54 protein-coding genes, 1 tRNA gene and 2 pseudogenes (1 of these 57 running past the window's edge) are annotated in these 57,247 nt (G+C 52.7%); 36 read left to right on the forward strand and 21 right to left on the reverse strand.

Annotated elements, in window-relative coordinates:
- On the forward strand, positions 1-426 hold the 3' portion of the coding sequence (gene acs / locus ACIDEJ_RS08605; protein ID WP_411987665.1) for an acetate--CoA ligase. The gene continues 1,530 nt to the left of window position 1, outside the view; the window shows 426 of its 1,956 coding nt (coding positions 1,531-1,956); its start codon lies off the left edge, out of view; it ends in the stop codon at positions 424-426.
- 78 nt (positions 427-504) lie between these two features.
- On the opposite strand, the gene ACIDEJ_RS08610 is transcribed toward acs, so the two are convergent.
- The 5 genes from ACIDEJ_RS08610 to speE form a co-directional block, all read right to left on the reverse strand.
- Entirely contained in the window at positions 505-855 is a 351-nt protein-coding gene (locus ACIDEJ_RS08610; RefSeq protein ID WP_411987666.1) for a DUF3802 family protein, read from the reverse strand.
- Positions 856-1,027: 172 nt separating this feature from the next.
- On the reverse strand, positions 1,028-1,666 hold the full coding sequence (gene pdxH / locus ACIDEJ_RS08615; RefSeq protein ID WP_411987667.1) for a pyridoxamine 5'-phosphate oxidase: 639 nt from the start codon (positions 1,664-1,666) through the stop codon (positions 1,028-1,030).
- An 11-nt stretch (positions 1,667-1,677) separates the two neighbouring features.
- Positions 1,678-2,607, reverse strand: a complete 930-nt coding sequence (locus tag ACIDEJ_RS08620; RefSeq protein ID WP_411987668.1) for an adenosylmethionine decarboxylase — start codon at positions 2,605-2,607, stop codon at positions 1,678-1,680.
- A gap of 50 nt (positions 2,608-2,657) precedes the next feature.
- Positions 2,658-4,568: a biosynthetic arginine decarboxylase gene (speA, locus tag ACIDEJ_RS08625; protein WP_411987669.1), complete on the reverse strand. Its 1,911-nt coding sequence runs from the start codon at positions 4,566-4,568 to the stop codon at positions 2,658-2,660.
- Positions 4,569-4,593: 25 nt separating this feature from the next.
- Entirely contained in the window at positions 4,594-5,469 is an 876-nt protein-coding gene (gene speE / locus ACIDEJ_RS08630) for a polyamine aminopropyltransferase (RefSeq protein WP_411987670.1), read from the reverse strand.
- A gap of 668 nt (positions 5,470-6,137) precedes the next feature.
- On the opposite strand from speE, the gene ACIDEJ_RS08635 reads away from it, so the two are divergent.
- The 5 genes from ACIDEJ_RS08635 to ACIDEJ_RS08655 all read left to right on the forward strand — a co-directional run bounded on the left by ACIDEJ_RS08635 (position 6,138) and on the right by ACIDEJ_RS08655 (position 9,761).
- A complete protein-coding gene (locus ACIDEJ_RS08635) occupies positions 6,138-6,968 on the forward strand; it encodes a CvfB family protein (RefSeq protein WP_411987671.1) in 831 nt (276 codons plus the stop codon).
- A 44-nt stretch (positions 6,969-7,012) separates the two neighbouring features.
- Positions 7,013-7,636, forward strand: a complete 624-nt coding sequence (locus tag ACIDEJ_RS08640; RefSeq protein ID WP_411987672.1) for a YceH family protein — start codon at positions 7,013-7,015, stop codon at positions 7,634-7,636.
- A 50-nt stretch (positions 7,637-7,686) separates the two neighbouring features.
- Positions 7,687-8,520 (forward strand): ABC transporter permease subunit, encoded by an 834-nt coding sequence (locus tag ACIDEJ_RS08645; protein ID WP_411987673.1) that lies wholly within the window; start codon positions 7,687-7,689, stop codon positions 8,518-8,520.
- On the forward strand, positions 8,517-9,416 hold the full coding sequence (locus ACIDEJ_RS08650; RefSeq protein WP_411987674.1) for an ABC transporter ATP-binding protein: 900 nt from the start codon (positions 8,517-8,519) through the stop codon (positions 9,414-9,416). The genes ACIDEJ_RS08645 and ACIDEJ_RS08650 overlap by 4 nt, the downstream gene beginning before the upstream one ends.
- A 108-nt stretch (positions 9,417-9,524) precedes the next feature.
- Complete coding sequence (locus ACIDEJ_RS08655; RefSeq protein ID WP_411987675.1) at positions 9,525-9,761, forward strand: helix-hairpin-helix domain-containing protein; 237 nt, start codon at positions 9,525-9,527, stop codon at positions 9,759-9,761.
- A gap of 158 nt (positions 9,762-9,919) precedes the next feature.
- Here ACIDEJ_RS08655 and ACIDEJ_RS08660 read toward each other — a convergent pair whose 3' ends face one another.
- Positions 9,920-10,786: an ion transporter gene (locus ACIDEJ_RS08660; RefSeq protein ID WP_411987676.1), complete on the reverse strand. Its 867-nt coding sequence runs from the start codon at positions 10,784-10,786 to the stop codon at positions 9,920-9,922.
- 133 nt (positions 10,787-10,919) lie between these two features.
- On the opposite strand from ACIDEJ_RS08660, the gene ACIDEJ_RS08665 reads away from it, so the two are divergent.
- The 3 genes from ACIDEJ_RS08665 (at position 10,920) to ACIDEJ_RS08675 (ending at position 13,545) form a co-directional block, all read left to right on the forward strand.
- Positions 10,920-11,414, forward strand: a complete 495-nt coding sequence (locus ACIDEJ_RS08665) for a L,D-transpeptidase family protein (RefSeq protein ID WP_411987677.1) — start codon at positions 10,920-10,922, stop codon at positions 11,412-11,414.
- Between the two features lie 3 nt (positions 11,415-11,417).
- A complete protein-coding gene (locus tag ACIDEJ_RS08670; RefSeq protein ID WP_411987678.1) occupies positions 11,418-11,984 on the forward strand; it encodes a VOC family protein in 567 nt (188 codons plus the stop codon).
- A gap of 280 nt (positions 11,985-12,264) precedes the next feature.
- On the forward strand, positions 12,265-13,545 hold the full coding sequence (locus ACIDEJ_RS08675) for an NAD(P)/FAD-dependent oxidoreductase (protein ID WP_411987679.1): 1,281 nt from the start codon (positions 12,265-12,267) through the stop codon (positions 13,543-13,545).
- Between the two features lie 89 nt (positions 13,546-13,634).
- Here the strand turns inward: ACIDEJ_RS08675 and ACIDEJ_RS08680 are convergent, their stop codons facing one another.
- Together ACIDEJ_RS08680 and ACIDEJ_RS08685 are read right to left on the reverse strand one after the other, a co-directional pair.
- Entirely contained in the window at positions 13,635-14,507 is an 873-nt protein-coding gene (locus ACIDEJ_RS08680) for a M23 family metallopeptidase (RefSeq protein ID WP_411987680.1), read from the reverse strand.
- A gap of 60 nt (positions 14,508-14,567) precedes the next feature.
- A complete protein-coding gene (locus ACIDEJ_RS08685) occupies positions 14,568-15,458 on the reverse strand; it encodes a 6-pyruvoyl trahydropterin synthase family protein (RefSeq protein ID WP_411987681.1) in 891 nt (296 codons plus the stop codon).
- Positions 15,459-15,647: 189 nt separating this feature from the next.
- Here ACIDEJ_RS08685 and ACIDEJ_RS08690 point away from each other — a divergent pair, with 189 nt between their 5' ends.
- The gene (locus ACIDEJ_RS08690; RefSeq protein WP_411987682.1) at positions 15,648-17,000 is read left to right on the forward strand and encodes a dihydroorotase; all 1,353 of its coding nucleotides are present in this window, start codon (positions 15,648-15,650) and stop codon (positions 16,998-17,000) included.
- Between the two features lie 105 nt (positions 17,001-17,105).
- Here ACIDEJ_RS08690 and yejK read toward each other — a convergent pair whose 3' ends face one another.
- The gene (yejK, locus tag ACIDEJ_RS08695) at positions 17,106-18,134 is read right to left on the reverse strand and encodes a nucleoid-associated protein YejK (protein ID WP_411987683.1); all 1,029 of its coding nucleotides are present in this window, start codon (positions 18,132-18,134) and stop codon (positions 17,106-17,108) included.
- Between the two features lie 76 nt (positions 18,135-18,210).
- Here yejK and ACIDEJ_RS08700 point away from each other — a divergent pair, with 76 nt between their 5' ends.
- From ACIDEJ_RS08700 to ACIDEJ_RS08720, 5 genes are all read left to right on the forward strand, one after another.
- Complete coding sequence (locus ACIDEJ_RS08700; RefSeq protein ID WP_411987684.1) at positions 18,211-18,423, forward strand: YejL family protein; 213 nt, start codon at positions 18,211-18,213, stop codon at positions 18,421-18,423.
- A 75-nt stretch (positions 18,424-18,498) separates the two neighbouring features.
- Positions 18,499-20,280, forward strand: coding sequence for a DUF3413 domain-containing protein (locus ACIDEJ_RS08705; RefSeq protein ID WP_411987685.1), 1,782 nt, complete (start codon positions 18,499-18,501; stop codon positions 20,278-20,280).
- A 148-nt stretch (positions 20,281-20,428) separates the two neighbouring features.
- Positions 20,429-20,505 (forward strand) — tRNA-Pro (locus tag ACIDEJ_RS08710).
- A 463-nt stretch (positions 20,506-20,968) separates the two neighbouring features.
- The gene (locus ACIDEJ_RS08715) at positions 20,969-21,892 is read left to right on the forward strand and encodes an IS5 family transposase (protein WP_411987686.1); all 924 of its coding nucleotides are present in this window, start codon (positions 20,969-20,971) and stop codon (positions 21,890-21,892) included.
- Positions 21,893-22,055: 163 nt separating this feature from the next.
- Entirely contained in the window at positions 22,056-22,361 is a 306-nt protein-coding gene (locus tag ACIDEJ_RS08720; protein WP_411987687.1) for a helix-turn-helix domain-containing transcriptional regulator, read from the forward strand.
- A gap of 162 nt (positions 22,362-22,523) precedes the next feature.
- Here the strand turns inward: ACIDEJ_RS08720 and ACIDEJ_RS08725 are convergent, their stop codons facing one another.
- The 4 genes from ACIDEJ_RS08725 to ACIDEJ_RS08740 form a co-directional block, all read right to left on the reverse strand.
- Entirely contained in the window at positions 22,524-23,210 is a 687-nt protein-coding gene (locus tag ACIDEJ_RS08725) for a cold-shock protein (protein ID WP_411987688.1), read from the reverse strand.
- 211 nt (positions 23,211-23,421) lie between these two features.
- Positions 23,422-23,850 carry a hypothetical protein gene (locus ACIDEJ_RS08730; protein WP_411987689.1) on the reverse strand — a complete coding sequence of 143 codons (429 nt, stop codon included), beginning with the start codon at positions 23,848-23,850 and terminating at the stop codon, positions 23,422-23,424.
- A 73-nt stretch (positions 23,851-23,923) separates the two neighbouring features.
- On the reverse strand, positions 23,924-24,202 hold the full coding sequence (locus ACIDEJ_RS08735) for a hypothetical protein (protein ID WP_411987690.1): 279 nt from the start codon (positions 24,200-24,202) through the stop codon (positions 23,924-23,926).
- A 132-nt stretch (positions 24,203-24,334) separates the two neighbouring features.
- Positions 24,335-24,793, reverse strand: coding sequence for a hypothetical protein (locus tag ACIDEJ_RS08740; protein WP_248954344.1), 459 nt, complete (start codon positions 24,791-24,793; stop codon positions 24,335-24,337).
- A 210-nt stretch (positions 24,794-25,003) separates the two neighbouring features.
- Here ACIDEJ_RS08740 and ACIDEJ_RS08745 point away from each other — a divergent pair, with 210 nt between their 5' ends.
- Together ACIDEJ_RS08745 and ACIDEJ_RS08750 are read left to right on the forward strand one after the other, a co-directional pair.
- The gene (locus tag ACIDEJ_RS08745) at positions 25,004-25,201 is read left to right on the forward strand and encodes a hypothetical protein (protein ID WP_213681922.1); all 198 of its coding nucleotides are present in this window, start codon (positions 25,004-25,006) and stop codon (positions 25,199-25,201) included.
- Complete coding sequence (locus ACIDEJ_RS08750; protein WP_411987691.1) at positions 25,198-25,488, forward strand: Ogr/Delta-like zinc finger protein; 291 nt, start codon at positions 25,198-25,200, stop codon at positions 25,486-25,488. The genes ACIDEJ_RS08745 and ACIDEJ_RS08750 overlap by 4 nt, the downstream gene beginning before the upstream one ends.
- Positions 25,489-25,499: 11 nt before the next feature.
- Here ACIDEJ_RS08750 and nadS read toward each other — a convergent pair whose 3' ends face one another.
- Positions 25,500-25,787, reverse strand: a complete 288-nt coding sequence (gene nadS, locus ACIDEJ_RS08755) for a NadS family protein (protein ID WP_213681924.1) — start codon at positions 25,785-25,787, stop codon at positions 25,500-25,502.
- A gap of 1 nt (position 25,788) precedes the next feature.
- Positions 25,789-26,100, reverse strand: coding sequence for a hypothetical protein (locus tag ACIDEJ_RS08760; protein WP_411987692.1), 312 nt, complete (start codon positions 26,098-26,100; stop codon positions 25,789-25,791).
- A gap of 566 nt (positions 26,101-26,666) precedes the next feature.
- On the opposite strand from ACIDEJ_RS08760, the pseudogene ACIDEJ_RS08765 reads away from it, so the two are divergent.
- The 5 genes and pseudogenes from ACIDEJ_RS08765 to ACIDEJ_RS08785 all read left to right on the forward strand — a co-directional run bounded on the left by ACIDEJ_RS08765 (position 26,667) and on the right by ACIDEJ_RS08785 (position 30,921).
- Positions 26,667-27,737: pseudogene (locus tag ACIDEJ_RS08765) on the forward strand (IS3 family transposase).
- 328 nt (positions 27,738-28,065) lie between these two features.
- Positions 28,066-28,530 carry a lysozyme inhibitor LprI family protein gene (locus ACIDEJ_RS08770; RefSeq protein WP_411987693.1) on the forward strand — a complete coding sequence of 155 codons (465 nt, stop codon included), beginning with the start codon at positions 28,066-28,068 and terminating at the stop codon, positions 28,528-28,530.
- A 199-nt stretch (positions 28,531-28,729) separates the two neighbouring features.
- Positions 28,730-29,578, forward strand: a complete 849-nt coding sequence (locus tag ACIDEJ_RS08775) for a lipocalin family protein (protein ID WP_411987694.1) — start codon at positions 28,730-28,732, stop codon at positions 29,576-29,578.
- 153 nt (positions 29,579-29,731) lie between these two features.
- The gene (gene catB, locus ACIDEJ_RS08780; RefSeq protein ID WP_411987695.1) at positions 29,732-30,379 is read left to right on the forward strand and encodes a type B chloramphenicol O-acetyltransferase; all 648 of its coding nucleotides are present in this window, start codon (positions 29,732-29,734) and stop codon (positions 30,377-30,379) included.
- 344 nt (positions 30,380-30,723) lie between these two features.
- Entirely contained in the window at positions 30,724-30,921 is a 198-nt protein-coding gene (locus ACIDEJ_RS08785; protein WP_411987696.1) for a hypothetical protein, read from the forward strand.
- On the opposite strand, the gene ACIDEJ_RS08790 is transcribed toward ACIDEJ_RS08785, so the two are convergent.
- A complete protein-coding gene (locus ACIDEJ_RS08790) occupies positions 30,922-32,700 on the reverse strand; it encodes a SulP family inorganic anion transporter (protein ID WP_411987697.1) in 1,779 nt (592 codons plus the stop codon).
- Positions 32,701-32,880: 180 nt separating this feature from the next.
- A pseudogene (locus ACIDEJ_RS08795) lies at positions 32,881-33,570 on the reverse strand (choice-of-anchor I domain-containing protein); the annotation flags it as partial.
- A gap of 220 nt (positions 33,571-33,790) precedes the next feature.
- On the opposite strand from ACIDEJ_RS08795, the gene ACIDEJ_RS08800 reads away from it, so the two are divergent.
- The 7 genes from ACIDEJ_RS08800 to pstB all read left to right on the forward strand — a co-directional run bounded on the left by ACIDEJ_RS08800 (position 33,791) and on the right by pstB (position 41,511).
- Positions 33,791-34,999, forward strand: a complete 1,209-nt coding sequence (locus ACIDEJ_RS08800) for a multidrug effflux MFS transporter (protein ID WP_411987698.1) — start codon at positions 33,791-33,793, stop codon at positions 34,997-34,999.
- A 348-nt stretch (positions 35,000-35,347) separates the two neighbouring features.
- Complete coding sequence (locus ACIDEJ_RS08805) at positions 35,348-37,072, forward strand: acetolactate synthase 3 large subunit (protein WP_411987699.1); 1,725 nt, start codon at positions 35,348-35,350, stop codon at positions 37,070-37,072.
- Positions 37,072-37,569 carry an acetolactate synthase small subunit gene (ilvN, locus tag ACIDEJ_RS08810; RefSeq protein WP_411987700.1) on the forward strand — a complete coding sequence of 166 codons (498 nt, stop codon included), beginning with the start codon at positions 37,072-37,074 and terminating at the stop codon, positions 37,567-37,569. Before ACIDEJ_RS08805 ends, ilvN begins: the two co-directional genes overlap by 1 nt.
- A 252-nt stretch (positions 37,570-37,821) precedes the next feature.
- Positions 37,822-38,868 carry a phosphate ABC transporter substrate-binding protein PstS gene (gene pstS / locus ACIDEJ_RS08815; RefSeq protein ID WP_411987701.1) on the forward strand — a complete coding sequence of 349 codons (1,047 nt, stop codon included), beginning with the start codon at positions 37,822-37,824 and terminating at the stop codon, positions 38,866-38,868.
- Positions 38,869-38,981: 113 nt separating this feature from the next.
- A complete protein-coding gene (gene pstC, locus ACIDEJ_RS08820) occupies positions 38,982-39,872 on the forward strand; it encodes a phosphate ABC transporter permease subunit PstC (protein WP_411987702.1) in 891 nt (296 codons plus the stop codon).
- Positions 39,869-40,699: a phosphate ABC transporter permease PstA gene (gene pstA, locus ACIDEJ_RS08825; RefSeq protein WP_411987703.1), complete on the forward strand. Its 831-nt coding sequence runs from the start codon at positions 39,869-39,871 to the stop codon at positions 40,697-40,699. Before pstC ends, pstA begins: the two co-directional genes overlap by 4 nt.
- Positions 40,699-41,511, forward strand: a complete 813-nt coding sequence (gene pstB / locus ACIDEJ_RS08830; protein ID WP_411987704.1) for a phosphate ABC transporter ATP-binding protein PstB — start codon at positions 40,699-40,701, stop codon at positions 41,509-41,511. Before pstA ends, pstB begins: the two co-directional genes overlap by 1 nt.
- Before the next feature lie 98 nt (positions 41,512-41,609).
- Here pstB and ACIDEJ_RS08835 read toward each other — a convergent pair whose 3' ends face one another.
- The gene (locus ACIDEJ_RS08835) at positions 41,610-42,260 is read right to left on the reverse strand and encodes an MBL fold metallo-hydrolase (RefSeq protein WP_411987705.1); all 651 of its coding nucleotides are present in this window, start codon (positions 42,258-42,260) and stop codon (positions 41,610-41,612) included.
- Positions 42,261-42,494: 234 nt separating this feature from the next.
- Here ACIDEJ_RS08835 and ACIDEJ_RS08840 point away from each other — a divergent pair, with 234 nt between their 5' ends.
- Positions 42,495-43,781 carry an alpha/beta fold hydrolase gene (locus tag ACIDEJ_RS08840; protein WP_411987706.1) on the forward strand — a complete coding sequence of 429 codons (1,287 nt, stop codon included), beginning with the start codon at positions 42,495-42,497 and terminating at the stop codon, positions 43,779-43,781.
- A gap of 262 nt (positions 43,782-44,043) precedes the next feature.
- Here ACIDEJ_RS08840 and ACIDEJ_RS08845 read toward each other — a convergent pair whose 3' ends face one another.
- The 3 genes from ACIDEJ_RS08845 to fadI form a co-directional block, all read right to left on the reverse strand.
- Positions 44,044-46,002, reverse strand: coding sequence for a DNA topoisomerase III (locus ACIDEJ_RS08845; RefSeq protein WP_411987707.1), 1,959 nt, complete (start codon positions 46,000-46,002; stop codon positions 44,044-44,046).
- Positions 46,003-46,170: 168 nt separating this feature from the next.
- Positions 46,171-48,300, reverse strand: coding sequence for a fatty acid oxidation complex subunit alpha FadJ (fadJ, locus tag ACIDEJ_RS08850; RefSeq protein WP_411987708.1), 2,130 nt, complete (start codon positions 48,298-48,300; stop codon positions 46,171-46,173).
- Positions 48,301-48,304: 4 nt separating this feature from the next.
- Entirely contained in the window at positions 48,305-49,615 is a 1,311-nt protein-coding gene (fadI, locus tag ACIDEJ_RS08855; protein ID WP_411987709.1) for an acetyl-CoA C-acyltransferase FadI, read from the reverse strand.
- 328 nt (positions 49,616-49,943) lie between these two features.
- Here fadI and ACIDEJ_RS08860 point away from each other — a divergent pair, with 328 nt between their 5' ends.
- The 6 genes from ACIDEJ_RS08860 to ACIDEJ_RS08885 are packed head-to-tail and all read left to right on the forward strand — an operon-like array spanning position 49,944 to position 57,000.
- Positions 49,944-50,900: an AAA family ATPase gene (locus tag ACIDEJ_RS08860; protein WP_411987710.1), complete on the forward strand. Its 957-nt coding sequence runs from the start codon at positions 49,944-49,946 to the stop codon at positions 50,898-50,900.
- A gap of 2 nt (positions 50,901-50,902) precedes the next feature.
- A complete protein-coding gene (locus tag ACIDEJ_RS08865) occupies positions 50,903-51,841 on the forward strand; it encodes a DUF58 domain-containing protein (protein ID WP_411987759.1) in 939 nt (312 codons plus the stop codon).
- A complete protein-coding gene (locus ACIDEJ_RS08870; RefSeq protein WP_411987711.1) occupies positions 51,838-52,368 on the forward strand; it encodes a DUF4381 domain-containing protein in 531 nt (176 codons plus the stop codon). Before ACIDEJ_RS08865 ends, ACIDEJ_RS08870 begins: the two co-directional genes overlap by 4 nt.
- Positions 52,362-53,342, forward strand: a complete 981-nt coding sequence (locus tag ACIDEJ_RS08875) for a vWA domain-containing protein (RefSeq protein ID WP_411987712.1) — start codon at positions 52,362-52,364, stop codon at positions 53,340-53,342. The genes ACIDEJ_RS08870 and ACIDEJ_RS08875 overlap by 7 nt, the downstream gene beginning before the upstream one ends.
- Complete coding sequence (locus ACIDEJ_RS08880) at positions 53,339-55,384, forward strand: vWA domain-containing protein (protein WP_411987713.1); 2,046 nt, start codon at positions 53,339-53,341, stop codon at positions 55,382-55,384. Before ACIDEJ_RS08875 ends, ACIDEJ_RS08880 begins: the two co-directional genes overlap by 4 nt.
- On the forward strand, positions 55,378-57,000 hold the full coding sequence (locus tag ACIDEJ_RS08885; RefSeq protein ID WP_411987714.1) for a BatD family protein: 1,623 nt from the start codon (positions 55,378-55,380) through the stop codon (positions 56,998-57,000). The genes ACIDEJ_RS08880 and ACIDEJ_RS08885 overlap by 7 nt, the downstream gene beginning before the upstream one ends.
- Positions 57,001-57,247: the final 247 nt, after the last annotated feature.

The following is a 57,247-nucleotide window of genomic DNA, read 5'->3' on the forward strand; positions in this document are numbered from 1 at the left end:
TACTGGATCACCGGTCGCGTGGATGATGTCATCAACGTCTCCGGTCACCGCTTGGGCACGGCAGAAGTGGAAAGCGCGCTGGTCGCCCATGATCTGGTGGCAGAGGCCGCAGTGGTGGGGTATCCCCATGACATCAAGGGACAAGGCATTTATGCCTATGTGACCCTGATTAAGGATGCAGAGCCTTCAGAGGCGCTCCGGCAAGAATTAAGGCAGTGGGTACGCAAAGAGATTGGTGCGCTGGCAACCCCGGATTTAATTCAGTGGGCCAGTGGCCTGCCCAAAACCCGCTCAGGCAAAATCATGCGCCGTTTCCTGCGCAAGATTGCGGCCAATGAGATTTCCAACCTGGGGGATTCCTCCACGCTGGCAGATCCTGGGGTGATTAACACCCTGATTGAAACCCGGCTCAACCGTGCGGAATAAACCAAACGACAGGTAGCAAAAAGCCTCTGATTTCAGAGGCTTTTTTGTGGGATTTTTGAACGGACAACAGATAATACCTTACCGATGCAATAACTGCTCAATCTCCTGATCAAAGAGGTTTTTCACCAAACCGGCAAACTCGGTAATGAAATAACTCTGTTCCCTGTCAGCGGGTTGTCGGCCACAGCCAGCCAGAATTTCTTCCAGATCATACAAAATGGCATCCACTTCGCGGATGATGGTATTGCGCTGCACAAATGACAGCTCCGGATTTTGCCCGCACACCACAATGATCTGCGCTGCCAGCAAATCCTCAAACATCTCCATTACGGTATAGCCATCGCGGCCGTTACCGCTATGTTCAAATAAGCCGAGATGTTCTGTTAGATACTGAATGAGATGGGCATAACCCTCTTTATCGGTGACCATTTTTGCATCCGCCGTTGTCACAACCCGTTATAAGCGAAGATAACCCGCCATCAAAACAACACGGTTATCTATAACCGTTTCCAATTACCGGAATTTTACGTTACCGGTAAAATTATATCCTATAATCCGCGCCTGTATGTGATGTGGCTTAGGCTGTACCGTAAAGTTATGTCTATGGTGCCAATCGGTCAATCTGCCAGCCACTGTCAGCACGGCTATACAGAAAACGGTCGTGCAAGCGGTGCTCACCGCCCTGCCAGAACTCCATGCTTTCGGGCGTGACCCGGTAACCGCCCCAGAATTTGGGCAAGGGAACTTCGCCCCGGGAGAATTTGGCTTTCATTTCCGCGAATTTTGACTCCAGAGCCTGCCGTGCGGAAATTTTGCTGGATTGCTGAGATACCCAGGCAGCAATCTGGCTGTCTTTGGGACGGGTCAGGAAATACTTGAGTACATCGGTGGTGGATAAAGGCTCGGCCTTGCCGGTAACGGCAACCTGTCGCTCCAGTGAATGCCAGGGGAACAATAAACTCACCCTAGCATTTCCCGCTATCTGGGTTGCCTTACGGCTTTCCAGATTGGTGAAAAACACAAAGCCTTTGTCATCAAAACGCTTGAGCAACACAATCCGCTGAAATGGCTGGCCCCGCTCATCCACCGTGGCGACCACCATTGCAGTGGGATCTGACAACCCGGCGCGCTTGGCCTGCTCCATCCAGCACTCAAACTGTTGCATGGGGTCGGCACTCAAATCGGCCCGGCGTAACCCGCCCAACGTATATTCACGACGAATATCACTCAAGTCCGACATCATGCCTCTCCTTAGATAATTTCCGGTAACAGCTTTTCATGGCACAACTGCTGATAATGGCTGAAATGCAGCTGGTATCCATGTTCCAGCGCCATTTTAGCACTTCCAAGGCAGATATGGGCCGGGAAACCGCAACTGTCATGAGGTGCATTAAAACGGATAACGTCCCAACTGCCGGGATTGAGCACGCCCAGCAGGCGGGCAAAAACATCCAGCGGCTGGCGGGTCAAATCCAGATTGGTTTCAAAGCTCACATAGGAGCTGTTTTCCTGGGGAGTAATATGAATGGTGATGTATTCGCGGCCCCGAATGCCATTGACCGAATAGCCAAAAGGCTCGAACAGGAAATCATCGAAACTGAACCCGGGCAGCATCTCTTCCAGCGCCAGCAAGGTGCGCACCCCGGGCAAGTCCTGTTTGTCTGACCGCAAATAATCCGCGGCATCACCCCGGATGTGATACATCAAAAGCTCGTTGGTAATGTCGTCCGCATCCGCCTTGTAGGGCTTGTCCGTATAAAAAATATAGTGATGATGGGAGTCCAGATGACCGATACGAAACGCATTGCCGGAAATCTTGCTGCGTAACAACTGCAAATCATCTTCAAAACTGGTGGTTTGCAGATGGGACAAATATTCGTTTTTGCGCTGATAACTGGCAAAAGCGATGGCGTCCTCGCCCAGTGTATCAATAAAGTGCGTAGCGGCATGCACCAGCGTGGTGGTGCCGCACGTGAGCATCAAAAAGCGGTCATCCCAGACAAACAGGCTGGATTCGCTCAACAAATACGCATCGCAATACTCGTTACTGACCGACGAGAGGATTTCGGCGTGGGCTTTGCCAACAATGTCCTCCCAGAAGGGACGGCCCAGTGAGCGCAGCGAAGGCGTAGCCGGCGTCACAATGACTTCTATTTTTTTTTCTGAACCTTCAAAAAACATCTTTTTCTACCTGATGAGGGGCCAAGGGGCCCCACTGTCGTTCATCCCGCTTACGAGAAATCTTCTAAGTAGGTGTACCCCTTAATCCCCAACTGTAACTCTTCCAGAATTGAAGCACGTTCATCTTCAGCAATATGAGTATTCACCAGCTCTTCATAGGTACGCATAAAGGACACCGCATCCAGGTTGACGTAACGCAAAACGTCCGCCACCGTATCGCCTGCCAGCACGGTTTCAATGTTGGATAAACCATGCTCATCCACCCGGACAACCGCCGAATTGGTATCACCAAACAGATTGTGCAAATCGCCCAAAATTTCCTGATAAGCCCCGACCAGAAAGAAACCTATCAGATAAGGGCTTTCAGCGCTCCATGCCGGTACCGGCAGTGTGGTTTCAATCCCCTGGCCATCCACATATTGGTCCACCGTGCCATCGGAGTCGCAGGTGATATCCAGCATCACGGCGCGGCGCTCGGGCTGTTTATCCAGGCCGCTTAATGGCAACACCGGAAACACCTGATCAATCCCCCAGGCATCGGGCAGGGACTGGAACAGGGAAAAGTTGACAAAAAACTTGTCTGCCAGTTTTTCATTGAGCTCGTCAATAATGGGGCGATGATAACGATTTTTGGCGCTCATCAAGCCTTGCAGCTCATGGCACACCCGCAAGTTGGTTTGCTCCGCCCAGGCCCGCTGCTGCAGGCTTAACTGCCCCAGCGCAAACAATGAATGGGCTTCGGCCAAATCTGATTGGGTGTCATGGAAAATCTCAATCAGGGCACGGGAGTCGCCCCGTTCACGGATATCACACAACGACTGCCACATGTTATGCAGCAACTGCGGGGCATCAGCGGTCGGCGCGGTGATCACTTCCGGCAAATAGGCTTCGGTGCCAATCACGTCGGCAATCAGCACGGCGTGATGGGCGGTCAGGTAACGACCGGATTCGGAAATGATCCGTGGCACCGGCTGACCATACTCCTGACACACGTCATTCAGGGCGCTGACGATATTGTTGGCATACTCCGTCAGCCCATAGTTCATGGAGTTGTTGCTCTGGCTGCGGGTACCGTCGTAATCCACCGCCAGGCCGCCGCCCACATCAAAACAGTTAATACCGCAACCCAACTGGCGCAGTTCGCAGTAAAAACGGGCCGCTTCACCCACCCCGTGGCGAATGTCGCGAATGTTGGCAATTTGGGAGCCCAGATGGAAATGCAGTAACTGCAGCGATTCCAGCATGTGGTTTTGCTGCAGTTCGTCAACCACTTTCAATACCTGGGCGGCAGACAAACCGAATTTGGATTTTTCGCCACCACTGGCCTGCCATTTGCCTTTGCCCTGAAACGCCAAACGGGCACGCAGCCCCAGCCGCGGGGTGACGCCCAGCTCACGGGATTCCCGCAGGACAATTTTCAGCTCTGACAGCTTTTCCAGCACGATATACACTTTATGGCCGAGTTTTTCGCCAATCAGTGCCAGACGGATATATTCTTTGTCTTTGTAACCGTTACAGATAATCACCGAGCTGGCTTTTTGCGCCATGGCCAGTACCGCCATCAATTCTGGCTTACTGCCGGCTTCCAGTCCCAGCTGCGGAACGGTTTTACTGGCCTGGCTGGCGAGGATTTCCTCCACCACGGCCTGTTGCTGGTTAACCTTGATGGGATATACCAGCAGATAATCATCCGCGTATTCGTAACGCTCAATGGCCTGGTTGAATGCCTGGCACAGGTTGTCTACCCGCTGACACAAAATTTGCGGAAAGCGCACCAGCACCGGCAGATTCACCCCGGCTTTCACCATGTCTTTTGCCAGCTCATTCAGACCGATGCCATGGCCGCTGGCAGGATCAGGCGACACGGTAACTTCCCCCTGATCATTCACCCCGTAAAAACCCTGGCTCCAGTACGCGACATTGTAGCCGTTGCGAGCATCATTAATTGACCAATCACTCATGCTGTTATCAACCTGTCAAAAAGAGTTATCGAGCCACCGTCATTGCTGACGCCACGGCTTGTTCAACGTATGCCGGCAAGGCAAAACTTGCCTGATGTAATGCGGGAGTGTAATAACGGGTGGCAATGGCTGCCCGCTGAAAACGTTCCTGCAACAACGCCAACGGTAACTGCCGGGCATGCACATCATCCGTGGCCCAGGCAAATACCATGCTTCCGCCCACGTAGGTAGGCACCGCCGTTTGATAAAACCAACAATCTTTCACATAGGTGCTCATGCGTCGCACGGTATCTTGCACTTCATCAAGCTGCATGAAGGGCACACCGTTTTGCGCCACAAAAATCCCTTTTTCAGACAGGCAACGCTTACAGCCGGCATAAAACTCAGAGCTGAACAGCACTTCACCCGGTCCCACCGGATCGGTGCAATCGGAGATGATCACATCGAACTTGTCCTGACAATCACGTACAAATGCCAAACCGTCGGCAATCACCAAATTCACCCGCGGGTCATCAAAAGCCCCAGCAGAATGCTGCGGCAGATACTGCTTGCACATGTCGACGACGGCGCCATCAATCTCCACCATGGTGATGGTGTCAATATCCTGGTGCTTGACCACTTCCCGCAACATGCCGCCATCACCGCCGCCAATAATCAGCACTTTGCGAGCGGCACCATGAGCCAGAATGGGCACATGGGTTAACATTTCATGGTAGACGAATTCATCCCGCTCCGTGGTCTGAATCACCCCATTAAGCGCCATTACCCGTCCCATCTGGCGATTTTCAAAAATGCTCAGATGCCATTGGGGCGTTTTCTGTTCATACAGCATTGAATCAATTTCAAAATATTGGCCGTAAGCTGTATGAAGCGTTTCTAAATATTGTTGTTTCCCTTGCATCTCACCTAATCCAGAACAACGGATAAAAAAACGGGACAAATAAACCCGGCCCAATCACTTTTCAGGCAAAGGACCGGACCAGACATCGCTGCATTGGCAACGGTTTATTCAATGGGGATTATTGGCCTCTTCACGGCCAGAATTGATACGGATAAGCGTGAGGTGTTTCAGCCCTAAATCGTCATAATTGAAGCTGACTGGAAATAGGTTCGAGGGCACCTTGCGAAAAGATGCGGCAAGTAAATGGTTGTACATTAGCTAAAGACCCTCTTAACCCCGTGGCGGTGTGACCCATGCGGCACGGTTAATGACCCATAAACCATAAAACCCAACTACCCGTGTAGTGCCAGGGCATACCTGCGGTACACCTGCAAAACGGCGCAATTAAACCTTGCTATGGCTGATAATGCAAGCAGGAATATCAGTTTATTGTACAGTTTTTAACACAGTAACAAGCCACCTGCCATCACGCAATTAAAATGATACAAAATACATGAATTAATTCATTGTGTTAGCCATTATTACAGGATTTTACCTTGTCACGTTTAGCCGCCGTTTTCTGCCCCTGCGAACAGCAGATAACTTGCGGCATACAATAGCGCTGCGCATCATCGGGCGCTTACGGTATAATCCGCCCCAATATTGCCCAAACGATAACTGAGACAATCATGGCCGAACTCGGAAAATACAGCACATTAGAAGTCATTAAACTGGTGGATTTTGGCGTCTACCTCAATGCCGGCGCCCTCGGACAGGTGCTGCTGCCAAAAAAATATGTGCCCCAAGGCTGTCAACTTGGCGATCAGGTAACGGTTTTTGTCTATCTGGACTCGGATGACACCCCCATTGCCACCACCCAGAAGCCTCTGGCACAGGTAGGCGAATGCGCCTATCTCAAAACCGTGGCAACCGGGCCTTACGGGGCCTTTCTTGACTGGGGGCTGGACAAGGACTTGCTGCTGCCCTTCGCCGAGCAGCGCAAACCCGCTGAAGAAGGCCGCAGTTATCTGGTTTATGTGCACCTTAACCATGCCGATGAACGGATTGTGGCATCTGCCAAAATTGACAAGTTTATTGACAAAACGCCGCCTCGTTACCAAGAGGGGCAAGAGGTGAACCTGATTATCGCCGGCACCTCTGACTTGGGCTACAAAGCCGTTGTTGAACACCGCCATTGGGGGGTGATTTATCAAAATGATGTCTTTCGCAAATTACGTTTCGGGCAAAAGCTGAAAGGCTATATCAAGCGGGTCAGACCCGACAACAAACTGGATATCACCTTGCAAAAAGGCGACAGGCAGGAGCTGGACCGTCAGGCACAGCAGGTCATGCACAAATTGCAACAGGCGGGCGGCTATCTGCCATTGGGAGACAAAACCGCTCCGGAAGTGATTTACGCCGAGCTGGCCATGAGCAAAAAAGCCTTTAAAAAATCGATTGGAGGCTTGTTTAAAGCCGGGAAAATCAGTATTGATGATGACGGCATCCGCCTGAACTGAACATCATCAGCCGTTGCCCTTTTGCCCATCATCAAGGAGCGCCCATGACACTGGACAGTATTGAAGCACGCATTATCGGTTGTTTGCTGGAAAAAGAGAGCACCACGCCGGAGCAATATCCCCTGTCACTGAATGCACTGACACTGGCATGCAACCAAAAAACCTCCCGGGAGCCGGTGATGAACCTCAGCGACAGTGAGGTGCTTGACGGGCTGGGGCGACTGCAGCAAAAACGCCTGGTCACGGAAGAAACCGGGTTTGGCAGCCGGGTCAGCAAATACCGCCACCGTTTTTGCAACACCGAGTTTGCCGATTTGCAATTTTCGCCGCCGCAGTTGGCCATTGTCTGCCTGTTGCTGCTGCGCGGGCCACAAACCGCTGGAGAGCTGCGCACCAGGGCCCAGCGCTTATATGAATTTGCCAATATCGGCGAAGTGGAAACGCAACTACAGGCATTGCAGGCACAAACGCTACTGCACCAGTTACCCCGGGAAGCCGGCAAACGGGAAGTCCGCTTTGGTGAGCTGTTCAGCGAAGCCGGCACCACGCCAGCCCCCGTGCCCGCTACAGTGGCTGATGAACCGCTAGCGCTGCGGGTGCAACAGCTTGAACAACAGGTAGCGGAACTAACCCGCCTGGTAACCCAATTACAGCAAGCCATTGAGTAACATGGCTATCCGCCATCCTGATTATCACCACAACAGGGAGCTTTACGGGCATGACAGCGCACATTACACATCCCGGGCTTTGGGCGAATATCCGCCAATTGGCCTTTTTTGAGTTACAGCGTTTACTGTTACAACGACGGGGATTACTGGCGCTACTGACCTTTGCCCTGCTGTGGGTGCTGATCCTTGCCTACCCCATCAGACGCGCCGCCACCTTGATGACGGATCCGAGCATACGCGATCTTGCTGCGGCGCTGGACAACGCCCTGCTGACGCAGCTTTTCAGCTGGCATGTGCCGGAACTTGCGGTGTACTGGGGCGCCTCACTGTTTTTGTTCCCGCTTTTTTGCATCATGCTGGCCGCCGGGCAGTTTGCCGCCGATCGCCAACGGGGAACCCTGCGCTTTTTAACCCTGCATTGCAGCCGAGAGGCGTTGTTCTTCGGCCGTTTTCTGGGAATGATGCTCATCCAGCTACTACTGCTGTTACTCACCATTGGCGCCACCTTGTTACTGGCCTTAATGAGAGAGCCGGCCCTTACCGGCGTCTCCATCACCGATGCCTGGTGGATTGTGCTGAACCTGCTCATCATCCTGCTGCCCTACACCGCCCTGATGTCGGTGTTGTCGCTGCTGGCCAGCTCCAACCGCCAGGCAACCATTTACGCGGTGCTGTTTTTCACCGTATCGGCCATTGTGCTGCCCATACTGGATTACACCCTCCCCGAGTTGGGCTTTTTGCACTATCTGGTGCCGGGGATGCAAACCGACGGATTACTGACCATCAGCCCGAAATTGGCACTTGCCAGTGCTCCTCTGCCCATTATCCAGTCCATTGCCTACCTGACATTGGGGCTGTTACTGCTAAAACGGGGTGATCTATGAAATTGTTGCAATGCCGGAAGCTCAGCAAGCGCTACAGCGACAAACTGGCACTGGATAATGTCAGCCTGCAGCTCGATAGCGGCAACCCCATTGCATTGGTGGGCCCCAATGGCGCCGGTAAAACCACGCTGATGAGCCTGTTGCTGGGGTTTATCAAGCCCAGCAGCGGTGACATCCGTATTTTCAATGCGCCGCCCGGCAGCCCCAAACTGCTGGGCAAGGTAAGCGCCTTGCCACAGGATGCAGCCCTGGACCCGGATTTCAGCCTGCTCAAGCAACTGTCCCTTTATGCCCGCTTGCGGGGATATCACGGCAAGGCCGCCGAGCGCGAAGCCCAGCGGGTGCTGGCACTGGTGGGGTTGAGTGATGTGGCCCATGCCCTGCCCAAGGCCCTCAGCCATGGCATGGGCAAACGGGCAGCCATCGCCCAGGCATTGTTGGGTCGTCCCAAACTGGTATTGCTGGATGAACCCACGGCTGGGCTGGATCCGGCCAATGCCCGCAAAGTCCGCGAACTTATCAGCCAGCTTTCCGGTGACATCACTTTTGTCATCAGCTCCCACAATCTGGAAGAGCTGGAGAAACTCTGCAGCAAAGTGTTGTATCTGGATCAGGGCAAACTGGGGCAAGCAGTGGATTTGGCCACAGCGGATGCCCAGTCCTACCTGACGCTACAAATGCAACCCTGCGACATGGCTGCGCTGCGCACCCAACTGCTACGGTTAACCGGTGTGGAGGCCATTCAGCCCAGCGGCCAGCAGACGTTGATTATCAAATACCAACCCGAGCAAAACCCGGCGCTGGATATACAGTTATTGCAATTTCTGCAGCAGCAACAGCTCACCTACCGCATGCTACTCAATGGCCGCACCCTGGAAGATCAACTGTTTTCCTGAGCAAAGCCTTTGGTTATATCGGCGTGATGGAAACATCACGCCATGGGGGTCATCTTATTGAAAGGATGCCGCCTTAAACCCAGTGATGAACGCTGACAAGGACATTCCATGGCATTTTCTGACGAGGAAAAAAACGCGCTTTTATCAGTCAAGGGAGTTGGCCCTACGGTGATAAAACGGTTTGAGGAGATTGGCATCCATAGCCTTGCTGAGCTGGCGACTTTTGATGTGGATGAGATAGCCCAAAGGGTTGCCGCCATGCTGCAAACCACCTGCTGGAAAAACAGCCCCCAAGCCCGGGCGGCAATTCAGGCCGCCATTTTACGGGCCAAAGCCGGGTTGTAACCCATCGGCCCCTGATGCAAGCACACCATCACGCAATAGCTGACCACAAGATGACTGACGACTGATCGCAACGGTCACCTGGCAACGCCTGCCATTCCGCCATATGGCGCCAGTACGCCAAACCGTCAGCAGCGGTTGTATACCGCGGATTATCAATCCTATTTTTCCTCTTCAGGCGCCTTGTCATCGAACAAGGGCTCTGCCAGCTTGCTGCCGCAATAACTGCAATAGTGGGCGTGATGATCGTGGCCGCTGGTCAAACAATGGGTACAGCGGCGCAAATCCCGCACCCGGCCGATTTCCTGACCGATTTCAGCGGTCAAAATACCGGTGGGGATGGCAATAATGGAGTAGCCCAGCAGCATGGTGAATGCGGCTATCGCCTGCCCCAGCTCGGTTTGCGGGGTGATGTCACCATACCCCACAGTAGTAATGGTAACAATGGTCCAGTACACCGCCTTGGGAATGGAGCTAAAACCGTGTTCAGGGCCTTCCACCACGTACATCACGGCGCTGAGCACCATGATGATGAGGCTCACCGAGAAAAAAAAGATGAACACCTTGCGGCTTGACATCATCATGGCCCGCAACAACATGTTGCCTTCACTGAGATAACGCAGCAGTTTCAGCACCCGAAATACCCGGAACAAGCGCAATACCCGGATCACCAGCGTCAGGTTGGCCCCCGGAATGAGCAGTGCCAGAAAACTTGGCAGCACGCTGAGCAAGTCCACCAGCCCGTAAAAACTGCGGGCGTATTTCCAAGCGTTTGCCGAGCTGTATAAACGCAGCGCATATTCAATGGCAAACAGCAGGGTAAAAAGCCATTCCAGCCACAATATCAGGGTGCCAAAACGCTGATGCACCGCTTGCACTGTATCAAGAAACACCAGCGCCACACTGCAGATGATGCAAATGATCAGACCAATATCAAACGCCCGACCAGCAGGGGTTTCGGTGCCAAAAATGATGGTGCGCAGTTGCACCTTCAGGGAAACCGTGTTGTTTTGTGATTCCTGAGTCATTGTCCCATTCCTAAATATCCGTGAGCTACGCCGCCCGCTGCCATGCTTTTGGCGACCAAGGCTTCTATCATGCGCGGCTTTTCGGTTATGATGCCTTCATCACTTGGCATTATTTCATAATAATAAATTTTCCATGTCCAAATGCACGCAACGGTTGTTACTGTCACTCTGCGCCTTGTTTAGTCTACCGCTGTTAGCCCAACCGTTGGTTGATCTGGTAGTGGTTAACAAATCCCGCTCCCAATTGCTGTTAATGAGCCAGGGCAAAGTGCTGCAACAATATGCCATTGCCATGGGCGACATGCCAATGGGCCACAAGCAGCAAGAAGGTGACCAGCGCACTCCCGAAGGGCGTTACATTCTGGACTACAAAAAAGCGGACAGTGCCTATTACCGCGCCATTCACATCTCTTATCCCAATGATGAAGACCGGCTTCGCGCCAAAGCCCTTGGGATCAATCCCGGCGGGCAAATCATGATCCACGGGCAAAATCCCCACAGCGAGCTAACGCCGGAAGAAGCCCAGCAATATAACTGGACCAACGGCTGCATTGCGGTCACCAATCGGGAGATGGATCAGATATGGCGTTTGGTACAACCCGGCACCCCCATAGAGATTTGGCCTTAATTCATGACTGACTATTCAAGCCTGATGGCAACCTTTCCGCAGTTTGCCGAAAAAATGCAAACATTCATCCACACACTGGGGTTTGAAAAGCTCAGTTGCTGCGATCATGTGGCGTTGCGGGTTAACAGCCTGGCAGCCGCCGAGCGGTTGCAGCAGGCTTTTTTGCAACACGCAACGCTCCTTTCCGACAAACAGATTAATGGCCGCCCCATTTTGATCTTTCACCTGCACCAGCCGCTCATGTTAGGCCAATACCGCATTCCCTGTGTGGAGCTGCCCTACCCCAAGGATAAAACCTATCCCAATGAAGGCTGGGAACACATCGAGCTGGTGCTGCCCTGTGCCGCCAGCGACTGCGAAACCCTGCAACAGGCGTTACAAACAGCCATCCCGACACTTTGTGCAACATTACAACAGCACCCGGACATAACCCTCAAATACAGCAGCCCGGCAGGCAAGGATGAACGGCTTGCCAATCCCACCCTTGCCTTTAAATGGCAAGGACTGTGCATTAAGGTGCACCCTCATACCATTGCCGATATCATTGCCAGCGAGCAAGCCGCGCGTTAAGGGTCCAAGGCATCACATACCGGTGGCGACTCATGTTGGGTATGCTGCCCGGTATTGACCCTTTTTTTCTCAAATCATCAGCACTTCTCGAGCTGCGCCCTATCGCAGCATGAAACAAATCCCCCCTGACCAGTAGACTTTGGTGTAACGCCCTGCAGAAAAAACTTGCATAGCGTCACCCATGCGCTAATCTGTCACATATCCATTAGATTTTTCTTATGGAATAGTCATCCGGTCCTGGCCGCTGCGCTCAGGGCATATAAAAAAAGAGAGGATAATAATGACTAACGTAGTGGTTATCGGTGCCGGACTCGGGGGCGTGTCCGCCGCATTTGAGCTGAAACAACGGTTACCCGCAGACTGCCAGGTAATGGTAATTAACGAACGGCCGGATTTTCAATTTGTGCCGTCAAATCCTTGGGTCGCGTTGGGGGAACGCACCACGGATGAAATCAGTTTGCCGCTGGATACTTACCTTGGCAAACGCGACATCGCTTTTTCTGCCGCTGGGGTCAGCACCATTGATGCCCAAAACAAGGAGCTGACACTGGGAGACGGCAGCAAACAACATTACGACTATCTGGTGATTTGCACCGGTCCAAAACTCAACTTTGACGCCATTCCCGGCAGCGGCCCACACCAGTTTACCCAATCCATCTGCACCGCATCCCACGCCGAAAAAGCCTATGAAGCTTACCAGCAACTGAAACAGGAACCCGGCCCGGTGATTGTGGGGGCATTCCAGGGCGCCAGCTGTTTTGGCCCCGGTTATGAGTACCTGTTCTCCCTGGACAGCGCCCTGCGCGCCGCCAAAATCCGCCAGAAAGTGCCTTTGCTGTTTGTTACCAGCGAACCTTACATCGGCCACATGGGATTAGGGGGTGTAGGTGACTCCAAAGGCTTGATGGAGCACGAGTGCCGCAAGCGGGACATCAAGTGGATTTGCAATGCCAAAACCGTCAAGGTGGACGACGGCGTGATGCATGTAGAGGAGCTTAACCGCAAAGGTGAAGTGGAGTTAACCCACGAGCTGCCGTTCAAAATGTCCATGATGCTGCCGCCATTTATCGGCACACCGGCAGTTGCCGCCGTACCTGAGCTGTGTAACGACAAAGGCTTTGTGATCACCGACAAATACCAGCGCTCCGTAAGCTATCCGGAAATTTACGCCGCCGGGGTATGTGTGGCCCTGCCGCCCATGGAGTCTACACCTGTGCCAGTGGGCGTGCCCAAAACCGGCTTCATGATTGAATCCATGACCACCGCCATTGTGGACAATATCCTCCACGCCCTGAATGACGAGCCGCCCCAAACCGTTCCGTCACTTAATGCCATTTGCCTGGCAGACATGGGCGATAAAGGCGCCGCTTTTGTGGCCTTGCCGCAAAACCCTCCCCGCAATGCCAACTGGACTTCCATGGGCAAATGGGTGCATCTGGCCAAAATCGCCTTTGAAAAATACTTCATGTACAAAGTGCGCCGGGGTACCAGCGAACCCATTTACGAAAAATATGTGCTTGGCGCCGTAGGGGTTCACCGCACCGAGAAAAAAGATCAGTAATCTGGCAGCAGTGCTGCGTCCATTAAAAAGCACCGAACATGTTCGGTGCTTTTTATTTTGTCCATCACAAGCCGTCGCAAACGCGCGGGTTAATGCTGCACTTTTCCCTGCGCTTTTCCCTGTGCTTTCGCCTTGGCCTGTGCCATGGGCGGCACCAGGGTTGCCGCATCCAGCCGCATCTGATACCAGTTAATGCGCCAGTCAAGGTGCGGCCCGTTGGCTCTGCCGGTAGCGCCCACCTCAGCAACGGCCTGCCCTTGTGTCACCCGGGTTCCCGGTTGCAGATACAGTTTGCTCAGATGCAAAAAGGTGGAGCTTACCCCATAGCCATGATCGATAATCAGGGTGCCGCCGGAATAAAACATGTCCGGCACGGCCAATGTCACCACCCCATCGGCAGGCGCCACCACTACGGTACCGGTTTTGGCCGCCACATCCACGCCATAATGGGGATTGCCCGGTTTGCCGTTATAGATGCGCTGGCTGCCGTACACTCCGGAAATCCTGCCCGTCAGTGGCCAGATGAAATCACTGGCAAAACCTGTCTCGTCTGAGGAGATGCCCCGCGCCGCTTTTACCATCTTGCTGTCTTTGGCCGCCCTTGCCAGATTGGCCGGATCAGGCTGCATGATTTTTTTGCTGATCCCATTCACCTTGGAAATCCGGTACTGGCGTTTATCAAGGGTTAACTCACGGCTGTCAATGCGGCCATCGGGATAAGTCACCCTCAGCGTATGCTGCAACGCCGCATCCCTGGCAAAGCCAAAAACAAAATGCCCAAGAGGGCTGACTTTCAGCGTTTGATCATCCAGTCGCACTTCTGCCCCGGGCATTGTCACGCCGCGAACCAATGCCCCCTGGGTCATTTCCCCTTGCAACTGCAAAGGTGCTTTATCTGCTGCCAGCGCCGTAAGCGGACACAACAACACGCAACCCCAGGCAAACCGTTTACACCATCCCATACTTCACCACTGCTGTTTGTTAACGATACATCGAATCCACGCCGATGATTCACCGGCCATTTATTTGCCAACCATTGATTTACTCGCCATGGCAATGGCGCCCTTGCCTATCCCTTCAAAAGCCATCACCCGGTAATCGTGACCCGGCGCTTTTTGCTGCTGGGTATTGGCCATGAACTGGGCCAGCAGCTCAATGGTGGTATCGTGGGGCAACACGTCGCAACATGCGCTGGGCATGGCCAACTGGAACTCCCCTTGGGGCGCGGTGTAACGAAATCCCAGATGGGTGTCATCATTAATCCGACATTGGGGCGACAGGCTTAGTTGGCTCACTGGCACCACATCGTCCATGCTACCCAGATAAATGTCCTGCCAGCGCGCTGCCCAGTAGCGCTCCCATTGCGGCGCGGCCATGCCGTCTTCAAACACCTTTACCGGACTGCGATGGCCGTGGGCAATGCGCTGACAATTGCCGTCATGTTTTTTCAGGCCATGGCTGTAATGATAAAAAGGGCCATCAAGCAACTCATTGCGCAACGTGAGGCTGATGTTATCCACATTGTCCGGCAGGGCATCGCGCAGCGCATTCAGCAAAAATTCGTTCACGCTGTCAAAATCAATCAATTCGCTGGGCAACAAGGCAAAGGCCTGAGCCGGGCAAGCCAGATGCATGCTGCCTTTTTGGCTGGCAAAATCAATCCATACCGTGTCATTTTGCTGTTGCCAGCGCAATGCGCCACACGCCGTGGGTACCAGCAAGCGGTGATCTGCCACCTCATCTATCACCCGTTTTATGGTGCGTTTCACCTTGCCAAAATCCAGCACCATGTTTTGCGGGTCCAACCCGCCTTCCAGCAGTACGTCCACTATCCAGCTTTCGCCCACCATGCCCCGCAACGGGCACAAGTAGGAAAAATCCATTACCGTCAAATCGTTTACAAATAGCTGCATGTTTACTCCCGGGCAGAGATACAGTCCGCACTGAGTTGATCCAGACACATTGCAGCAGACAACCATGCCAGTGGCTGCAACATGTTTATTTTTTTGTGCTGCTTTTTCAAAGAGCCACAGCATTTTAACTTCTATTCCGTTATTATAACCAGGTCACGGACAAACTTAAGAATGTAAGACAGGTACTCTATGAAAACCCTTATATGCAACGCGCAACTGGTGAACGAAGGCACGATCACCAGTCAGGATCTGTTGATTGAAAATGGCCGCATCAGCAAGATTGCCGCGCAAATCACGGCTCCGGCAGACGCGACGGTTGTCGATGCCCAAGGCAAATATCTGCTACCGGGGATGATCGACGATCAAGTGCATTTTCGCGAACCCGGCTTTCCTAACAAAGGCACCATTGCCAGTGAATCACGGGCAGCCGTTGCTGGTGGTATTACCAGCTTTATGGAGATGCCTAACGTTAATCCGCAAACCACCAATCTACAGGCATTGGAAGACAAATACAGCCGCGCCGCCCAAAGTTCGCTGGCAAACTTTGCCTTTTATCTGGGCGCGACCAACGACAACCTGGAAGAGATTAAACGGCTTGACCCCAACCAGGCTTGCGGCGTGAAAATTTTCATGGGTGCCTCCACTGGCAACATGCTGGTAGACAACACCGCCACCCTGGAAGGGATTTTTGCCAATTCACCGGTGGTGATTGCCACCCATTGTGAAGACAGCCCCACCATTGCCCGCAACGAAGAAAAAATGCGCCAGCAATACGGTGACAAGGTCCCCGTATCACTCCATGGCGAAATCCGCTCCCGGGAAGCCTGCCTGAAATCTTCACGTCTGGCCACTGAACTTGCCATTCGCCATCAGGCAAGGCTGCACGTATTGCACCTGACCACCGCCGATGAACTGTATCTGTTCCAGCCAGCCAAAAAGCTGGCGGATTTGAAAGGCGCCAACATTACCGCCGAAGTCTGCGTGCATCACCTGTTTTTCAACGACAGCGATTACGCCCGCCTTGGCAGCCAAATCAAGTGCAACCCGGCGGTTAAAACCCGGGCGGATCAGCTGGCGCTGCAACAAGCGGTGAATGATGACATCCTGGACATTATTGCCACCGACCATGCACCCCACACCTGGGATGAAAAACAGGCCGACAGTTATTTCAAAATGCCATCGGGTTTGCCGCTGGTACAGCATGCCCTGCTAAGCTTGCTTGACCTCCATGCCCAGGGGATTTTCTCCCTGGAAAAAATCGTGCAGAAAACCAGCCACGCCATTGCCGAACGTTTCGAGCTGAAAGAGCGGGGTTATCTGCGGGAGGGTTACATGGCGGATTTGGCGCTGGTGGATCTGGCCACGCCCTTTACCGCAACCCGGGAAAACACCCGTTACCATTGCGGCTGGAGCCCCTTTACCGGACATCAGTTTGCTGCCAGCATTGCCGGCACTTGGGTAAACGGCATCCACAAGTTTGACGGCAACCGTTTTGTGGACAACACCGTGGGTGAGCGCCTGCAGTTCAACCGCAAGCGCTAAGTTACCGATTACCCAACAAAAAAGCAGGCCATGCATGGCCTGCTTTTTTCATGAGTCAACACCGGTATTGCCTTACAAACCCTGCAAGGCGTTTTCACAGCCGGCTTAATGGCTTTTCAAACGGCGATCCAGCTGATCCTTGAGGTTGGCCGGTACCCCTTTAATCACGATGGTGTCGGAAACCGGATCGTAAATCACCCGTTCACCCAGATGGGTGCTGTCAAAGCTCAAGGATACCCCGCCGCCGGTACCGGAGAATTTTTTCAGTTGCCGCAACGTGGATTTATCCGCCGGGAAATTTTCTTCCAGCTCGTATTCGCCCTGCACGGCAAAATCGTAAAAAGAGTCCATGCCGGATTCTGCCAGCTCATCGGCCAAATCCTTAAGCTGCACATCCGTGCCGGTTTCCGCCTGCTCGCTGCAATAGTCAAACACCCGGTTGCGGCATTGCTGGCGTTCATCCTTGGTTAAATCGCCCTCCGCCACAAAGTCTTCCACCACTTGCATCAGCTGTTTGCTTTGCTGCTTGGCATTGACCCCTTCCACGCAGCCCATGAAGTCCAGGAAAAAGTCCGCCACTTTGCGCCCGGCGCGTCCTCGCACAAACGAGATGTATTTGCGGGAATCGCTATCGCGCTGCCATTCGGTCAAGTCAATGCGGGCGGCCAGTTGCAGGTTGGCCAAATCCAGGTGATCATTTTGCGTCAGCTCCATGTCATCCAGCACGGTCATGGACGATTTGGCATTGAGCAACGCCACGAACAGGTAATCGGTGGCCATGTGCTGATACAGCGCCAGCAGCAAAAATCCGCCCTGACTGAAATCGTATTTTGACAACTCGGCCTGCAGCAGCTTACCGGCAGAGGCGGAAAACTCCACAAATCCCAGCTCGTTGGCAAGATAGGACTGCAATGCGGTTTTAAAGGCAGGATTGGCTTCACCGTCGTCACCGTGAACGCCAAAAAAGCCGAAGCCTTTGCCGGCCTTGGCGGAATAGGTCTGATGCAGCTCTTCAACCATGGTTTCTACCGCGGCGCCGTTAAGCAATGGCTGGGGGCGCAGGCGGCAGTTTAACTGACCTTCACTGTTTTGGGTGATAGCGTGAATAATGGCTTGTTCGACGTGAATACTCATGGGCCTTCGTAGTGCTACTCTGTGGTAAATCCGGTATTATATGCCGCTATTCTACCCATGAGTGAAACATTTTCATATGCCGATTCAATCCAAATACAGCAATGCCGAAGTTGAAACCCTGATTGCCGAACTGCTGGCGGTGCTGGAAAAACACCAGGCGCCCACCGACCTGAGCCTGATGGCGCTGGGCAATACCGTGTCACACCTGTTATCCACCAAAGTGCATGCCGGTTCACGTCAGGCACTGGCAGAACAATTTGCCAAAGCGCTGACCAGTTCAGTGCGTTAACTTGTAGCAAGTACTGGTATCATTTACCTAAAAAACCGTAAGATACACAAGTAACTGACAATATTCGGAAGCGAAATGGTGGAGCAGAAAAAACAACCGGCTCGGGATAAAGTGTCGCGCCTTATCAACTGGGGACACTGGTTTGCTTTTTTTAATGGCCTTCTGGCCATGCTGGTGGGTCTGCGCTATCTGCAATCACAAAGCCTGCCGGACTCCCTGGTAAGCTGGGGTTATCTGACCATCAGCACCATCGGCCATTTCAGTTTCCTGTCCTTCATCATTTACTTGGTATTGCTGTTTCCGGTAACGCTGTTACTGCCCTATTCCCGCATTTTGCGGGGGTATGCCGCCATTGTGGCCAGCATTGGCCTGTATGTATTGCTGTATGACACCGTGGTCTACCAGGACTACGGCATGCACCTTAACCCGTTTGCCTTTGACCTGGCCTGGGCCGATCTCAACAGCCTGTTGCAGGGGCCGTCGTTCATTATCATGCCGGTGCTCATTCTCATCATCGAGCTGATAGCGGCCAACGCTCTGTGGAAACGCATTGAACGCATTCAGCGCCGCAACTGGGGCAATAAACTGGTGGTATTGATAAGCTGCTGTTTTATCGGCAGTCACCTGATGCATATCTGGGCTGATGCGGCGGATGTCACCGAAATCACCCGCTTTGATGACAGCTATCCCATCTCCTACCCGGCCACCGCCAAAACCTTCATGGAAAATCACGGGATTGACGGCAGCAATAACCCGGACATCAAGGTGGAACGCAGCCTCAACTATCCGCTGCAACCGTTACAATGCCATGCCGACAACCATCCCAACGTACTGCTGGTGGCCATCGACAGCTTCCGGGCCGATCTGGTTGATAATCAAACCATGCCGTTTTTGTACAACTACAGCCAGAAAAACCAGACCTTTACCCGGCATTTCAGTGGTGGCAACCAGTATCATAGCGGCATGTTTTCGCTGCTTTACGGCCTGCAGGGCAGTTATATTGATGCGGTGGACCTCAACTACACCAGCCCGCTGTTCACCCAAACCCTGAAACAACAAGGCTACCAATTGGGACTGTTCACTACCGAAAGCCAAGTGAGCCATCCCAAACCCAAAGCCATTTTTGACGATTTCACGCCCCATTTGGCCGCCAAAACCGGCGGCAGCGCCCTGAGTGACATTGCCAGCATTGATGCCTTTGGCCAGTGGCGACAACAACAAAACGAGCCATGGTTTGCACTGCTGAACCTGAAATCCCCGGAAGATTACGACACCCCGGTAGGCTTTTTGGGCATCCAGACCGTAAAACCGGCAATGCCCCTGAAACCGGCGGAAAAAGTGCTGTTTAACCAGTATCGCCAATCCCTTAATTTTGTAGACCAGCAATTACAACGGCTGCTGGGCGCCCTGCCGCAAAACACGGTTGTGCTGATAACCGGCGTCAACGGCAAACTGTTTACCAGCAACGGGGATGAAGCCAGACGCAACATCTCCCCTGCCAATGTACAGGTGCCGTTGGTGATCCACTGGCCCGGTAGCGTTAACAGCACGGTGAATTACCGCACCAGCCATTACGGCATCGTGCCCACGCTCATGACCCAGGTACTGGGCTGCACCAATCCGGCAACGGACTACAGTGCCGGGCGGCACCTGTTGCAACCGGATGACAAAAGCTGGCTCTACATAGGTGACAACCGGTTTTTTGCCATCTATCAGCAACAGGAGATTACCGTGATAGACCGTCACGGCAAATACCGGATTTATGACAGCCATTACCAACACCGGCTGCGCAAGAAAATGAGCGCACCGGAAATGATTGATGTCATGCAGGAAGGCCGCCGCCTGTACAGCCATTAACCGTATCGGTCATGGCATCGGCAAAAAGCACACAAACTAGGCAGTTAGCTGCACTAAACGCATTTGCCACTTGCACTGCTTCATCGCTCTTGATAAAGTTCTGCCTCGTTGAGCAAGCCACTGCGCGGTTAGCTAGAAACAACACATTCGGTATGTAGCGCAGCCCGGTAGCGCACTGTCATGGGGTGTCAGGGGTCGGAGGTTCGAATCCTCTCATACCGACCAAATAACTTACTGAAAAGCCTAGCAATTATCGCTAGGCTTTTTTGTTTAACCACCCTACTCGCAAAACTCTCGCGAAATTCCCGCGAAACCTAACATCAAAATGATGCAAAAATGGCGTAATTAATCCCCGTTCCAGCCCCTTCTTAAACCACATCTGGCCATGTAGCCCCATGAGCAAACTGAATAGTTATTACCAATACCAGTGATAAGAGTTTTACCTCGTTTATCTCTTTAAAGATGCAAGTCAGGGGTACCTTCGGAAAAAGGTAATCTTGGTAACCTTTTTTAAAACATCAATATTTTCATATGATTATGGAATTTTAAAAAGGTAACTAAAAAGGTAACTAAAAGGGTAACCAAAAGGTAATCTGGTTACCCTTTATGGCTTTGTTTCCTAAATCGGTTGAACTAAAACGGTAGCCGCTGATCTGATCGGCATAACCTATCAACTAACCCCTTAACCGTGCCAAAACCTCGCTATAAAATAACTAACTGGAAGCAATACAACCAAGCCCTAATCAATCGTGGCTCGCTGACCTTCTGGATTGATGAGGACGCTATAGCCCAGTGGAAAGCCAAGGCCGAGCAACTTGGAAAAGGTCGCCCTCGCGTATTTAGCGACTTAGCCATTACCACAGCGCTGATGGTTAAACGTGTTTTCGCTATGCCACTGCGAGCGCTGCAAGGCTTTATTAATTCGGTATTTCAACTAGCCCAGGTACCACTTACTTGCCCACATTATACTTGCATCAGCAAACGTGCAAAAACTGTCAAGATTGCTTTTAAAACCAAGACTCGCGGCATCATTGAGCACTTGGCTATCGACTCGACAGGCTTAAAGGTTTACGGCGAAGGCGAGTGGAAAGTGAAAAAACATGGCACAGATGGCAAGCGCCGTGTATGGCGTAAGCTGCATATTGCTGTGGATACGCATAGCCATGAAATCATCGCCGCAGAACTGAGTTTATCCGGTGTAATAGACGCTGAAGTCATGTCGAATTTGCTCAAGCAAACCCATCGCAAAATCCGCAATATCTCAGGTGATGGTGCTTACGACACAAGAGCCTGTCACGATGCAGTTCGTAGAAAGCAGGCTTTGGTACTCATTCCACCGAGGGAAGGCGCCGCGCTCTGGGAACAAGGTCATCCGCGTAACTTAGCGGTCAGTTGGCAACTGCTTCATGGTTCAAATAAACAGTGGAAAAAACGGTATGGTTATCATCGGCGGTCAATCTCAGAAACAGCAATGTACAGAGTGAAGCAACTACTTGGTGGCAAATTGAGCCTGCGAAATTATAACGGTCAGGTAGGAGAAACTTACGCGATGATAAAGGCGTTGAACAAGCTCACAGGGCTAGGCATGCCTGAAACTCACTGTGTAGTATGATCTTTAAACAATTATGATGGATTTGTTCGCTGAGTCGATTTAGGAAACAAAGCCGCTGTGTGGTGGAGGAGATAAAGGCTCTAAGAAACAACAGCAAGCTGACATTGCCACGGCTAAAGACTACTGGCAAGACTGGCAACAACGGAGTAAGGAGGAGTAACTCATGCGAGACAGAAGTCACGATGAAGCCATGGCTGAGGTCTTCAAAAAGGATCCTCAATATGCCATCGATATGCTCAACAGCATTTTAGAAGACGGCGAATTAGATGAACTGCTGATCACCTTACGCCAAGTGTCATTAGCATTCGGCGGTTCGCGCAACGTGGCCAAAAAGGCTGGCGTTAATGAAACTCAGATCTACCGAATGCTTTCTGAGAAAGGTAACCCCGGCATCCGCAACCTAAGCGCAATCTTAGGTGCGATGGGAATGCGTTTGGCCGTAAAACCCATTAGCCAACATGTCGCGTAAACAAAAGCCCCGCACATGTGGGGCCTGTGATATCTACAAAGCAGAATCTGATGCCGTGTTGCTTAATCGTACACAAAGGGGCTGTGGTACTGTTTTTAAAGCAAACTCAGGCATAAGCAAAGACGAAATACTCGAGATTTTAAAAGCAGTCCGAACTAAACGTTAACTCAGCCAAAAATTATAAATACCGGAAACTAACCCCACGGGTAACAACATCATAAAGGCAAAGAGCCCCAAGCATCCGCCTAAACATCCCGACAGTTGTTTTTTCCTTGCTAACATTTCGGCTTCATTAATAGGCTGGAAAGCCTGTTTAGCATCATCTATACGCTTACTTAAAAGTCGCTCAGAAGAAACAACCATGTCCCGACTGTCACAAGGCACTTTATCCGTTACCAATGCCAATTCACCTTTGAAGGCATGAACCGTGTACCTGTAGTTGCCATTTGAAAAGGTGTTTTTCTCAAAGCTAACACCAAGAACGGCATTACAACCGCACTTCTTTGCAAGTTCTTCTATATACGTTCGCCCTTCTGCGGGGTCTTTAAAAAAGCGCGTGGCTATTGGCAAGCGCAACACCACATTCCCATGCCTTGGCGAGCGGTCTTTAGTTGCAAAAAAGTCAACCAAGCGGTCCCGGATGTAAACTTCAGGTATAACCACTTGTTTGGCTGATAAACCTTTAGGTGTTGGCATGGGATCAAATTCCACGACAACATCCTTGAGTAGCTTTGACTCAGCATTTTTATCAACTAGCGCTGACACGTGCAAAAAATAGCTCTCGCCATCATCCCCATTAATAAAACCAAATTTTTTTGATGATACGTAAGAAACAATCTTTCCCTTCACTACTCTGTCCTATTTTATTTTCAAATATTTCCACAGTGGAATGCCAAAACCTTTAGCGACCTCGCGTGCCTCTGTTTTGGTGCAGTAACCAATCACGTTAACAACTTTCAACGCTGCAAGCCATTGGCCTAAAATTAACCATTTGCAGGCGTTAAACTATAGAAAGCAAAAAACCCGCATAGGCGGGGTTATATGAAAATTTAGCTATAGCCTAACTAAACAATTTCTGAATTGCAGGACTAAAAACTGCCCCAAGAATTGCTACAGCTATCGAAACTCCCGTAACAATTGCCGTCACTTTGATGAGTAAAGCGTTATGCTTATCTTCAAGGACTTTTAACGATTTTGAACCATCTCTAATTGATTCTTTCATTTCCATATGAACTGAGGCATTTCGCTCATCAGAAGCTTTTATATCAGCCCTTAAATTAGACACATCCGATTTTACATCTAATCTATGAGATTGAAGATCTTGGCGGATGTGCTCAAGTATACGAGTAATCTCATCCTTATTCGACTTAACTTGTTCCGAACTCGTTTTACTAATGTTATAAACTTCGGATAATTGCACTTTCACATCTGTAAACTGTTGAGTAAAAGTTGTTGTAAACTGATTATGTTGGTTTATTAACCAACTCATTTGAGTTGTTACTGTAGCTCCTCCAGACTCTTTTGAGGAGGTGTTAATTGACCATTTTCCAGTTCTTGCGCCATTACCGAACCTTACTTTCCAACCAATCCCAAACTTGAGGATTTTGCATGCCCCAATATGCATTCACAGGAGTGATAAGAATGCTTGTGTTATTCGATTCTTTTCCTTGGAAAATTTTATTAAAAACTTCTTGTGGCAAATTGGTGTCAGAATCGCTCACTAGCCATACGCTCGCGTCATATAACTTTATTTTCTTATCTCCCGGATAGGCTGCATCAAGCTTACTTTCCAACTGGAAAGATTGGTGGGACGAGGGAGCAGTAAGACAAAAAACAGCCATAAAAATTCCTTAAAAATGGCCTAAGCAAGCGGTAGCTTAAGCGTTATAACACTTAAATGTTATAACAACGAATCCCTACGTACCACTAGTATCAGTAATATTTTTATCAACTTACTGACACTGAAGACCTCATCACTCATTCCCTGCCTTCTGTTCCGGCAGGTTCAGTTGTTTCTCCCCCATCTTGGTTTCAAACACATAACGGGCGAGTTCTAGTACACGGTCGAATTGCTCTTCACTGATGGGGAAAAACTGTAAGCGGTGCCCGGTCACGAGTATTTCGCGCATCATCGCGTCAAAGCCATCGGCATCAACGTGACCATGCTTAAGCGCATCGCGGTCAAATCGACTGAAATAGTCCGGCACAGCCAACATCCAGGGCTCAATCCAGGCGCGATTAGGTAGCATCTGCAGCACTTTACAGGCATTTTCAAGTTTTTCGATGGAGGGGTTAGCGGTGCCTTTGCGCATGGCGATGAAGTATGAGTAATCAATCTGGATGCCCTGACGCTGCGCCTGTTCAACCAGCTCCCGCATTTTGGTATTGCCAAGCAACACATCCATATTTTTAGCGACAATATCAATGATCATTGTGCGTTCCTGTTTACGCTCTTGTGCCTGATAGCGACACAGTTTGAATATATTCCATTTTATACACAATTATCCTAACAAACGCACCTTATCCGCCATCTAACTGTAAATTCGGGTAAATCCGTCACATCTCAGATCAAGTTCAAGCATTGAACCGATACTAAAATTAGAATATATTCACATTATTGTGATTATATCCAATTTTACTTTATGACCACTCAACAGATCCGCCAGCATCTACTGCAGCTACATCGACAACGGGGCAAGCTGCGGGCCTTTGCAGAGGCGCACCAGCTTAATTACAACTCGTTGTTTAAGTTCATGACCGGCAACGGCCAACTCTGGCACGACAACGCGGTACACATCATTAACGCCATCCAGGCAGAACAACTCCAGGAGGCCGCATGAGCAAAGGTAATGGCAATGGGATGTATTGCCCCAACTGCGGCGCCAGAGCTTTTTTACGGCGTACCAAACAAATGAGCGACCATATCCGCGAACGCTTGTATGTGTGCGGCAATATTGAGGGCGAAAAGCCCTGCGGTATGTCGTTTGTGGCGATAGAAGAAGTGCAACGGATGGTAGTGCCGCCGGCAGAGCTTTATCCCGGTAAAACTGCGCTCCCTATGAGCCGCTGCGCACAGCGCTTATACGGACAAACAAAAGCCCCACATGATAGCGGGGCGATAAGATGAAATTATTAATGTCAGTTAAGCGCTCTAAGTACATGCTCAGGATCACGCTCAATCAATCTGAGCAAGGTTTTAGCTGGGCCTGTGGGTTCGCGGCGCCCCTGCTCCCAATTGCGCAGAGTACCAATATTCACATCAATCAACTTGGCAAATTTGCTCTGAGTGAGATTGGTTTTTTCGCGAATGCTCTTGACCTTAACCGCCATAACAACCGCCTCGCGGGAAGGTTCGCGTTCGCCTTTTACAATTTCGTCCATCTGCTGCACGCTAGCCAGCAGTTCTTCAAACAGTGCATCGTTCATATCACCACCTCTCAACGATCGCTCTTAGCAGTTTTTTCTGTTCAGCCGTTAAATCTTCCTGTTCGTTTTTCGGGTACATCATCAGTAACCGAATGTGGCTTAACAGCTCAACATGATAATAAATCACCCTTACCCCACCCCGTTTACCACGCCCGGGCATTTGCCAACGCAGTTTTCTCAAACCACCAGTACCTTGGATTACTGGCCCCGCTTCGGGGTTATCAGCCAGGTATTGCTGCAACTCTCGGTACATATCGTCGGGCATCAATTCTTTCACCTGACAGGTGAAGAACTCCGTTTCAATAAACAGCATGGGCAACAAAACTAAGTCAATGGCGTACTTTGGGGTAAGTATGTCACTGGCGTACAAAAAGTAAAGAAATTTTCGGAAATCACTTTACAAACATCAGCGTTCAAAAAGCTGCTGTTCAAATTTTTCAGGTAAAGATTGTGAATATATTCAAAACTTTTCTATTGCAGCCTCAAAGATCCAATGTAATAATTCTGAATGATGGTCTAACCAACCATCAAAGCAGGTGGACTAACCCCCCGCATGCTGTGACGTACAAGGACAATCGCGAAAACCATCTCCCTTATACCTGCGTAAAGCGCAGGTATATCCCAACGCTTTATGCGGTATTTGGGGGCATGGACCGGGAGCCTAAGAAAACGCCCCCAACGCGCCGTGTCCTTGCGGCGCAGGTTTGCGGCTACCCGGTCCACCTTGGTTTGTTTAAATCAAGGACACTCGCAATGTTATTTACATTTCTTATCGCCTATCGCGACCAAAAACTCGCGCAGCTTACTGGTAATCCCCCCGAAAATTAACAGCTGTGAAAAGTAGAATTTTCTCGTAAAGTTAGACGCAGGAGATTCGACATGAAAATATCGCGATATACAGACAGTCAAATCATCGCCATTCTCAAGCAAGCAGAAGTGGGCACCCCGGTTCCTGAGCTGTGCCGCGAACATGGCATGAGCAGTGCGACCTTTTATAAGTGGCGCGCAAAATACGGTGGCATGGACGCTTCCCTTATGGCTCGAATGAAGGCGCTTGAAGAGGAAAATCGGCGCTTGAAAAAGATGTACGCCGAAGAGCGCCTGAAGGCAGAAATCATCCAGGAAGCCATGGCAAAAAAGTGGTGAAGCCCTGTGAGCGGCGAACGCTTGCTCAGCAGTCAGTGGCGCTTCACGACATCAGCATTCGCTTTGCATGCCGAGTGTTTTCCGTCAGCGAAACCTGTTATCGATATCCACCGAAGTTGTGTGACGAAAACGCTGAAATTGCCGATTGGCTTATCAAGTTGACCGAGGCCGAGAATGATTGGGGCTTTGGCCTCTGCTTTGATTATTTGCGCAATGTGAAGGGCAAAGGCTGGAACCACAAACGCGTTTATCGCATCTATTGCGAGTTGGCACTGAACTTACGCATTCGTCCCAGACGACGGCTAAAACGTCACGCACCAGAGCCGTTGAAAGCACCGGTACGTGCTAACCAAGTGTGGTCTGTGGATTTTATGCATGACCAATTGTCTGATGGCCGAAACTACCGTTTGTTTAACGTGATTGATGATTTTCGCCGTGAAGGACTCGCCATTGAAGTAGGCTTGTCATTGCCCGCATTACGCGTGATAAGAGCGCTGGAGCAGTTGTTAGAACAACGGCCAACACCATCTGTCATTCGCTGTGATAACGGGCCTGAATTCATCAGTTTGGAATTTGTTAACTGGGCTAAACAACATCAAATCCGGATTGAGTACATCCAACCGGGCAAGCCTCAACAGAACGCATATATTGAGCGACACAACAAAACGATACAGTTGGGTCAGCAAGTACTTGTTTGAGTCCATTGAAGAGGTACAAGATTATGCAACTCAATGGCTTTGGTTTTACAATCACGAAAGGCCACACAAAGCCAACCATGGGCGACCACCTTTAATGGTCGTTTAACTTCTATTTTTAACTGCGGTTAAAAATGGGAGGATTACCGATATTGTTCACCAGTAATAATTTCAATACACCCTATAGACACGCCTTAAAGATAGGTCTAAGCCTATCGCTTAACTAATGAGTATCCGTTTTAATTGCGCTATTACACATTCTTAATTGTGATTCCGGCAAAACATATTCCACTACTACCGCCTACCCCGCCCAACAGGGCACACATGGAAAACCGAACCACAAAGCCAATTTCCCATTTAAAAACAACTGTTTTACCAAAACACATTCCGTTTTGTAGTAACATGGGCGACCTTAAGGCATTTTTACGAGACAACCCATGCTGAAACCGCTTTTGTGTAGTGCGCTCATGTTCGCATTGCCACTCACCGTACAGGCACAAGATAAAAGTCAGTGGCCGGAAGGCAGTGCCATGCACACCGGATTAACCCAAAAAGAGCTACTGGAAAACAAGCAGGCCAAGGCAAGCGAACTGGTGGGAAAAATCCGCACAACGCTACAGCAACAGTTACCCCGCAATGGCCAGTATTTGGCTGATTTGTTACAAGAGCAACAAGGGAAATGGCTAAGCTATGTGGATGCCACCTGCATGCTGGTGGGGCAGATGACAGGTGCCGGTGGCTCATGGCCGAGTGTTTATGCCCTTAATTGTGCCAGCAATATGGCGGATCAGCGCTTGTTCAAGCTCACCAACACCTTGCAGTGCATGAAACGTCATGCCAAACATCAGCGCCGTTATGAAATTCCCGATTGCCTGTACCAGAGTTACAGCGTTACTTATTGATTGATTAGCAGATAATCAGAGTGGCGGCAGGTACAGCTCGGGTACAGTGTGCATAAACCATCCTGACCATATCTCAGCTATGGTGGATTTTTTATGCCCTATACTGGAATTTCATATCAGTAAGTTAGCGCACATCAAGGATGAACCGGGGCAGCGCGCATTCAGTATGCCGATGGTTACAGCCAACTAGGAGAAAACCATGAAAAAACTCATTGTCATCGTACTGTTACTGGCAGGTGTGGTGCTGGTCACCCAAGCCTTTGACCACCAGGATGCCCGTGAAACGGCATCTCCTGCCACGTCAGCCGAGCAGTCACCCTTAACAGGGGCCTGGGTGTTGCAAGATTACGGTTGGATAAGCGGTTTCGCCCTACACAGCGACGGCACGGCGGCATCCATCGGTTCCCACACATTGCTATATAAAACATGGCAAGTGCATAACAACGAGCTGGTGCTGACCGCCATCAGTTTGGGTAATGGCAGCGCCAGCGTGTTTGAAGACAAATTTCAGATTGCCACCGCCAATGACAACGAGCTGGTGCTGACCAGAAACAACAAGCGTTACCGCTATTTAAAGACCGAGAACACCACCGGGGAGATGCAGGAAATCAGCGGCACTATCAACACCTCGTTTAGCTATTTTCCGGTTGATAACATGAGCACTGAAAAGTCCATGCAGCAAAAACACCCGGTGGATTTTGCAAGCAACCAAATTCCCCAAAAACAGCAGGCGGCCATTGTCAAAAGCTATGCCGATACCGCCGTGAATTTTGCCGGACATTACGTAGTGGTTAACTGGGGATGCGGCAGTAGTTGCCTGGATGGCGTGATGGTGGATGTACGGGATGGCAAGATTTATCATCTGCCGTCACTTGAAGGCTACAGCGATATAGGCAATGGCGTCGATCACAAGGCTGACAGCATTTTACTGGTTACCTCCCATACCCTATCCACAACCAATCCGAAAGACGGCAAACCGGTAACGGAAACCAACCGCTATTACTGGCTGTGGAATGAAGCGTCCAAGCAATTTATCCGATACGGTTAAGGGCCCCCAGTCACCCGCAACCGTACATGAAGAGCCGTTGTCGCCAAATGAAGGTGGCAACGGCAGATTCCTATAAAGCTACCCCCGCACCGCTGTTGATGCTACCGACCAAACGCCAAAGCCGCCCAGCTTGGCGCCATTGTAGAGAGTGTTATGGACAATTATTTTGACTCGCCTTTTGCCGGAAAACCCTTGCAAGCACAGGTAACCAACAAAAACATCATCGTGGGACGCCACAGTTATTACTCCGGCTATTACCATGGCCACAGCTTTGATGATTGCGCCCGTTATTTGCACCCGCAGCGGGATGATGTGGATAAACTCATTATCGGCAATTTTTGTGCTATCGGTTCCGGCGCGGTGTTCATGATGGCCGGGAACCAGGGGCATCGCACTGACTGGATAAGTACCTTCCCGTTCTTTTATCAGCAGGATACCCCGGCCTTTGCCAATGGGGCTGACGGCTTTCAACGGGCCGGAGATACGGTTATCGGCCATGATGTGTGGATAGGCACGGAAGCGATGATTATGCCGGGTGTTCGTGTGGGCAACGGCGCCGTGATCGCCAGCCGGGCGGTGGTAACCAAAGATGTGGCCCCTTATGAAATCGTGGGCGCCAATCCGGCAAAACATATCCGTTTTCGCTTTGAGCCGGAGCACATCCACATGCTGCAACACATGCAGTGGTGGCACTGGACTGACAGCCAACTGCAAGCCGCCATGGCGCTACTTTGCAGCAAGGAGATTGAAAAGCTTTATCAGTTCTGGCAACAACACGTTGCCCCGACCACCGCAGAATAACCCGCCAACGGCTTATTCATGCCGCTGACCATCCCTTGTGCTGTCATCAGTGGCATAATTTTTCGCCATGTATCATATTTTTACAAAATTAATCCAGGATTAGTGCGTTTTTGCAAAACTGAAAATTATTATTTAAAACATTGCATTACGAATTAATTGACAAAATCTTTACACTAAAGTCAGCACAAAAAATTGGCAAAGTTGTTCTAAATCAAATTCAACTTCCCTAAATTATGGCAAAAATGTAGCGTTTTTTTGGCGGCCAGCAAAAAGCCCCATTAAAACCCGATGTGGTAGTAACAGGACATTTTCATCTGTGCAGGAACACAAAAGGGACAACGATTATGGACATTGCCATTTTACTGGGAGTGGGACTACTGGCAGCACTCCACCTGGTGTTTGCCTGGAGAGCATTTACCAGCCGCCTGCGTTTAAGCATTAACCGGCGTTACCGCTGGGTGATCACCAGTTTGCTGTTGGGGCCCATGGGATACTATGCCATGCTGGGATTATGGCCCAGCGAACTCTTCTGTGAAGAATGACTACAGCATGGCATGGGCCAGCGCCTGATCCGGATCTTCGGCTTTGCGCAGCTGAGGTGCCATTCCCTCCTGCAGTGCCTGTTTGTACTGGGGCAGCATCCGCACCGCCATGGTGAGATCGGAGCGGATCACCAATCCCCCGTCCCGGCCGGTTTTAATGCCCGCCATTTCACACCACGTCAGCAACTGACGCTTGCGCCCGGCCAGAACAAGGCTCACGCCTTTGGCGCGCAGCTGTTTTTGCAATCCGCCCAGCATTGACATCACGCTCATATCCATATGGCTGAAACAACTCACCGCATCCACCACCACGTTTTCTACCGGTGAGGGCTGCTCGGCAATCCGGTGCAACAGTTGCCGCTTGAAATACATGGCATTGAAATAGGTCAGGGGCGAATTGAAACGGTAGATTAAAATCCCCGGAATGGTTTTTGCCTTGTCGGTTGCGTCAATACTGCGCAGCACGCCTTTTTGACTAATGCCCAGCAACTGATCGGTTGGGCGCATCACCAATCGGATAAACTGCAGCAACCCCAGCAACACCGCCAGGGTGATACCGGGAATGATACCGATAAACAGTACCGCCAACAGTGTGATTAAGGCCAATGTAAAAGCCCCGTTATCCCGTTTCAGCAAACGCCAAATGGCATTGAAATCAATGAGAGAATAAGAGGCAATCACCAGTACCACCCCCAAGGCAGGGGCGGGAATGTACTGCAATGGCGCGGTAAAAAACAGCACAAACAGCAGGATCATCAAGGCGCTGAGCACTGACACCAGCTGGCTTTTACCGCCGCTGGCATCATTCACGGCGGTGCGGGAGTCAGCGCCACTGATGGCAAAACCCTGGGAGATGGCAGCGGCGATATTGGCCAAACCCAGCGCCTTGAATTCTTTATCTGCATCAATGTCATAACCGTTTTTGGCGGCAAAACTGCGGGCCGCCAGCATCATGCTGATAAAGCTCACCATGGCCAGGTTAAGTGCCGGCATCACCAGCTCACGAATTAACCCCAGCTCAAATACCGGGGTTTGAAATTGTGGCAAACCGCCTTGGGTTTCCCCCACCACATCCACCCCGTAATGCACGGCATTCCCCCCCCACGACAACAAGGTGGCTCCTGCAATGGCAATCATGGCCGCTGGCCATTGGGGTCGCAGCCAATGACTCAGTAAAAAAATGCCCAGCGTTACCAGCGCCACCCCCAAGGTGGGCCAATGGATTAAGCGCACGTACTCCACGCTGTGATATAACCGCTCCAGCAAATAGCGCTCGGTGTAAGTAAAACCGAAAATATTCGCCGCCTGTCCCACAATAATGGTAATGGCCACCCCATTTAACAATCCAATCAGAATGGGCTGGGATAAAAATTCCGCCAGCACCCCAAAACTGAAGCGGGAAGCCAACAAGCACCAAAAACCGGTCAGCAAGGTCATGGTCATCACCAGCTGCCAGTGGCGCACCGGATCGCCCCCTGCCAATGGCGTGACCACCGCAGCAATCACCGCACAAGTGGCGGCATCAGGCCCCACAATCAACTGCCTTGAGGTGCCGAACACGGCATACACCAGCATGGGAAGAATGCAGGCATAAAGTCCGGCAATGGCGGTGACCCCGGTCAGCTGTGCATAGGCAATGGCAACCGGCAGGGCCACCGCCGTTACCGACAATGCCGCGCGCAAGTCGTCCCTGAACCATTCACGCTGATACTGCCCCAGCGCGTGGGCGCCGGGAAACCATTGGGCAAAACGGGAACTGTGTAAAAAATTTGTGGCCATCACCCTGCTGTTCATGTTGCTCCATCAACGCTGACAAAAGAGATCTATCGGTCATTAAGTTATGACATGAAGCTGTCATGTTTGCGAGTGCAAATAAAGATTTGCTGAAAATAACAAGGCATTACAACTTAAAGATGAGGCCAGCAGATGCTGGCCCCATATAACATGCCCGCGGGGAAATCAGCGCAAGCGATAGATGGCGGTGGTACCGCTCACCTCATTGCCAATCACCAACATGGGCGTACCAAAGGGGCTTTTATCCGCTGTGACGAATTTCATCCCTTCCGGCCCCAGATCTCCGGCCAGCTGCATATTGCCCTGATATTCGCCGTTATCGGTATCCACTGAAAAATCGGTGGCAAAATCCCGATTGACCACATAGTCCACAAAACTGACGGCAAAGGGGTTGGTGATGTCGTACACCATGATGCCGCCGGTGCGCTCCAGCCCTATAAAGGCATAAGTTTTGCCATTGACGTCCCCAATGGCCAGCGCTTCAGGCTCAGGGCCCTTGTCATCGCTGCGGCTGTCGCCTTTGTTTTCATCATTATTGTTGTTAAAGGCATCCCCTAACAACGCGGCGGTAATGCGTTCAAAATCGGCACCGGAGTCAAACACCAAGCGCCCGTCAGCATCCCGGATGGAAAAAGAGCGCGCCCCATAGGCATAAAGTTGCTCATAATCACCGTCACCATCCGCATCGCCCATGGAACGGGTGACTTTCAAGCGTCCCAATTGGCTGTTATCCGCAGCAGCGGCCAGTTCGGGGTGATTGGCATCCAGCAACAGTTTGCCCGCGCGGGTTTCTTCAGAAAACCCGTCATAATCACGGGCATCGCCTTCGTTGGCCAACACGATGAAATTGCCGTTTCATTGTGTCATCCATGTTAACTAACGAAGCCATTCACGCTAAAACCCTTGAATGACAAATAAACGGCAAAAATATGAACGGAGGGTGACACCAGAAAACGGCAGTAGCAGGCAAGATGCGCCGCCTGATGGGGTTTATGGTTGGCAGCACCTGCTAAAGGCTTTACCATGACCTTCAAAACCTGCTCGTTGCGGGTTTAGCATTTTCCCTGAGGTGCCCGTGGCTACAACCCCTTACCCTTCACCGCAGCGCGCCGCCTTGCCGCTATGGCTGCTGTTGCCCATGCTGGCGGCCATTATGGCCATTACCCCACTCACCATCGACATGTACCTGCCGGCCATGTCGATTATGGCAACAAGCTTTCATTCAGATGTCACCACAGTGCAACAATCCCTGAGTGTGTATCTGGCAGGATATGCGGTTGGCATGCTCACTTTCGGCCCGCTGGCTGACCGGCTTGGCCGGCGACCGCTGGTAATTTTGGGGCTGAGCGGTTTTCTGTTGTGTTGTATTGGCCTGGCACTGGCCCCCTCGCTTCACGTATTCATGGGGCTGCGCTTTGTACAGGCCTTTATCGGGGCCGCTGCCACGGTAGTGGTGCCTGGGTATATCAAGGAGATTTACGGTGACAATACGGCCAAGGGCATGTCTTATGTGAGCCTCATCATGATGCTGGCGCCCTTGATGGCCCCGAGTCTGGGCAGCCTGATTTTAACATTCGGCCATTGGCCACTGATTTTTTTCATCTTGGCCACTTACGCCGGACTGCTATTGATATTGGTAACATGGAAGCTGAAACTGCCATCCGATGGCCCCAATGCCAGCCACAGCCACCGCTCATTTTTAGGCAATTATGCCGTGGTGTTGTCGCGCCCAGGCGTTAAGCCTTATCTGGGTAGCGGGTTGCTATGTTCATTGGCATTTTTTTGCTATCTCACCGCATCGCCGTTTGTTTACATGGAAGTGTTCCAGCTGGAGCGTTCCCTGTTTGCCATTTTGTTCAGCGCCAACGTCGGGGCGCTGGCGCTGGCCAACATTATCAATTCCCGCATTGTCGGGCGTTACGGCTCCCGGCGCATGTTGGTCATTGCCACCTTTATCGGTGCCTTGTCGGCGCTGGCACTGGTGCTGGTTAACTGGTTGCAGTGCGAATACTACTGGACCGTGATCACGCTGGCGCCCCTGATGGGCTCGCTGGGCATTATGTCGGTAAACTCCGATGCCATCGTATTGATGAAATTCCAGCAGGAAACCGGCACCGCCACGGCGGTCATTGGCACCCTGCGCTTTGGCATCGGGGCCAGTGCCGGGCCATTGCTGGCATTTTTCTATAACGGGAGCGCCCTGCCCTTTGCCGTGCTGATGCTAACGGCCATTCTGCTGGCGGCGGTTTGCCAGTTGTGGGCACGACAAGGTGTGGCCGCCTAGCCGGTCGTCCATGCCATTCCCGTTGGCGGCATTTCCCTGAGTTGCCCGTTTATCCATCTCATGGGGGGGCTGGACTCATGAGCGAGCTACCCGGTCTTTGGCTTTCATTCCTGAAAATTCTTCATGTTGCGAATTTGTAGCCGTTATGTACTTGCAAATTCACACAATTTCAATATGATGGATTTTCGTCCACAGGACACGACCCTCTCTCTTAACCAGAGAGTAACCGCAATGGTGAGGGTCAAGGGTGGCGGCAATTATCCTTGTCGCCGAATGTGAGAGCGATTACCGTCGCTGTAAAAGCTACTGTTTACCGTAACGGTATCTTCTTATCTTGAGGAAAATACAATGGAGATGCTTTCTGGCGCCAGCATGATCGTGCGTTCCCTGATCGATGAAGGCGTTAAACATATCTTTGGCTACCCTGGTGGCTCCGTACTCGACATCTACGACGCACTGCACGAACAATCCAATATCGAACACATTCTGGTACGCCATGAGCAAGCCGCCGTGCATATGGCTGACGGTTATGCCCGCGCCACCGGCAAGGTGGGTGTTGTGCTGGTCACCTCTGGCCCTGGCGCCACCAACGCCATTACCGGCATTGCCACGGCGTACATGGACTCAGTGCCGCTGGTAGTGTTGTCCGGCCAGGTGCCCAGCAACCTGATTGGCAATGATGCCTTCCAGGAATGCGACATGATTGGCATTTCCCGGCCAGTGGTGAAACACAGCTTTTTGGTGACCGATCCCCAGGAAATTCCCAACATCATCAAAAAGGCCTTTTACATTGCGGCCAGCGGACGCCCCGGCCCCGTCGTGGTGGATTTGCCCAAAGACTGCCTGAACCCGGCCGTTAAATACGCTTATCAGTACCCCAAACAGGTAAAATTGCGCTCATACAACCCCACCATTTCGGGCCATAAAGGGCAAATACGTCGTGGGCTGCAGGCGCTGCTGGAAGCCAAAAAACCGGTGTTGTATGTGGGTGGCGGCGCCATCATGTCTGAGTGTGCCCCGCAAATCCGTCAGTTGGCAGAAGAACTGCGCCTGCCGGTAGTGAATACCCTGATGGGGTTAGGCGCCTTTCCCGGCACCCATCCGCAAAATCTGGGCATGTTAGGGATGCACGGGGTTTATGAAGCCAATATGGCCATGCACAACAGTGACCTCATCTTTGGCATTGGCGTGCGTTTTGATGACCGTACCACCAACAATATTGCCAAATATTGCCCTGAAGCCACGGTGCTGCATATCGATATTGACCCGTCATCCATCTCCAAAACGGTACATGCCGACATCCCCATTGTGGGCTCGGCGGATCATGTGCTGGATGAGATGCTGCACATTTTGCACAATGGCCGCAACGAGCCCCAGCAGGATGGTGAAGCCCTGCAGCAATGGTGGCAGCAAATTGATGGCTGGCGTGAACGCCATTGCCTGAAATATCCCCAATCCAATGAGCGCATCAAACCCCAGCGCGTGGTGGAAGTGCTGTACCAGTTAACCCAGGGGAACGCCTACGTGGCCTCGGATGTGGGCCAGCACCAAATGTTTGCCGCGCTGTATTACCCCTTTGACAAGCCCCGCCGCTGGATAAACTCCGGGGGCCTTGGCACCATGGGCTTTGGCTTACCGGCGGCCATGGGCGTCAAAATGGCGCTGCCGGATGAAACCGTTGTTTGCGTGACCGGTGACGGTTCCATCCAGATGAACATCCAGGAGCTGTCTACCGCCTTGCAATATGGTGTACCGGTGAAAATCATCAACCTTAACAACCGTTTCCTGGGGATGGTAAAGCAATGGCAAGACATCATTTATGCCGGACGCCACTCCCAGTCCTACATGGACTCGGTGCCCAATTTTGCCAAGATTGCCGAAGCTTATGGTCATGTGGGCATCACCATCAGTGATCCTGCCGAGCTGGAAAGCAAGTTGGCTGAGGCCCTGTCCATGACCGACAAACTGGTATTTGTGGATATCAGTGTGGATGAAACAGAACACGTCTACCCCATGCAAATCCGCGGTGGTGCTATGAGTGACATGTGGTTGAGCAAAACGGAGAAATGCTGATGAAACGCCGAATTATTTCTGTATTGATGGAAAACCAGCCCGGCGCATTATCTCGGGTGGTTGGCCTGTTTTCTCAACGGGGTTATAACATTGAGACCCTTGCGGTCGCCCCCACCGACGATGCCACACTGTCGCGCCTGACCGTGACCGTATTTGCCGATGAATCCATTCTGGAGCAGATAGAAAAACAGCTGCACAAACTGATAGACGTACTCAAGGTTTCCAACATTACCGAGTCCAGCTATGTGGAGCGTGAATTGGCCCTGATCAAAGTGAAAGCCAATGGTGACACCCGGGATGAAGTCAAGCGTACCGCCGATATCTTCCGTGGCCAGATAGTGGATGTAACACCCAGCCTGTATACCATCCAGATGACCGGCACCAGCGAAAAACTCGATGCTTTCGTGCAGTCACTGGCGGAAACGACCAAAGTGGTTGAAGTGTCACGCTCGGGTATCGTGGGGCTGGCACGTGGCGACAAGTCAATGAAAGTATAGGTTTTTATTTTAATTTACCGATAATTTCATCCTCTTTTTTGTAAAAGCTCCTGCGGGAGCTTTTGTATTTTTACAACCTGCCATTAACCTTTCTCAAACACTTTTGCTTCCGTTAAGTAGCACATTTTTTATACATGCTCGGCAAAAAACCGCAAAATATTTCACCCTGTCACATAGATGTCATTTAGCAATGTTAAAAATTCCACCGTCAATTAACCAAAACGACGGAAAGTCACTTTTTAGGATTGCTATATGAACAACTTGCTTAAAGGTGCCCTGCTTGGTTGCACTATCGCCGCATCAGCTTCTGTATATGCAGACACTGTCATCAACGGCGCTGGCGCTACCTTCCCATACCCTGTCTATGCCAAGTGGGCAGAGCAATATAACAAGGAAACCGGTGTTAAGTTGAACTACCAGGCCATCGGTTCTGGTGGTGGTATCAAACAGATTATCGCCAAAACTGTAGACTTCGGTGCTTCTGATGCACCTCTTAGCAAGGACAAACTGGACAAAGAAGGTCTGGTTCAGTTCCCTGCTGTTATGGGTTCAATCGTAGCCGTAGTTAACTTGCCTGGTGTAAAAGCCGGCGAGCTGAAACTGACTGGCGAACTGCTGGCAGATATCTATCTTGGTAAAGTTAAAAGCTGGGATGACAAAGCCATTGCAGAACTGAACAACAGTGTAAAACTGCCTCACACTCCTATCTACACCGTGCACCGTTCAGACGGTTCAGGTACCAGCTACAACTTCACTGACTACCTGAGCCGCGTAAGCAGCGACTGGAAATCTCAGGTGGGCGTAGGTAAAGAAGTGGCATGGCCTCAGGCTGCTCACCAGTTGGGCGGTAAAGGCAACGCTGGCGTGGCCAACTTCGTAAAACGCACCAAGGGTGCCATCGGTTATGTTGAATACGCTTACGCGAAAACCAACAACCTGTCTTACACCCAGATGCAGAACAAAGATGGCAAGTTCGTAATGCCAACTACAGAAGCCTTCCAGGCTGCTGCTGCCAACGCTGACTGGGCTAACGCTCCTGGCTTCAAACTGATCCTGAACGACCAGCCAGGTGCCGCTTCATGGCCAATGACTGCTGCTACCTTCATCCTGATGCACAAATCTCAGGCTAACGAAGCAACTGCCAAAGAAGTACTGAAGTTCTTCGAATGGAGCTATGCAAACGGTGACGGTCTGGCCACTGAGCTGGAATACGTACCAATGCCTGATAACGTTGTGAAAATGGTGGAAACCATGTGGCACAGCGATATCAAAACTGCTGGTGGCAAGGCTGTTTATTAAGAATTTGCCCGAAACAGGCCCTCGCCATCCGGCGGGGGCTTAGCCTTTTCTGAAAAAGTTACGACTTTATGACTTCAATATCGTTAAAAGCACTTCCATGGCAGGGTGATGATTTGTTTCGTCGGGCCTGTCTGTCCAGCGCGGGACTGATTTCCGTGTTGATGTTTGCCATCCTGCTGTCCTTATGTATTGGTGCATGGCCAGCGCTGGAAAAATTTGGCTTTAATTTTTTTGTTAGTAGTGAATGGAATCCTGTAACTGAAGAATTCGGTGCTGCGAACGCGTTATACGGAACACTTGTCTCCTCCATTATTGCGGTTTTCCTGGCGCTTCCCATTGGTTTGGGGGTTGCCATCTTCCTGTCAGAACTCTGTCCTGTGTGGATTTCACGCCCCCTGTCCATTGCCATTGAGTTACTCGCGGCAGTCCCCAGTATCATTTACGGTATGTGGGGTTTGTTTGTGTTCGCGCCCTGGTTCTCAGACGGTTTTCAGGTGTGGGCCGGCGAGCACTTGTCAGAAATTCCCTTTATCGGCCCCTTCTTCAGTGGCCCGCCCATGGGGGTTGGTCTGCTGACCTCAGGGATCATTCTGGCCTTCATGATCCTGCCGATTCTGACTTCGTTAATCAAAGAGGCGCTGTCCACCGTACCTACCGTGCTGCGTGAAGCCACTTACGGTATTGGTGCCACGCAGTTTGAAGTCATCATCAAAGTGTTGCTACCTGCCATCAAAGGCCCCATTTTCGGCGCCTTAATCCTGGCACTGGGGCGGGCACTGGGTGAAACCATGGCGATTACCTTTGTTATCGGTGGCGCCCAAAGCATTGACTCCAGCCTGTTCATGCCGGCGACCTCCATTTCTGCCACCATTGCCGAGCAGTTCAACGAAGCTACCGGTGACATGCACATTGCCGCACTGATTGGTCTGGGGCTGGTGCTGTTTATGATCACCTTTGTCGTGATGGGCACAGCCCGGGTAATGCTGCGGAGGAAAGCACAATGATCCGCAAATTTAAAAACCAGTTCTTCAAGTTGATGTGCCTGCTGGCCACGCTGATTGGCCTTGGCATCCTGGTCATTATCCTGTTCACCCTGTTCCAGAAAGGAATGGCCGGCATGAGCTGGAGCCTGTTCACTGAAGTCACCCCTGGCCCTGGCGGCGAAGGCGGCTTGGCCAACGCCATTGTGGGCAGCCTTATCATGACCTCACTGGGGATTGTGATTGCCGCACCCATCGGCATTCTGGCCGGTACCTGGCTGGCGGAATACGGGCAAAACTCCAAAACCGCCGACACGATTCGCTTCCTTAACGGGATGCTGATGAGTGCCCCATCCATTTTGATTGGCCTGTTCGTTTACGAACTGGTGGTGGTATTCATGGGCCACTTCTCCGGTTGGGCAGGCGCCATTGCGCTGGCCATCATTGCCCTGCCGGTCATCATCAGTACCACTGAAGAGATGCTGAAGCTAGTGCCCATCACCTTGCGTGAAGCGGGTGCCGGTTTGGGTACGCCACGCTGGAAAGTGACCGTGAAACTGAGCTATCGCGCGGTAAGTACCGGCATTATTACCGGTGTTCTGCTGTCGGTTGCGCGGATCAGCGGTGAAACGGCGCCGTTGCTGTTTACCGCCCTGAACTCCAGTTTCATGACCCTAAACCCCAACGAACCCATGGCCAACCTGCCGGTGACCATTTACCAATATGCAATGAGTCCTTATGAATCATGGAATCAACTGGCCTGGTCCGGTGCCTTGCTGATCACCATGGCAATTTTGTTTTTGAATGTTATTTCTCGGGCACTGCCCTTAATGAAAAAGCGGAGGTCCTGATGAGTCTGGTCGCACAAATAAAAGATTACCAACAACCCCAACAAGTAAAACCACTGGTGCAGCGGATGGATATCAAGGCGCTGAATTTTTACTACGGCAAAGACAAGCAGGTGTTGTTTGATGTGAACATGCCGATTTATCAGCACCGTGTAACAGCCATGATTGGCCCGTCAGGTTGTGGTAAATCCACCCTGCTGCGCTGCCTGAACCGCATTTATGAGCTCTATCCTCATCAATATGCCGAAGGCAATATCTCCCTGGGAGATTTGTCGGTACTGGACAAAAAAACCGACCTTAACGATCTGCGTGCCAAAATCGGCATGGTGTTCCAAAAGCCAACGCCGTTCCCGATGACCATTTACGAGAACATCGCCTTCGGCATCAAGCTGTATGAACGCCTCTCCAAAAAGGACATGGACTCTCGCGTAAAAGAGGCTCTGCAACAGGCACAGCTGTGGAATGAAGTGAAAGACAAACTGCATACTGAAGCCTCCGGTCTTTCCGGTGGTCAGCAGCAGCGTTTGTGCATCGCCCGTACCATCGCCCTCAAGCCTGATGTGATCCTGATGGACGAACCCACATCCGCACTGGATCCCATCGCCACCCAGGGGATTGAAGATCTGATCACTGAGCTGCGCAAGGATTACACCATCGTCATTGTGACCCACAACATGCAGCAGGCGGCCCGTATTTCCGATTTCACCGCCTTCATGTACTTGGGCGAGCTGATTGAATTCGGTGAAACCAAGCAGGTGTTCCAGCATCCCAAAAATGACCGGACCCGCAAATATGTAAGCGGCACCTTCGGTTAAGGGAGCACCCCCCTCGCCTACATCCAAAAAAGCCCCATCAGGGGCTTTTTTAATGCGTCACCACAACAACGGCAACTTTTATGGCACGGCGTTGCCTATCAATGACCTTGCAGTAACTGATCGGCCACAAACGGATTGCTCTGGCGCTCTTCTGCAAAGGTGGACATGGGGCCATGTCCGGGAATGAAGCGGGTTTCTGCTCCCAACGGCCACAGTTTATGGCTGATGGAGTCAATCAGTGCCGCATAATCGGAACCGGGGAAATCCGTCCGGCCAATGGAGCCGCGGAACAATACATCCCCGACCCAGGCCAGTTTGTCAACCGCAGACCAGAACACCACATGCCCCGGAGTATGACCAGGACAATGGAACACCTTCAAGACACTGTTGCCCACGGTGACTTCATCACCATCCTGCAGATATTGATCCGGTACAAAAGCCTCGCTCACCGGAAAGCCGAATTTTTGGCTTTGGGCTGGCAACTGCGCCAGCCACATGTTGTCGGCCTCATGCGGGCCGATTATGGGTAATTGCTGCTCGGTTGCCAGTTGGGCCGCCCCCCCCACATGATCGATATGACCATGGGTCAGCAAGATTTTTTCCAGTGTCAGGCCATGCTCCCGCACCGCATCGAGGATTCGGTCAATATTGCCGCCGGGATCGACCACTGCTGCCTTCAGGGTTTGCTCACACCAGATAAGACTGCAATTCTGTTGAAAGGGTGTTACGGGAATAATTTGATATTTCATGTTGTTACTCTCAGGCTGGTTCTACTACACCTTGATGGGAAATCCACGCTCATCAATTGCCAGTACAAAAATCCGCGCTGAATGTTGCCAAGGCATGCCTACGCACGTTGCAGATCATCAGATTGGCCCAGTGTAACGTTTCCTGCAGTTGAATGCCCGCCTAAAATGCCGCGCCACCACCGGATGGGGCTTTTAGGTGTACAATCAGCAAAAATATCCACCATGAAGGCCATAATGACAACCATTGCCCTCCTTGAAGGCATGCAGTGCCACCAACACCACTTTACCCTGCCACTGGATTACCAGCAGCCACAAGGGGCAAGCATCAGCGTGTTCGCACGGGAACTCAGAGGACTGCAAGCCGGTGCCGACACCCTGCCCTTTTTGCTGTATTTTCAGGGGGGCCCGGGGTTTGGTGCCCAGCGTCCGCTCATCAGCAGCGGCTGGATAAAACGCGCCTTGCAGGAATATCGGGTATTACTGCTGGATCAGCGCGGTACCGGCTTATCCACCCCCGTTAGCTACCGCACACTGGCAGGCCTCAGTGCCCGGCAGCAAGCCCAATACCTGAGTCATTTTAGGGCAGACAACATTGTGCGCGATGCCGAAGCCATCCGCCGGCAACTCAGCCCGCAAACGCCATGGAGCGTTCTGGGGCAAAGCTTTGGCGGCTTTTGCATCCTGCATTATCTCAGCACTGCACCTGAAGGCCTGAAAGAAGCCTTTATCACCGGCGGCATTCCGCCCCTTGAGCATGATGCCGATGCGGTTTACCGGGCCACCTATCGCCGGGTACTGGCCAAAAACCGGCAGTTTCACCAACGTTTTCCGGATGCCAAAAAGTTGCTGGGTGAACTGGCAAGGCATCTGCTAGAGCATTGTGAACCCCTGCCAAACGGTGACAGGCTGACAGTGGAAATGCTGCAATTGCTCGGGATCAACCTGGGCATGGCGCAAGGCCCGGAAGCGGTATATTACCTGCTCGAACAGGCGCTGGTAACCGGCCCAGAAGGCAAGGTGCTCAACCCGCTGTTTGCCGAGCATTTCATGCAGATGCTCAGTTACCACACCAATCCGCTCTATGTTCTGCTGCATGAGGCCATTTATTGCCAGCAAGCGCCATCGGCTTGGGCCGCTGAGCGCATCCGCCAGGAATACCCTGAGTTTGCCCCAGATGCCGAGGCGCTGCTGCTCACCGGTGAAATGGTGTACCCGTGGATGATGCAGCAAATCGCCAACTTGCGGCCATTGCAAGCATGCGCCGAGCTGCTGGCAACCAAAAGCGACTGGCCACAGCTGTACAACCTGCCAGCACTTGCGGCCAACACGGTACCCGTAGCCGCTGCCATTTATAGCGAAGACATGTACGTAGAGCGCGAATTCAGCCTTGAAACCGCAGCCCGGGTGGGCAATCTCAAATACTGGCTGACATCGGAATATGAACACAATGGCATTCGAATGGATGGCGAGCGCATTCTCGGGCGGCTGATTGCCCTTAACCGGGGCGAACAACTGCGTTAAATTCATCCGTTTTATTGGCGGTTGTTCAGCTTTGCTTAATCGCTATGAACTATACTTCATAGCGGTTCCGTTGGGATTACGTAACCGTTTGAATGGAATAGCCTGTTTTGGGTCTGTCACGATGATAGACCCTTTTTTATGCGCCAGCATGACAGTTTGTAGGTATATATCAATCAGTTAGATGAAAAACATCCTGTCTTTAGATGACCTGTTACCATGCATGATCCGCTTTGGCATTAAGCTACAACCGCCCAAACATCACTCATTCTTTCGGGGCGGCCTTGGGGGATTTTCTCTTGCCACCCCTGGCGGGACTTTTACGGGGAGGGCGCCGATTGCCACGGCGGCTCACTTTTACGCCGCTCAAGGCCACGGGTAAAACATGTTGGGCCTGCTCAACCAATTGCGCCAGCTGTGCCAACAATGGCTGCATGAACTGCTGATATTGGGTTTCCCGGCGGCTGATGCCATCCAGTGCACTTTCCCATTGGGCGGTCATGTCCGGAGTGGTGGCCACCACCGGCAAACTGCGGATAAGCCCCGTGCCCGCATCGGTTGCCACAATGGTTTTGCCCTGGCGCTGCAAAAAGCCCCGTTTGAACAGCAGCTCAATGATGCCGGCGCGGGTTGCCTCGGTGCCCAGGCCATCGGTTTCTTTCAGTACCTGCCGGATCTGCGGATCACTTACAAAGCGGCTGATGCCGGTCATGGCTGCCAGCAAGGTGGCATCGGTAAAGTGTTTCGGCGGCTGGGTCATTTTTTCCAGCAGTTCGCCCGCCAGACACTGTAATGTTTGCCCTGCGGTTAACGGCGGCAACAGGCCCGTGGCATTGTCTTCCGCCTCGTCATTGTTGCCATCGCGCCGGAAAAGCTGTTTCCAGCCCAGTTGCTGCTCCCGTTTGCTTTTTGCCACAAAATGGCCACCAGCAATCTGCAACATGACTCGGGTTTCCAGATAACGGTAATGGGGATAAAACTGTGCCAGATATTGCCGTGCCACTTGCAGATATACCTGACGTTCTGTGGCCGTTAACCCCGCCAGATTCGGGATCTTGCCCGTCGGGATGATGGCATGGTGGGCATCCACTTTGCTGTCATCCCAAGCCTTGGATTTAAGGGTGGCATCCGGGCGGTCACACCCTTGCAGCAATTCACCGGCGCCTTGGCTGATGGCGGCAATGACCCCGGGTGCATCCTCAAACTGTGCCCGGGGCAGATGACGGCTGTCGGAGCGGGGATAGGTCAGCAGCTTGTGGCGTTCATAAAGGGATTGGGCCGTATCCAGCACTGCCTTGGCACTCATGCCAAAGCGCTTGTTGCAGTCAATCTGCAGCGCCGACAAACTATAGGGCAATGGCGGTGCCTGCCGTTTGGGCTTCTCTTCCACGCTGACAACCGTGGCGTTCTGCCCCGAAATGCGGCCAATGACATTTTCTGCCAGCCCTTTTGCCAGCACCCGGCCAGCCTCATCCATCCACGGCGCGCAGGCATCACTGGGTTGCCAACGGGCATGAAAAACCGCGCCGCTACCATCCTGTACCTTGGCCAGCACTTCAAAAAAGGGAATGGGTTGAAAGGCCGCAATCTCGTCATCCCGGCGGACCACCAATCCCAACAGTGGCGTTTGCACCCGCCCCACAGACAACACCCCTTGATAACCCACCTTGCGCCCTTGCAGGGTATAAGCCCGGGACAGGTTCATGCCATAAAGCCAGTCGGCACGGCTGCGGGCCAAAGCGGAGGTAGACAAGGGCACAAACTCCCGGTTGCGGCGCATCTGCCCCAGTGCACGGCTGACCGCCTGCGGATTCAGATCGTTAACCAACAAACGCTTGGCGGCAGTGAGCTTTGCGCTGCTGGCGCCCAGATACGACAGCACTTCATCCACCAGCAACTGCCCTTCACGGTCAGGGTCACCGGCATGCACCAGCATGTCGGCTTGCTTGATGAGTTTTTTCAGCACGGCAAGCTGACTGCGACTGCCTTTTTTGGGCAACAACTGCCATTTGGCCGGAATGATGGGCAGATGTTCCAGTTTCCAGGATTTATACTGGGGATCGTAGGCATCAGGCGCGGCCTGCTCCAGCAAGTGCCCCACACACCAAGAGACGCAATCCCCGTTGGCGGCCTCGATATAGCCTTCGTGCTTGCGCTGGGGTTTGGGCAGTACATCGGCAATCGCCCGCCCCAGACTGGGTTTTTCAGCAATATAAAGGATCATGCGCCAGCCATGTATCAAACGTTGTGCATAAAGGAAGGCACAACATACTGTATAAAATTACAGTAACATTACCCCGCTTTTGGACAGACTGCAAACCGTCCCGGGAATTTTTCGGCTATTGTAGTAAAAACGCCCGCTAATGCGGGCGTTTGTCAGCCAAGGTAATGCTCAGTCGTAGAACCGCTGATGATTGGCCGCCATGGTTATCAGGCGTTCACAGGGGGCAAAACGCTCACCAAAGCGCTGCTGGTAACCTTGCAACAGGCTCACCAGCTGGGCGGCCCCGAGGGTATCGATATAACGGAACGGCCCCCCCAGAAATGGTGGGAAACCGATGCCGAAAATGGCGCCGATATCACCATCACGGGCGCTGCTGATAATGCCTTCATCCAGGCAACGCACCGCCTCATTGAGCATTTGCACCACGCAGCGCTGAGCCAACTGGGCATTTTCAGCTGCCACGCCCGGCGTAATGCCAAGCACTTTGTAAACGGAAGTGTCCACCTGTTTTTTCTTGGCTTTCTTTTTGCCGTACAGATAAAACCCCTTGCCATTCTTGCGCCCTTTGCGGTCATCCTGCAGCAGCTTGTCAAAAGCGGCAGGCGCGCAAAAACGCTCGCCAAGCTCCTGTTGCAAAATGGGCGAAATCTTGGCGCCCACATCAATGCCCACCTCATCCAGCAAGGTGATAGGGCCTACCGGGAAACCGAATTTCACCAGCGCCTTGTCCAGCGGCTCCACGCCCTGCCCTTCCAGCAGCAGCTGGGCGGCTTCGTTCATGTACAGTGCCAAAATGCGATTGACATAAAATCCGGCGCCGTCTTTGACCACTATCGGGGTTTTGCCCTGTTTGCGGGCAAAGGCCACGGTGGTGGCAATGGTTTGGGGTGAGGTTTTCTCATGGGCAATCACTTCCACCAGCGGCATTTTTTCCACCGGCGAGAAATAGTGCAAACCAATCACGTTTTCAGGGCGGGCAGCCACTGCGGCAATCTGGCTGATGGGCAAGGAGGAGGTGTTGGAGGCAAACACCGTATGCTCACTGCATTCACGCTCAATGTCCTGCACCATTTGATGCTTGAGCTTGAGATCTTCAAATACCGCCTCCACCACGATATCGGCATCATGCACGCCGTTATATTCGGTAGTAGTGCTCATCAGGGCCATGACGTTATCCCGCTGGGCAGCGCTCATGTGCCGGCGCTGCACACTTTTATCCAGTAGCTTATAGGCATAAGCCAGGGCATTGGACAGGCCTTTTTCGCTGATATCCTTTACCCGTACCGGCAGTTTGGCCTTGCTGATGGTGACCGCTGCAATGCCGCCGCCCATCAAACCGCCGCCCAGCACCACGGCTTTTTGCAGAGCCCGTGGCTTTGCACCGGCAGCGCCGGTTTCCTTTTTCATGTCGGTGGTGGCAAAGAAAATTGACCGCAGCGCGGCAGACTCGCTGGTCATGACCAGCTCGCCAAAATAACGGGACTCGGTGGCAAGCCCGGCAGCCATGCCTTCATCGGCGCCAATGCGGACGCAATCAATGATTTTCGGCGGCGCCGGATAATTGCCTTGGGTTTTGCGCTCTACCTGTTTCAGCGCCTGATCAAACAGGATGTTGCGCCCGAAATGGGTGCGCTCCAATGCCATTTCCATCAGGCTCAGTTTGCGTTTGGGGCGTTTTTTACCGCTGTGCACCAGCTTGATGGCGGCCTCCAGCAAAATGGTTTGCGGCACCACATCATCCACCAGCCCCATTTTCAGTGCTTGCTTGGGACGCAGCTGCTTGCCGGTCAGCATCATGTCCAGCGCTTTGGCAATGCCCACCAGGCGTGGCAAACGTTGGGTGCCGCCGCTACCCGGCAGCAATCCCAGTTGGACTTCCGGCAGTCCCAGCAGGGTTTTGGCATTATCGCTGCACACCCGTTTATGGCAGGCCAGCGCCAACTCCAAACCGCCGCCAAGGCAGGCGCCATGAATGGCGGCCACCACCGGGATCTCCAAGTTTTCCAATGCGCCAAAAACCTGATGCCCGGCGGCCGACAATTCACAGGCTTTATCCTGGGTGTCGCAGGCATCAAGCATGGCAATGTCCGCTCCGGCCACAAACGAGTCCGCTTTGCCGGAAATCAGCACCAGCCCTTTGATACTGTTGTCGTTGCGAATCTGTGTCAGCAGTTCGGTCATCTGCGGTACGAACTCGGCCCGCAAGGTGTTCATGGTTTCACCGGGCACATCCATGGTCAGCAGGGCAATGCCGTCATCCCGGCGGCTTAAGCTAAAACTTTTTTCAGTGATATCCATGGCGTTACTCCACTTCCAGAATCATGGCAGCGCCAAGGCCACCTGCAGCGCAAGCGGTGGTCAGTGCCGTACCGCCACCGCGACGTTTCAGTTCATGACAAACCTGTGTGATGAGGCGTGTACCGGTGGCCGCAAACGGATGACCATAGGCCAGAGAGCCTCCCAGCACATTGAATTTATCCATGTGGATTTCGCCAATGGCACGGCTCAGCCCCAGTTTTTCCTCGGCAAATTTTTTCGAGGCAAACATCTGCATATTGGCCAACGTCTGGGCGGCAAAGGCCTCGTGCATCTCAATCAGATCCAGATCTTCCAGCTGCATGCCAGCCCGCTTCAACGCCAGCGGCGTGGCGTAAGATGGCCCCATCAACATGTCCTGCCACACGTCAATGGCGCTGAAAGCATAGCTTTTGAGGTAGCCAATGGGCTGATAACCCAGCGCTTTGGCCTTGCCTTCGCTCATCAGCAACACCGCCGAAGCGCCATCGGTCAGCGGCGTACTGGTGGCGGCGGTCACCGTGCCATGTTTGCGGTCAAATACCGGTTTAAGTTTGGCGTAAGTGTCCAAAGAGGAGTTTTCCCGGATATTGTTATCCTGCGCGATGAAGCGATCATAGGGCGGCACATGAGCCACCATCACCTCCTCTTTGAGCTTGCCCTCACGCCAGCTCTGGCTGGCCAGAGTATGGGAGCGATGGGCCAGTGCATCCTGATCGGCACGGCTGATATGATAACTTTTGGCCATCTGCTCCGCGGTCTGCCCCATGGAAATGCCGGTGGAATATTCCGCCACGGCCGGCGGCACGGGCAACAGGTCCTTGGGGCGGATGCGGCTTAGCACCTGCCATTTCTGTTTCAGGCTGCGAGCCTTGCCCAAATCCACCAGCGCAATGGCCAATTTTCTGGACACCCCGATGGGCAATACGGATGAGGTGTCAGCGCCGCCGGCAATGCCAATATCAATATTACCGGTCATGATGGCTTCGGCCACATTGACGGTACTCTGAAAACTGGTGGCGCAAGCACGGGTGACACTGTAGGCATCGGTGGTTACCGGCATGCCGGTACCCAATACAATTTCCCTGGCAATATTGGGAGCAGCCGGCATCTGTACCACCTGGCCATACACCAGTTGTTGCACCATTGCCGGGGGCAGTTCGGTGCGCTGCAGCAACTCGGCCACCACCATTTTCCCCAAATCCACTGCGGGTATGCCGTGAAAAGCCGTCGCCTGCCGGGCAAATGGTGTGCGCAGTCCTGCCACAATGGCAATACGTTCACCTTTGGCATTGGTTACCTGCTGTCTGTCACTCATCTGTTATCCTCATCATATTCGGGTCCATGACCACAGATTGCATTGTGCATTCCCCACGCCAGACACACCCAACAGGTCTGACCATTAAAATGTGATCCGATTCTAACTTCTTCTTTTCAGGTTTTAAACACTTGTTTGGATTTTAGCTGCAGAAATTTCCGCCGTTTTCCGTCACGCCGGTCAATCCCATTACAGGACAAGCGTCATAGTCTAAAGAAAAATTAACTTTTCATTCGGGGGATTTTGTACTTCAATCGACCCGTAATATTCTGCACAATGACAGCAATAGCCGCAGCCTGCGCTGCACGAGCATGACAAGAGACATCCTATGCCGTTAAGTCGTTTTCACGCATTAAGAACCTATCTTGACCACGTCATTGTTGGTCAGCCCACATTAACCGAAAACCTGCTGCTGGCACTGATTGCCGATGGTCACTTACTGGTGGAAGGCCCGCCGGGGCTGGCAAAAACCCGGGCGGTAAAGGCGTTGTGTGACGGCATCCAGGGGGATTTTCATCGTATTCAGTTCACGCCGGACCTGTTACCTGCCGATCTCACCGGTACCGACATTTACCGTGCCCAGACCGGCACCTTTGAATTTGAAGCCGGGCCGATTTTTCACAACCTCATTTTGGCGGATGAAATCAACCGGGCTCCGGCCAAAGTGCAATCGGCACTGCTGGAAGCCATGGCCGAAGGCCAGGTTACCGTGGGCAAACACTCTTACAAACTGCCGCCGCTGTTTTTGGTCATGGCCACCCAGAACCCGCTGGAAAACGAAGGCACCTACCCGCTGCCAGAAGCGCAGCTTGACCGCTTTTTGATGCATCTTAACCTGGATTATCCCGGGGCAGACACCGAGCTGGAAATCTTACGGCTGTCCCGTCACGAGGCCAAAAGCCGCAGCATGGAGCAGATGACACCGATTTCCCAAGATGACATCTTCAAGGCAAGGGCCCAGGCGTTGGAGATTTATCTGGCCGAACCACTGGAGCGCTACATGGTGGAGCTTATCATGGCAACCCGCCAGGCTGAACGTTACAGCGATGAGCTGGCAAAATGGCTGGAATACGGCGTAAGCCCCCGTGCCACCCAATCGCTGGAGCGCTGTGCCCGCGCCCGCGCCTGGCTGCATGAGCGGGATTTTGTGGCACCGGAAGACATTCAGGCAGTCCTGCCCAATGTATTGCGCCACCGCTTGTTGCTGAGTTATCAGGCTCAGGCAGAAGGTGTCAGCCGCGAGCAAGTGATTGCGCATATTCTCAGCCAGGTGGCAGTGCCCTAATGATGGTGCCATCACCCGCTGCCCTGCCGTTATTTGCCGATGGGGTGAACCTCAGTGAAGCCGAGCTGCTGGCCTGTCGCAACCTTGCCCGCGCCTTGCCCCATCGTCAGATACGGGCTCGTGCCGCCATGGCTGGCAACCGCCGCAGCTCAATCAAGGGCCGGGGCATGGAATTTGCCGAAGTGCGCCATTACCAGCACGGGGATGACGTACGCACCATCGACTGGCGGGTAACCGCCCGTACCGGCAAGGCCCATACCAAACTGTTCATGGAAGAGCGCGAGCGGCCGGTACTGCTGCTGGTGGATTTGAAACACAGCTTGTACTTTGGCTCCACCTTGTTATTGCAAGCGGTGCAAGCGGCACATCTGGCGGCCACCCTGGGCTGGCAGGCCATTGAACAGGGAGACCGGCTGGGGGCGCTGATTGTCAGCGACCACAAACGCCGGGAGCTGAAACCGCGCGCCCGGGAGCAAGGGATTCTGGCATTGATTTCGGCACTGAGCGCGGTACATAAACACCAGTTGCAGACACTGCCCCAAGCCAGTGGCAGTGACGAAGGGCTGATGGCACACAGTTGTCGGCAATTGGCGCGACTGGCAAAACCGGGCTCCCAAATCCATATCATCACTGACGGCAGCGGTTTTACCGATGAGTGCCGCCAGCCGTTATCGGAGCTGAGCCGTCACAGCGCCCTGTCAGCCTTTGTGATCACCGACCCGTTGCGCCAAGGTACCCTGCCACTGCCCAAACGTTTTTCATTGCCGGTACGGGATCAAGGGCAAGCCTTGCTGCTGGATCGCCACAGTTACGATGCTTGGCTGTTACGCCAGCAACAGGGTCTGGTGCAGTTTCAGCAGATGATGCAGTCGCTGAATATTCCCCAACGCCAACTGGATGCCGGACAAAACCTTAATCAACAACTGAATTTGCTACGATGATGTCAACCGCCACTGCCAACCCGGCGCTTAGTACCCTGAAAGATATTCACCTGCCGCCCGAGGTGGGATTCTGGCCGCCAGCACCGGGAATATGGACACTAGCCATTTTGCTGCTGGGCATGCTGGCAATGCTTGGGGTGTATGGTTTCCGCCGCTACCGTGCCCGTCAGCAACAGCAAGCACCGGCCAAGGCTGCCCTTGCATTACTGGCACAACTTGATCCACAGCAACCAGAGTATCCGTTGCATATCAGTGCATTGCTCAAACGCTGCGCCATCAGTTACGATAACCGCGCACAGGTGGCCGGCCTTACCGGTGAGGACTGGTATCAGTATTTGGACAAGGTGCTGCCACTCCCGCAGCGGGGGAAATTCGGCCGCTTGTTAGCCAACCGTTACCGGCTGCAAACCGTTGGCCCTCATAACGCCGAACTGGCCGGACTCTGCCAGCAATGGTTACGGCTGGCACCCGCGTTTTACCGCCAGCCCCCCATCACCCACCACAGGGGGGAGGCTGCCTCATGTTAACCCTTGCCTGGCCCTGGTTGCTGCTGTTATTGCCCTTACCCCTGTTGCTGCGCCGCCGGGTGCAAACCGCCGTGTCTGGCGGGCAACTGCAACTGCCCGGGATCCGCGCTTATACTCCAACCCAGGCCAGCCGCCATCAGCAACGGCCATTAGCACAGTGGCTGTTGTGGGTGTTGCTGTTGCTGGCAGTGGCGCGCCCCCAGTGGTTGGGGGATGCCATTGAGCTGCCCACCCAAGGGCGGGATTTGATGGTGGCGGTGGATCTCTCCGGCAGCATGCAGATTGAAGACATGGTGCTTGAGGGCAAAACCGTGGATCGCTTCAGCGTCATCCAAAAAGTGGTCAGTGATTTCATCGAGCGCCGCGCCGGTGATCGCATCGGCCTTATCCTGTTTGCCGACGCAGCTTACCTGCAAGCACCGCTGACCCAGGATCGCCGCTCGGTGGCCCGCTATCTCACCGAAGCGCAAATCGGCCTGGTGGGCAAGCAAACCGCCATTGGTGATGCCATCGCCCTGGCAGTAAAGCGCTTTGATAACCTTGAAAACAGCAACCGGGTACTGGTGCTGCTTACCGATGGCTCCAACAATGCCGGTAATATTGAACCGGATCAGGCTGCCGCCATTGCCGCCAAACGCCAGATAACCATTTATACGGTGGGTGTGGGCGCCGATGTACTGGAGCGCCGTTCACTGTTTGGCATCGAACGGGTCAACCCGTCAGCAGATTTGGATGAAGCCCAGTTGCAACGCATTGCCGACACTACCCACGGCCAGTATTTCCGCGCCCGGGATCCGGAGGAGCTGGAGCAGATTTATCATGAAATAGACAAACTGCAACCGGTAAGCCGGGAGCCCCTCACCTATCGACCGCAGGCGGAGTTGTTCTACTGGCCCTTGGGGCTGGCCTTCATGCTCGCCCTGCTGTTAAGTGTTGGCATTCCCCGCCCAATCCTTCAGGGGAGGTCGTCATGAGTTTGCATTTCATCCGCCCGGAATGGCTATTGGCATTGCTGCCACTGGCACTGCTGTTATGGTTTAAGCGCAAACAGCGCCACAGCCCGTCCCAGTGGCATAAATACATTGCCCCCCATCTGGCCGGGGCGCTTGTGAGCCAAGGCGAGGCCCAACGTCAGCCAACATTGCCTTTGTTGGCCGCCAGCGGCCTCATTGCGGTACTGGCCCTCAGTGGCCCGGCACTCTTTAAAAAACCGCTGCCGGTATTTGCCTCCACCGAGGGCCGGGTGATTGTCATGGACATGTCGCTGTCCATGTATGCCACCGACCTGGCCCCCAACCGTTTGACCCAGGCAAGATTTCGGGTGACCGATCTGCTAAAGGCGCTGAAAAGCGGTGAAAGCGGTCTGGTCGCTTACGCGGGGGATGCGTTTGTGATAAGTCCCCTGACCCGGGATAACAACACCTTGCTGAACCTTTTGCCCACCCTGAGCCCGGAAATCATGCCCGTATTGGGGTCCAACCTGCCAGCGGCCCTCAGTCAGGCCAAAGACCTGCTCTCCCAAGGGGGGCATCTTAGCGGCGACATCATACTGATCACGGATGGGGTTAACAACGAGCAGTTCAACGCGGCCAAAGCCACCTTAAAAGACAGCGCTTACCGGCTGGGCATTCTGGCATTGGGCTCGGCGCAAGGGGCACCGGTACGCCTGCCAGACGGGCAACTGTTGCGTGACAGCAGTAACCAGTTGGTGCTGCCGCAAACGCCATACCAGCAATTGCATGAGCTGGCCCAAAGCAGCCATGGCCGCATGTTTGCGTTTGCCAACGATGGTAGCGACCTTACCCGGTTGCAGCACTGGCTAAGCCAGGATGATACGGCCAAAGCCACAGAGCTTCACGGCGACACCTGGGTGGATCTTGGCCCTTATCTGGCACTGTTACTGCTATTGCCGGCACTGGCCGCCTTCCGTTATGGCTTGCCGCTCTGGCTGCTTGTGTTGCCCTTGTGTGGCACACTGTTAACGCCCCCGGCACAAGCCAGCAGTTGGGATGACTTGTGGCGCAATGCGGATCAGCAAGGCATGCAGGCATTCAAACAACAAGATTACCCGAAGGCCGCCGACAAGTTTGCCAATCCGGCCTGGCAAGGCAGCGCCCTTTACCGCGCCGGGGATTATGAGGGCGCCCTCAAGGCCTTTGCCAAAGATGCATCCGCCAACGGCGCCTTCAATCAAGGCAATGCCCTGATGCAACTTGGACGCTATCAGGAGGCGCTCAAACGTTATCAGGCGGCATTGCAACAAAACCCCGAGCTCGGCGATGCCAAGGCCAATCAGCAACTGGCGGAAAAACTGCTACAGCAACAGCAACAGCAACAGCAACAGCAACAGCAACAGCAACAGCAACAGCAACAGCAGAATGCAACGGATGATGGGGCAACACAACCGCAGCAATCCCCCTCATCACCGCAGCAAAAAGGTGATCAGCAAAACCGTCAGTCCCCTCAAGGTGACCGGCAAAACAAGCAAAATGGCAAACCAAACGACGAGACATCAAGCGCTAAGGACAACGGGCAAGCGGCAACTGATGCCACGCCCGACGGTAAGCCTGCAAGCAACGCCCCTGCTGAAAAACGGCAAAGCGATGCGAAGGCATCATCTTCATCACCGGACAACCCATCAACGCCTGCCACATCTGGCTCACAATCCGGGCAATCCCGGACATTGGATGCAGCGCCCCCCCCGCCAGCGCCACAAATGCAGGCTGTAGTGCAGCAAGAGAATGCCTTTGGCACAGACAAGCAAAACCGCCAGCAGGCTCTTAATGCTCAAGCCCGAGCACAAGCCCAAGCACAAGCCCAGGCATCAACACCGCCTGCAGAGGGTGCCGTATCCCCTTCCAGTGCAACAGCGCAACCACCGCTCCCTGCTGACATGGAGCGGGCATTGAAAATGGTTACCGATGATCCGGCCATACTGCTGCGCAACAAGATGCAACTTGAATATCAAAAACGCCGTCAACGCGGCGACATACCCAAGGAACAACAACAGTGGTAAAACTTCGTTTCTCGTTATGGCTGCTGCTGGCGGCAATCTTGCCGCTAAAAGCACTGGCGTTGACCGAACTTCAGTCATCGGTGGACAAAAACCCCGTGGTGCAAGGGGAATACGTGGCACTGACCGTCGTGGCCGATGATGACCTGTCCAGCCAGGCACTGGACACCTCGGCGCTGCTGCAACACTTCGTTGTGGGGCGTACCAGTGTGGGGCGCAGCACCCAAATCATCAATTTTGATACCCGCAAGGAAACCCGCTGGCAAATTCTGATCTCCCCCAAACAGGCAGGAGACGTGGAGATCCCCGCCCTTGAAATCAATGGCGTCAAATCCAACCCCATCCAGCTTCAGGTGCTCAAGGCCGGAAGCGTGCCGCAACAGATGAAAAACCTGTTCCTGCAAACCAGCATTTCCAGTCATGAAGCCTATGTGGGCCAGCTACTGACCTACAAGGTCAAGCTCTACTTGGCGGTGGATTTACAGCGGGGGGTATTGTCCACCCCCAATATTGAAGGTGCCCAGATAAAACAGATTGGCGATGACAAGGACAGCAGTGCCATTGTCAATGGCCGGCGTTACCGGGTCATTGAACGCACCTACAGCATCGTGGCGGATAACCCGGGCGAGTTGCTGATAAGCGGCGTCAATTTTTCTGGGGATGTACTGATGAATGCCCCAAGCAGCGGCATGTTCTCCTTTCAGGAAAGCCGTCCGGTACAGGCCCAGGGCGACAGCACCATTGTGACCATTAAACCGGTGCCGTCCCAGTACGTAGGCAACTGGCTGGTGGCCGATTTGGTCACCCTGCAAGAAGACTGGCAGGATAAACCCCACTACACGGCCGGACAGCCCATTACCCGCAATATCACCCTGCTGGCGGCCAATGCAGATGAAACCAGCTTGCCGGATTTCAGCCTCTCCCTGCCGCCAGACATTCGCAGTTATCCGGAAAAACCGCTTAGAAAAACGTATCTGCGGGACGGACAAACCGTTGCGAAGCTCAGCCAAACCATTGCCATGGTGCCCGCCAAGGCCGGGCGTTATACCTTGCCGGAAATCAAGGTGGGTTGGTGGAACCCCCATCTGGAAAAACAGCAATACGCCACCCTGCCGGCCCGGCACATCACGGTGGAAGCGGCCAGTAATGCACCGCTGCCCACCATTAACGCGTCCGCTGTGCAACCCCACATTGATGCCGGTTTCTGGCCCTATGTCAGCCTAGCATTGGCAGCCTTGTGGCTAATCACCCTGTTTTTATGGCTACGTGCAAAAAAAGCCGCAGTAGGCCACCTTGATGCCATCCCGGTACCAGAACCCGCAGCCACCGGCGTGTCATTAACGGCAGCCATCAAACAGGATCATGTACCACAGGTGCTCACCGCCCTGTTACAGGAAGTGTCCGCCATCACTGGCAGCAATACCACGCTGGCGCAACTTTCACAGGTATCAGCGCCGCTTGCCGCCATTGCTCGCCAGTTACAGGCTGCCCATTATGGCCGCACACCTGCTGACACCGGTCCCTTGTATCTGGCGTTGCAACAGGCATTAAAACAGTTACGCCAGCAGCCGGGACAACACACCACTAAAGCCTCGCCACTGGCACCGTTAAATCCTTAATGCCTAATACTGCCCGCCAACCACCAATGGCGGGCAGTATTCCTCAACACCCGTTACCGCAAACGCAAACAGCCAGCGTGATGTCCATAGGGCCATCAATGGCAAACTGTAAGTGGTTTATGGGAGCAACCGCATATTTTTTAACTGTTTTTTATTAACTGCCCCACATTATTGCTGTGGAACCAACCCTATCATACTGTTGTCATAAACCTGTGATGAAGTAACAGCGTTCAAGAAATGGCGCAAA

This window comes from Shewanella mytili (assembly GCF_046765975.1).
Classification (GTDB): domain Bacteria; phylum Pseudomonadota; class Gammaproteobacteria; order Enterobacterales; family Shewanellaceae; genus Shewanella; species Shewanella mytili.

Bases quoted from the DNA above. Each gene is read 5' to 3' on its own strand.
- ACIDEJ_RS08705 (WP_411987685.1), top strand. From the start codon at position 18,499: ATGGTGGAGCAGAAAAAACAACCGGCTCGGGATAAAGTGTCGCGCCTT.
- ACIDEJ_RS08660 (WP_411987676.1), bottom strand. From the start codon at position 10,786: ATGACTCAGGAATCACAAAACAACACGGTTTCCCTGAAGGTGCAACTG.
- ACIDEJ_RS08745 (WP_213681922.1), top strand. From the start codon at position 25,004: ATGACCACTCAACAGATCCGCCAGCATCTACTGCAGCTACATCGACAA.
- ACIDEJ_RS08840 (WP_411987706.1), top strand. From the start codon at position 42,495: ATGACAACCATTGCCCTCCTTGAAGGCATGCAGTGCCACCAACACCAC.
- ACIDEJ_RS08805 (WP_411987699.1), top strand. From the start codon at position 35,348: ATGGAGATGCTTTCTGGCGCCAGCATGATCGTGCGTTCCCTGATCGAT.
- ACIDEJ_RS08700 (WP_411987684.1), top strand. From the start codon at position 18,211: ATGCCGATTCAATCCAAATACAGCAATGCCGAAGTTGAAACCCTGATT.
- ACIDEJ_RS08640 (WP_411987672.1), top strand. From the start codon at position 7,013: ATGACACTGGACAGTATTGAAGCACGCATTATCGGTTGTTTGCTGGAA.
- speA (WP_411987669.1), bottom strand. From the start codon at position 4,568: ATGAGTGATTGGTCAATTAATGATGCTCGCAACGGCTACAATGTCGCG.
- ACIDEJ_RS08655 (WP_411987675.1), top strand. From the start codon at position 9,525: ATGGCATTTTCTGACGAGGAAAAAAACGCGCTTTTATCAGTCAAGGGA.
- pstB (WP_411987704.1), top strand. From the start codon at position 40,699: ATGAGTCTGGTCGCACAAATAAAAGATTACCAACAACCCCAACAAGTA.
- fadI (WP_411987709.1), bottom strand. From the start codon at position 49,615: ATGAGTGACAGACAGCAGGTAACCAATGCCAAAGGTGAACGTATTGCC.
- ACIDEJ_RS08650 (WP_411987674.1), top strand. From the start codon at position 8,517: ATGAAATTGTTGCAATGCCGGAAGCTCAGCAAGCGCTACAGCGACAAA.
- ACIDEJ_RS08775 (WP_411987694.1), top strand. From the start codon at position 28,730: ATGAAAAAACTCATTGTCATCGTACTGTTACTGGCAGGTGTGGTGCTG.
- ACIDEJ_RS08635 (WP_411987671.1), top strand. From the start codon at position 6,138: ATGGCCGAACTCGGAAAATACAGCACATTAGAAGTCATTAAACTGGTG.
- pstS (WP_411987701.1), top strand. From the start codon at position 37,822: ATGAACAACTTGCTTAAAGGTGCCCTGCTTGGTTGCACTATCGCCGCA.
- ACIDEJ_RS08665 (WP_411987677.1), top strand. From the start codon at position 10,920: ATGTCCAAATGCACGCAACGGTTGTTACTGTCACTCTGCGCCTTGTTT.
- ACIDEJ_RS08750 (WP_411987691.1), top strand. From the start codon at position 25,198: ATGAGCAAAGGTAATGGCAATGGGATGTATTGCCCCAACTGCGGCGCC.
- ACIDEJ_RS08790 (WP_411987697.1), bottom strand. From the start codon at position 32,700: ATGGCCACAAATTTTTTACACAGTTCCCGTTTTGCCCAATGGTTTCCC.
- ACIDEJ_RS08740 (WP_248954344.1), bottom strand. From the start codon at position 24,793: ATGATCATTGATATTGTCGCTAAAAATATGGATGTGTTGCTTGGCAAT.
- ACIDEJ_RS08870 (WP_411987711.1), top strand. From the start codon at position 51,838: ATGATGTCAACCGCCACTGCCAACCCGGCGCTTAGTACCCTGAAAGAT.
- ACIDEJ_RS08880 (WP_411987713.1), top strand. From the start codon at position 53,339: ATGAGTTTGCATTTCATCCGCCCGGAATGGCTATTGGCATTGCTGCCA.
- ACIDEJ_RS08675 (WP_411987679.1), top strand. From the start codon at position 12,265: ATGACTAACGTAGTGGTTATCGGTGCCGGACTCGGGGGCGTGTCCGCC.
- yejK (WP_411987683.1), bottom strand. From the start codon at position 18,134: ATGAGTATTCACGTCGAACAAGCCATTATTCACGCTATCACCCAAAAC.
- ilvN (WP_411987700.1), top strand. From the start codon at position 37,072: ATGAAACGCCGAATTATTTCTGTATTGATGGAAAACCAGCCCGGCGCA.
- ACIDEJ_RS08875 (WP_411987712.1), top strand. From the start codon at position 52,362: ATGTTAACCCTTGCCTGGCCCTGGTTGCTGCTGTTATTGCCCTTACCC.
- ACIDEJ_RS08680 (WP_411987680.1), bottom strand. From the start codon at position 14,507: ATGGGATGGTGTAAACGGTTTGCCTGGGGTTGCGTGTTGTTGTGTCCG.
- catB (WP_411987695.1), top strand. From the start codon at position 29,732: ATGGACAATTATTTTGACTCGCCTTTTGCCGGAAAACCCTTGCAAGCA.
- ACIDEJ_RS08610 (WP_411987666.1), bottom strand. From the start codon at position 855: ATGGTCACCGATAAAGAGGGTTATGCCCATCTCATTCAGTATCTAACA.
- ACIDEJ_RS08785 (WP_411987696.1), top strand. From the start codon at position 30,724: ATGGACATTGCCATTTTACTGGGAGTGGGACTACTGGCAGCACTCCAC.
- ACIDEJ_RS08620 (WP_411987668.1), bottom strand. From the start codon at position 2,607: ATGTTTTTTGAAGGTTCAGAAAAAAAAATAGAAGTCATTGTGACGCCG.
- ACIDEJ_RS08835 (WP_411987705.1), bottom strand. From the start codon at position 42,260: ATGAAATATCAAATTATTCCCGTAACACCCTTTCAACAGAATTGCAGT.
- ACIDEJ_RS08865 (WP_411987759.1), top strand. From the start codon at position 50,903: ATGGTGCCATCACCCGCTGCCCTGCCGTTATTTGCCGATGGGGTGAAC.
- ACIDEJ_RS08685 (WP_411987681.1), bottom strand. From the start codon at position 15,458: ATGCAGCTATTTGTAAACGATTTGACGGTAATGGATTTTTCCTACTTG.
- ACIDEJ_RS08735 (WP_411987690.1), bottom strand. From the start codon at position 24,202: ATGGCTGTTTTTTGTCTTACTGCTCCCTCGTCCCACCAATCTTTCCAG.
- pstA (WP_411987703.1), top strand. From the start codon at position 39,869: ATGATCCGCAAATTTAAAAACCAGTTCTTCAAGTTGATGTGCCTGCTG.
- ACIDEJ_RS08730 (WP_411987689.1), bottom strand. From the start codon at position 23,850: ATGAGTTGGTTAATAAACCAACATAATCAGTTTACAACAACTTTTACT.
- ACIDEJ_RS08760 (WP_411987692.1), bottom strand. From the start codon at position 26,100: ATGCTGTTTATTGAAACGGAGTTCTTCACCTGTCAGGTGAAAGAATTG.
- ACIDEJ_RS08720 (WP_411987687.1), top strand. From the start codon at position 22,056: ATGCGAGACAGAAGTCACGATGAAGCCATGGCTGAGGTCTTCAAAAAG.
- fadJ (WP_411987708.1), bottom strand. From the start codon at position 48,300: ATGGATATCACTGAAAAAAGTTTTAGCTTAAGCCGCCGGGATGACGGC.
- ACIDEJ_RS08690 (WP_411987682.1), top strand. From the start codon at position 15,648: ATGAAAACCCTTATATGCAACGCGCAACTGGTGAACGAAGGCACGATC.
- speE (WP_411987670.1), bottom strand. From the start codon at position 5,469: ATGCAAGGGAAACAACAATATTTAGAAACGCTTCATACAGCTTACGGC.
- ACIDEJ_RS08845 (WP_411987707.1), bottom strand. From the start codon at position 46,002: ATGATCCTTTATATTGCTGAAAAACCCAGTCTGGGGCGGGCGATTGCC.
- ACIDEJ_RS08860 (WP_411987710.1), top strand. From the start codon at position 49,944: ATGCCGTTAAGTCGTTTTCACGCATTAAGAACCTATCTTGACCACGTC.
- ACIDEJ_RS08770 (WP_411987693.1), top strand. From the start codon at position 28,066: ATGCTGAAACCGCTTTTGTGTAGTGCGCTCATGTTCGCATTGCCACTC.
- pdxH (WP_411987667.1), bottom strand. From the start codon at position 1,666: ATGTCGGACTTGAGTGATATTCGTCGTGAATATACGTTGGGCGGGTTA.
- ACIDEJ_RS08645 (WP_411987673.1), top strand. From the start codon at position 7,687: ATGACAGCGCACATTACACATCCCGGGCTTTGGGCGAATATCCGCCAA.
- ACIDEJ_RS08670 (WP_411987678.1), top strand. From the start codon at position 11,418: ATGACTGACTATTCAAGCCTGATGGCAACCTTTCCGCAGTTTGCCGAA.
- nadS (WP_213681924.1), bottom strand. From the start codon at position 25,787: ATGAACGATGCACTGTTTGAAGAACTGCTGGCTAGCGTGCAGCAGATG.